This window comes from Lysinibacillus sp. NPDC093190 (genome assembly GCF_050280425.1).
Classification (GTDB): Bacteria; Bacillota; Bacilli; order Bacillales_A; family Planococcaceae; genus Lysinibacillus.
This window is the reverse complement of record NZ_JBNNVG010000017.1, coordinates 57,672-109,916: the sequence shown is the minus strand read 5'-3', so window position 1 is coordinate 109,916 and position 52,245 is coordinate 57,672. Positions and strand designations below refer to the sequence as shown.

Sequence of the window (52,245 nt, the reverse complement as noted above, 5' to 3'; positions counted from 1 at the left end):
AAAGCGAAGCGACAGCAACAAATGTTTTCTGTGCGAAAGCGAAGCGACAGCAACAAATGTTTTCTGTGCGAAAGCGAAGCGACAGCAACAAATGTTTTCTGTGCGAAAGCGAAGCGACAGCAACAATTAGGCCAAGGCGAAATTGATAGAACGAGGAGTTGATCGTATGGATAAAAAAACCGAACAAAAGAAAGTGTTTTTAGATATCGTCCAACAATTACGTCAACTTATTAAAACGGAAAAAATACAGGCTGGTGAAAAGCTCCCTTCCGAACGAGTCCTTTCAGAACGTCTAGGTGTCGGGCGATCCTCCGTGAGAGAGGCATTGCGAAGCTTAGAATTGTTAGGTCTTATTGAAACGAGACATGGGGGAGGTACATTCCTAGCTTCCACACAAAAGCATCAGCTCGTAGAAATATTGTCGATGTTTATATTAGAAGATGAAAAATCAAAAAAGGATGTCGAATTAACGCGACAAATTCATGAAAAGGAAGCCATTCGCGTAATAAGTTGTACAGAGATTCTGCGAACACTACCTGTGTGGGACAGTTTTTTTGTAAAGCTAGAGATAGAAGGTACGATTAATTGTCGGGATGTTTTACGGGAAATAATAATCACGTCAGGAAATCGTCTTTCACTAAAAGTATGGTTTCAGTTAGCAGTTTATGACGGTGACCGTTTAAATCGAAACTCAACAGAAGAAGAAAAATTAATCATTCAAACTATGTTGAAATCGATGCAGCTAGGCTATGAAAAAGAAGCATTAACAGCTTACGAGCAGTGGATGAAGACTGTACGAAGCAATTAGACAACAAAGGGGGAGTCAAACATGGCAATTCGCAGCCTATTTATTAAAAAGAAAGAGGATGGACAAGAAAAAGGATTTCCAGAAGGACTTATGACAAAATGTCCAGAATGCCGTCACATTCAATTAACGAAGGAATTAGAAAAAAATCATAAAATATGTTCAAAATGTGACCATCATTTCAAAATGACAGCGCAGGAGCGCGTAGCAGATTTCTTAGATGAAGGTTCATTTGTTTCAATGGACGATCATTTACAAACAAGTAACCCACTTAATTTCCCTGCTTATGTAGAAAAAATTTCAGCGGATCAACAAAAAACGGGATTAAGCGAAGCTGTACTGACTGGGTTAGGTACCCTGGATGGAGAAGAAATTGTTGTAGCAATAATGGATTCTCATTTCCGTATGGGCTCAATGGGCTCAGTTGTCGGAGAAAAAATCACACTTGCCGTTGAAAAAGCTACTGAATTACGTCTACCATTTATTATCTTTACTGCTAGTGGTGGAGCGCGCATGCAAGAAGGCATTCTATCATTAATGCAAATGGCAAAAACGAGTGTGGCATTAAAACGCCATAGCGATGAAGGACTATTGTTTATTTCTATCTTGACGCATCCTACAACAGGTGGCGTTTCTGCAAGCTTTGCCTCTGTTGGAGATATTAATATTGCTGAACCACAAGCATTGATTGGCTTTGCTGGTCGCCGTGTTATTGAAGAAACAGTAAGAGAAAAACTGCCAAGTGATTTCCAAACGTCAGAATTTTTATTAGCGCATGGTCAGCTGGATGCCATCTTCCATCGAAAAGATTTACGAAACCAAGTAGCAGTGCTTGTAAAAATGCATACGAAAGGCGGCGTGAAACATGTCTAAAAATTTAGCTTTTGAAGAACCAGTAGTACAATTACGTGAAAAAATTGATGAGTTAAAAACGATTGCTGCCGATGCAGATGTAGATATGACAGGCGAAATTGAAACGTTAGAAACACGTCTAACACAGTTAGAACAATCCATTTATGCCAATATGAAGCCGTGGGATCGTGTACAGGTTGCTAGACATCCAGAACGACCAACGACATTACAATATATAGAGGCTATGTGTGAAAACTTTATTGAGTTACATGGTGATCGTACGTTTGGTGATGATGCGGCTATTCTTGGAGGAATTGCTCTTTTTGAAGGTCAGCCAGTAACGATTGTTGGACACCAACGCGGAAAATCAACTAAAGAAAACATTCGTCGAAATTTTGGTATGCCACATCCAGAAGGATATCGTAAAGCATTACGATTAATGAAGCAGGCTGAGAAATTTAAGCGACCAATTATTTGTTTTATTGATACGAAAGGTGCTTATCCCGGTAAGGCAGCTGAGGAACGTGGTCAAAGTGAAGCGATTGCCAGAAATCTAGTCGAAATGGCGGGCTTAACAGTGCCAGTTATTAGTATTGTTATTGGAGAAGGCGGTAGTGGAGGTGCCATTGCATTAGGTGTAGCGAATCGTGTCTTTATGTTAGAAAACTCAACGTATTCGGTTATCTCACCTGAAGGGGCTGCATCGATTTTATGGCGTGATGGTAGCCTAGGAAAGCAAGCGGCAGAAGCAATGCGTATAACTGCACCTGACTTAAAAGAGCTTGGCGTTATTGATGGAATTATCCCTGAAATAACAGGTGGAGCTCATCGCAATGTAGCGAAGCAAGCACTTTATATAAAAGAATGTATAAGCGACACACTAAAAGCATTGAATTCTTTAAATGCTGAACAATTAATTGAAGACCGTTATGAGAAATTCAGAAAGATAGGACAATTTACAGAAGCTTAAATACAGTTTTAGGTTTTTGGCCATGTAAATTTGCTCGAAAATAGTTAAAAATTGTGTTTTACATTAATAAAAAAACCTAGAGTAAATAGTGCGGAAAATAATGAAAATATATTGAATAAATGTTAAATTTCGGTTGTTTTTAAATAGAAAGAGTGTGTGAAAGCGCATTCTTTTTATTTTTTATGTAAAAGTTATGTTTTTGTAGCATCAGAACCCTTACATAGTTTGTTTTTTCATGTTAATGTGAATAATAATAGTATCTGCAGGAGGTTCGACAATGAAAAAAATTGCCGTATTAACAAGTGGTGGAGATGCACCAGGAATGAATGCAGCTATTCGTGCAGTCGTTCGTAAGGCAGCATATCATGGAATTGATGTTGTCGGAATTAAGCATGGCTATGATGGCTTAATAAAAGGCAGTATGGAAAATCTTGATTTAGGTTCAGTAGGTGGCATTATTCAACGTGGCGGTACACATTTAAATTCAGCAAGATGTCCTGAATTTAAAGAAGACGCTGTTCAGCAGCGAGGCATTGACATTATGCGTGAAGCTGGCATTGAAGGACTAGTCGTTATTGGCGGTGATGGTTCCTACCGTGGAGCTATGGATTTAGTGAAAAAAGGCTTTCCTGTTGTTGGTGTACCAGGAACAATTGATAATGACGTACCAGGAACCGAGTATACTATAGGTTTCGATACGGCATTAAATACGGTCGTGGAATCAATAGATAAAATCCGCGATACAGCAACTTCCCATGAAAATTCCTTTATAGTTGAGGTAATGGGGCGTGATGCAGGGGACATTGCTTTATGGGCAGGTCTTGCAGCTGGTGCTGAAACAGTTTTAATTCCAGAAGAAGATTATAATTTGGATGACATTGTGGCACGCTTAGACCGTGGAGCAGCGCGCGGGAAAAAGCATAGCATTATTATCGTCGCTGAAGGTGTCATGTCTGGTAGCGAATTGGCAAAACTATTATATGAAAAAACTGGGAAAGAGACGCGTGTTTCTGTTCTTGGACATATCCAACGCGGTGGTTCACCTACTGCGCGTGATCGTGTTCTAGCGAGTCAATTCGGTGCACATGCAGTTGAATTGCTTATGGAAGGAAAGCCTGGCAGAGCGGTAGGTATCCGCAATCATCAAGTTATTGACTATGATATGCCTGAGGCTTTCGAAAAAAATCATGAGGCAGATGTAAGCTTATATACTTTAATGAAAGAACTATCAATATAATTTGGTATAAAAACGGAGTGGGCAGAAAATGAGAAAAACAAAAATCGTATGTACAATTGGTCCAGCAAGTGAGTCAACAGAAACTTTAGAGAAACTAATTGAAGCAGGTATGAATGTTGCCCGCTTAAACTTTTCGCATGGTTCACATGAGGAACATGAAGTACGTATTAATTTAATTCGTCAAGTAGCACAAAAATTAGGTAAACCAGTTGGGATTTTACTCGACACAAAAGGCCCTGAAATTCGCACACATAATATGAAAAACGGAGAATTGCATTTAGCGGCAGGGCAAGTAATTGATATTTCAATGACTGAGGTTGAAGGAACAGAGGCAAGCTTCTCTGTAACGTACGATCTTTTAATCGAGGATGTTGAGCAAAACTCAATTATTTTATTAGATGATGGACTTATTCAACTACGTGTATTAGCAAAAGACATGGAAAAAGGCCTTATCCATACGATTGTTGAAAATGCAGGTGTCTTAAAAAATAAAAAGGGTGTTAACGTGCCAGGTGTTTCTGTACAGCTTCCAGGAATTACAGAAAAAGATGCACAGGACATTCTATTCGGTATTAAACAAGGTGTTGATTTTATTGCTGCCTCATTCGTTCGTCGAGCAAAGGATGTACTAGAAATCCGAGAATTACTTGAACAAAATGGCGGTAGCCACATTCAAATTATCCCGAAAATCGAGAACCAAGAGGGTGTCGATAATATCGATGAAATCATCTTAGTTTCAGATGGATTAATGGTAGCTCGTGGTGACCTTGGTGTAGAAATCCCGGCAGAAGAAGTACCACTTGTACAAAAGAAATTAATTTTAAAGTGTAATCAAGTTGGTAAACCAGTTATTACAGCTACACAAATGTTAGATTCGATGCAGCGTAATCCACGTCCAACACGAGCAGAGGCTAGTGACGTAGCAAATGCAATTATCGATGGTACAGATGCAATTATGCTTTCTGGTGAAACGGCAGCAGGGCTTTATCCAGTAGAGTCCGTACAAACAATGAATAAAATCGCACAGCGTACAGAAAACTCATTAGACTATAAGGCAATCGTCTCTACACGTAGTCGTGAAAAAGAGGCAAATATGACTGAGGCGATTTCTCAGGCAGTAGCCTACACTTCGATTAACCTAGGTGTGAAAGCAGTATTAGCACCAACAGAAAGTGGTAACACTGCTAGAATGATTGCAAAATATCGTCCTGGTGTACCGATTGTCGCTGTAACAGGTTCTGCCAATACAGCTCACGCATTAACACTAGTTTGGGGTGTGAACCCAGTTGTTTGTCAACGAGTTACAACAACAGATGAAATTTTAGAGCTAGCTGTTGATGAAAGCTTGAAGCATGGTTTTGTAACGCACGGTGATGCAGTTGTCATTACAGCAGGTGTACCAGTAGGTGAAGCGGGTACTACTAACTTAATGAAGGTACACATCATCGGAGATTTATTAGCTCGTGGTCAAGGAATCGGTAAAACTTCAGTAGTAGGTAAAACAGTTGTTGCAAAAAATGCAGCAGAGGCACTAGCATATGATACAGACGGATGCATTTTAGTAACGGTTGGCTCAGATCGTGATATGATGCCAGCGATTGAAAATTGTGTTGGTCTGATTACAGAGGAGGGCGGACTTACAAGTCATGCAGCAGTTGTAGGATTAAGCCTTGGTATCCCTGTTATCGTCGGAGTAAAAGAAGCTACTACATTGATTCGCCACGGTCAAGAAATTACAATGGATGCTGAAACAGGAGTTATTTACAAAGGGCATGCAAGTGTTCTGTAATCTATAATATAAAGCTCTAGTGCAAATAATTGTACTAGAGCTTTTCTTTTCTTATACAAAGAAGTAAATAGCATTTTGCGGCTTTTCACCGAAATCTAGGGATGACATTTTGTTAAAACGTATGTCGTGTGTATAAGTTGATCTTCGTTCCGGCTGGGCGACTCCTTGGGGATTAGCAATAGGGGAACGAAGGCTAAAACCATCACGTCGTGTGATAACGCCTTCGTGATCAACATCGGTGCCGCTGCCGCTTCGCTTTTGCAAAAAAAATTCTGTTGGCCCGAGACCCTGGAGCGAGCAACGCGAGTGAAGCGGGTAGGGGAACGAAGGCTAGAACCATCACGTCCTGTGATAACGCCTTCGTGACTAACATCGTGTTAGCCAGACGCCCCCAGGAAAGCGCTCAGCCGGAACGGAAATCAACCCCACGTTATGGTAACGAACTGATTTTGCCTAGTTTAAACAATATTTAACCAAATTGAAATCGTTCCTTTTCTCTCATGGAATGACATTTACTATAAAAAGAATAGCGTCGTCATCTCTTAAATAGGACCCATTGTTTTTTTAATGAAACTTAATGGGCTATAATAACGTATAAAAGGTATACCTTTTTTAGATAGAAAGGAGAAAAAAATGAGAAAAGTTTTTCTTGGTTTCATTGTCTATGCATTAGCCGAGTTGGCGTTATTAATAGTAATTGGTCAAAACATTGGTGTTCTAAATACATTATTGCTTATAGTCGCTACGAGTATTATAGGTATTTATGTAGTGAAAAATAAAGGTATGAATTCTGTACAAAAGGTTAAAAATACGATAGCACGTGGTGAGGCTCCAGGGCCAGCATTAGTTGACACAGTATTAAATTTTAGTGGTGGTGTACTTCTAGCATTACCAGGTTTTATAACAGATCTTGTTGGTTTATTACTGCTCATGCCTTTTTCTCGCAAAATGTTCCAGCCAATCTTTTATTATTGGATGCGGAAAAAAATGAAAAAAGGCCAATTTATCATCGTTCAAAAATAGCATTATCCTTTAGTTTAACCGCCAAAAATAAAAATATAGGGCTCAGTAAAATGCCGTAAAAACCAAATAATAAAATAGAGGCAGCACTGATGAAAAAGGTGTGGAATGTACGTAATTGTAATGTATTTGACCAAAGCATGGATTCAGCTAGCTGCCTTGTTAATTGAACGAAGAGATACAAAAGTAAAATAGCTACACATAAAAAGGTATTGCCTTTTAAGTAAAAATAAATGCTCATGGGTACAAGAAATACGCCAATCCCAAAGAACGGAAGTACATCAGCAAATGCAACTATAAAAGCTTTAATGATGGCTTGTTCAAATTGGAGAATCATAAATCCTGCACAAAGAATGAGCAGTGTAATCGTGAATAGCTGAAACTCCACGTACAAAAAGTAATGAAATAGCTGCATAATTTTAGAAAAATGCTTCTGCCATTCATTGCGGAATTTTTTTGGCACATATTGAAAAAACCAATATCGGGATTTGCGAGTTTCCAATAGGGCGAAATAGTAAGCAACAAGGAATATAAATACTTCAATTACGTGCTTCATGAATAGTTGGAAAATATTAGCTGTGTATAAAAAGATTGAATCGAAAATAGAGAGCGATTTTTCCTTTAAAACTTGGATGAACATTGATTCATATTCATTGAAAAGTGGGAAATTTTGTAATGTATCTCTGATTTCAGGGAAGACAAGAATAATACTGTTTATAGATATGATAACGAGAAGAAAAATGCAAGCTAGTATAAGTGCTTCCACAATAATTGCTGCAAGCCAATAGGTAATCCTACAATAAGAGTGAAGAAATTTTATGACAGGATACGTAGAAAAAGACAAAAAAATCGCAAGTGATACAGGTAATACGAACCATAGTATTACCAAATAGAATGTAAAAAACAAAACACTTATAGTTCTTTCGTATGAAAAATATTTAATATTCCTCATTTTTACAAATTCACCCCGTTTCAAATGATAAATTAATATTGAAATGCGCAAAAGAATCTCTTTAAAACTCATTTATAATCGCTCGTGCACCTTTTTCTTTATTCGGAGGTTTTTCATTCACAAAGCTGTCAAAAATGATTATAATAGCAATGTAAGCGATTAACTTAATGGTTCATATGAGCAAAAAACGTAAATGTGAGCTAATAACTGCATTTACAACTAAAAAATATATTATGAGGGAGCGATAATTTATGTCAGCAACTAAAGGATTAGAAGGTATCGTAGCAGCGGAATCTAAAATCAGTTCAATTATCGATGACACACTTACATATGTTGGTTACAACATTGATGATTTAGCAGAGAACGCGTCATTTGAAGAGGTAATTTATTTACTATGGCATACTCGTTTACCAAAAGCGGACGAGCTAGCTGAATTAAAACAACAATTGGCAGACAACATGTCTATTCCACAAGCAATCGTAGATCAATTCAAAACATACCCACTTTCAACTGTACATCCAATGGCTGCACTACGTACTGCAGTATCTTTACTTGGTGTATTCGATGAAGAAGCGGATGTTATGGATACAGAAGCTAACTACCGTAAAGCAATCCGTTTACAAGCTAAAATTGCAACAGTAGTTACTGCATTTGCGCGTGTTCGTAAAGGTTTAGAGCCAGTTGCACCAAAACCAGAATTAGGATATGCAGCAAACTTCTTATACATGCTTAAAGGTGAAGAACCAGCAGCAATCGAAGTTGAAGCATTCGACAAAGCATTAGTATTACATGCTGACCACGAATTAAATGCATCTACATTCACAGCACGTGTATGTGTAGCTACATTATCAGATGTTTATTCTGGTGTAACTGCAGCTATCGGTGCATTAAAAGGACCACTTCACGGTGGTGCAAATGAGCAAGTTATGAAAATGTTAACTGAAATCGGCTCACTTGAAAACGTTGAATCTTATATTCAAAATAAATTAGATAACAAAGAAAAAATCATGGGCTTCGGTCACCGCGTATACCGCAAAGGCGACCCACGTGCACCACACTTACGTGTAATGTCACAAAAATTAACTGAGCTAACTGGTAAACCAGAGCTTTATGAAATGTCAGTTAAAATCCATGACATGATCGTAGAACAAAAGAAATTACCTGCAAACGTAGACTTCTTCTCTGCGTCAGTGTATGATTCTTTAGGTATTGATCATGACCTATTCACACCAATTTTCGCAGTATCACGTACTTCTGGTTGGGTAGCTCATATTTTAGAGCAATATGCTAACAACCGCCTAATCCGTCCACGTGCAGAGTATGTTGGACCAGGCATGCAAAAATATGTTCCAGTCAGCGAGCGCTAATTCGGAAAATATGCTAGAATATTTGGGACTGTGTTACTGAAAACACAGTCCTATGATTATGAATTTAGGAGGCAATATCAATGTCAAACAAAATTGTAGTTGAAAATGGCGTACTTAATGTACCAAACAATCCAGTAATTCCTTTCATCGAAGGTGACGGAATTGGTCCAGATATTTGGGCTGCAGCATCACGCGTAATCGACGCAGCAGTAGAAAAAGCTTACAATGGTGAAAAGAAAATTGAATGGTTAGAAGTTCTAGCTGGTGAAAAAGCATTCAACCAAACTGGTGAATGGTTACCACAAGAAACTTTAGACAAAATTAACGAATACCTAATCGCAATCAAAGGTCCTCTTACTACTCCAATCGGTGGTGGTATCCGCTCTCTAAACGTAGCATTACGTCAACAGCTTGACCTATATGTATGCTTACGTCCAGTACGTCACTTTGATGGAGTACCTTCTCCAGTTAAACGCCCAGAAGACGTTGAAATGGTTATCTTCCGCGAAAACACAGAAGACATCTATGCTGGTATTGAATTCGAATCTGGCTCTGAACAAGCACAAAAAATCATCAACTTCCTACAAACTGAATTTGGTGTTAACCAAATCCGCTTCCCAGAAACTTCTGGTATCGGTGTAAAACCTGTATCTAAAGAAGGTACTGAGCGTTTAGTACGTTCTGCTATCGAATACGCTATTAAACATAAACGCCCATCTGTTACTTTAGTACACAAAGGTAACATCATGAAATTCACTGAAGGTGGATTCAAAAAATGGGGTTATGAATTAGCTGAAAAAGAATTTGCTGATCAAACATTCACTTGGAACCAATATGATGCTATTAAAGCTGAACAAGGTGAAGAAGCAGCAAACAAAGCACAAGCTGACGCTTTAGCAGCTGGTAAAATCTTAGTTAAAGATTCTATCGCTGATATCTTCTTACAACAAATCTTAACTCGTCCAACTGAGTTCGACGTAGTTGCTACAATGAACTTAAACGGTGACTATATCTCTGACGCATTAGCTGCTCAAGTTGGTGGTATCGGTATCGCTCCAGGCGCAAACATTAACTATGTAACTGGACACGCGATCTTCGAAGCTACTCACGGTACAGCTCCAAAATATGCTGGTCAAGATAAAGTAAACCCATCTTCAGTATTACTTTCAGGTGTATTAATGCTTGAACACTTAGGATGGCAAGAAGCAGCTGACATGGTTACTAAATCTGTAGAGAAAACAATCTCTTCTAAAGTTGTAACTTACGACTTCGCTCGTTTAATGGACGGCGCTAAAGAAGTAAAATGTTCAGAATTCGCTAATGAATTAATCAAAAACCTATAATTTTCTATTCTAAAATAGAAATTATAGTTAAAGCGGAAGTATATTCTGCCGATATAATTAGGGTGAAATGTAAATTTCTATTGACCTTAGCTTAATAAAATATTTACGATGAACTTGTTTAATCGAGGGAGGAGAATTTATTCTCCTCCCTTTTTTAATTTCTTTCAACGGGTGTTTAAACACCCGCTGAAAGAAGCCTCCGGCGGATGTCACGGAATCGGAAAGGGGAGTTCTTTGTGCTTGCACAAAGCCGATTCCTGACGCAATTATGCCGAGGCATAATTGATTATATAACCTAATTTTAAAGGAGCGTATTCGAATGTCTCTGAAACGAAAAAAAATCTCAGTAATCGGTAGCGGTTTTACTGGCGCTACTGCAGCATTTTTAGCAGCTCAAAAAGAACTTGGTGATGTAGTGTTAGTGGATATTCCTCAAGCTGAAAACCCAACAAAAGGTAAAGCTCTAGATATGTGGGAAGCTGCACCAGTGCAAGGCTATGATTCTTATGTTAAAGGTACTTCTAATTATGCAGATACTGCAGATTCTGATGTAGTAATCATCACTGCTGGTGTTGCTCGTAAACCAGGTATGAGCCGTGACGATCTTGTTCAAATTAATCAAGATGTAATGAAAGCCGTTTCTAAGGAAATTGCTAAGTACTCACCAAATGCAACAATCCTTGTTCTTACAAATCCAGTTGATGCAATGACTTACACAGTATTCAAAGAAACTGGTTTCCCTAAAAATCGTGTAATAGGTCAATCAGGTGTACTTGATACGGCTCGTTTCTGTGCGTTTGTAGCTGAAGAACTGAATATCTCGGTAAAAGACATCACAGGTTTTGTGTTAGGTGGTCATGGTGATACAATGGTGCCACTTACTCGTTACTCTTTTGCTGGTGGTATTCCATTAGAATCATTAATCCCAGCAGATCGTCTTGAAGAGATTGTAGACCGTACACGTAAAGGTGGCGCTGAAATTGTTAACCTCCTTGGTAATGGTTCTGCATATTATGCTCCTTCAGCGGCGCTTATTGAAATGGCGGAAGCTATTATTAAAGACCAAAAACGTATACTTCCATCTATTGCATACTTAGAAGGCGAATATGGCTACAATGATTTATATCTAGGTGTTCCGACATTGTTAGGTGCAAATGGTATAGAAAAAATCTTTGAGCTTGAATTAACAGACAATGAAAAAGCAGCTTTAGATAAATCGGCAGAGGCTGTCCGCGACGTTATGAAAGTTTTAGCTTAATAAGAGTTTATGAAATCGAGTGGGATTCATTCCTACTCGATTTTATGTTGTTGAAAAACTATTATGTTAATGAAATTAAAGTGTCCTTCATATAGCATGTATTTTCTGACATTATCTATTAAGCGATAAAACGAAACCTTAACAATGTTTTGTCTATGTAAAAGTAAAGTGCTAACGAAGCTATAGCAATAGATTTACAATTGCGTCACTGTTATATGTCTGTTCGATTTTGGTGAGTTGCTATGGCGATTATAAATGCGCTTGTAAGTAGGCGCGTATAACCATGTACATTTTTGCTAACCAATGTATATTACAACTTTATTTGGATTGGCTAGCATGATAGCCTTGTTCGGCTATGTAGTAGCTGGTTTTGGCTGACAATTCATGAGAGTAGAGGTTTCAATAATCGAGTTGTAAATATTCATACATATGAATATTTGAGAGAAAGTGTACATACTAAGACAAACAAAAATGTACATCTCAATGCGAACATTTATAGCGTTGAAAATTCTACGCTATCGCTGATTGTAGTGGAAGGCTACTCGACTCCCGTGGGAAAGCGAGAGAGGTGAGACCCTGCACGGAGCGGATGTTTTCTGTACGAAAGCGAAGCGGCAGTAACAACAGCGTAGGAAGCGGCTCGGCGCTCGCCCACAGGAAGCTCTGCGCGAAAGCGAAGCGTCAGCGACAAAGCGAGTAGCCTAGAACGGAAATCACCCCCACGTTATGGTACTAAACTTTAATCAATTTCGCCTTGAAGTAATGGTAGCTGTCGCATAGACGAACCCATTTTGCTAAATGAAGATAAAATGGTTATTCTGCTTTTCGTTGTACTTTTGGAATAAAATTGATACTATGAAGGTATATGATAGAAAAGGGGTTGGCGTATTTTTGCTTCAAAAAAACAGTAAGCTTGGTCTCACTATTGATGAAGTTACAGTTGGCGAGAAGATTCATATTACCGAAAAAATAGAAGATAAGGATTTATTGCTTTATTTAGGACTTACGAATGATAATAATCCGCTTTATATTCAACATGATTATGCTGCGATGACACCTTTTCAAAAGCCAATCGTACCAACAATCATGTTAAATGGTATTATTACGTCAGCTGTGTCAAAGTATATTCCTGGACCAGGTGCACGAATTATTGAGCAACATATAAAATATTTAGAACCACTCTATCATTATGAATTATTTGATACACTTTTAGAGGTAACAGAAGTCAATAAATTACAAAATACAATTACTGTATCGGTACACTCATATAATGAGCAAAAGCAACTTGTGATTGAAGGTACTTTGCTGGTGATACCACCACTTGCTTTATAGACGTCTTGGATTTGAAATGGGGGTTTCAAATCACTAACGGAGGCATTACACATGACAAAAACGATTTTAGTTGTAGAAGATGAATTTTCTATTGCGACATTATTGAAATATAATTTAGAGCAGGCTGGATATGTTGTAGAAACAGCTGCAGATGGTCAAGAGGGTCTTGATAAGGCAATTGACTTACAGCCAGATTTAATTTTATTAGATTTGATGCTTCCAAGGCTTGATGGTATGGAGGTTTGTAAACAAATTCGTCAACAACGTATGAATACACCTATTATTATGCTAACAGCAAAGGATGACGAGTTCGATAAAGTACTTGGTCTAGAGCTGGGGGCAGATGATTATATGACGAAACCCTTTAGTCCGCGCGAAGTGTTAGCACGGGTAAAGGCAGTTTTAAGACGTTTTACTCAAAATATAGTGGTTGAAGATAAGAATGGGCCACAAGAGAAAATGTATGAATTTGGACAATTGCGTGTCTTTCCAGAGCGTTTTGAAGTATTTTTACAGGATGAGGCACTGGAATTTACACCAAAGGAATTTGAGCTACTCATTTATTTACTTGAAAATAAAAACCGTGTTTTAACACGTGATCAGCTATTAAGTGCTGTATGGAAGTATGACTTTGCTGGCGATACTCGAATTGTGGATGTTCACATAAGCCACCTTCGCGATAAAATCGAGGAAAGTAGCCGTAAGCCGATGTTCATCAAAACAATTCGCGGCCTTGGCTATAAATTCGAGGAGCCGAAGACGACATGAAATCAATGAGCACCCGCTTATTCTTGACATTCATGCTATTGCTTGGATCGATATTAGCTGTCCTAATGATTGTTATAGGTCAGCTTTTTCCTGTTTATATAGAACAGTACAATGAGCAGGCTAGTTTACAGATGCAAGAATCCATTAACCAAGTATTAGATGAACGAAAAATTGAACTATCAAAAGAAGATAAAGAGGCACTATATACTGCTCAAAACATTGAGGAAACAGATTCTTTAATATCGAATGTTCATGCGCGACTTTATGGGGTGCTAGCAATTCTATTTATAATAGCACTTATTTTAATAGCTATCGTAAGTCGCTATATGATTCGAAATTTCACTGCTCCTATTGATAACGTGACAGATACAGCACTAGAGCTGGCGAAGGGAAATTACCGTGCTCGTGCTCATGAAAATGAGCGTGAACGTATGATGCCACTAAGTCACTCCATCAATATTTTAGCGCGTAACTTACAGGATATTACGACGATTCGCGAGGTAGAAGAGGAAAGGCTTAAAACGTTAATTGAAAATATGGGAAGCTCCCTCATGATGATTGGACGTGAGGGGAATATATCTATCGTAAACCGTGTATTTTTAGAGCGTTTCGGTATGCAAATTGATGACGTACAAGGAAAAGTTTTTCGTACAATTGGCTTACCTAAATCACTTGAGCAATTTATCGACCATGTGTTTCTAACAGAAATGCCTTATCGTCAACAAATTAAAATGGAGGTCCAACAGGAGTTATATAATAAGGAAGTGTATGGAGCGCCTGTTATAGGAGATCATGGTCGATGGCTTGGTGTCGTTATCGTTATGCATGATATTACGGAGCTTGTTCGTTTAGAGCAGATTCGTAAGGACTTTGTAGCAAATGTATCTCATGAATTGCGTACGCCTATTACATCTATTAAAGGCTTTTCTGAAACTTTACTGGATGGTGCGTATAAAGATGAAAAAATGCTACTATCTTTTTTAGAGATCATTTATAAGGAAAGTAACCGTCTGCAGATGCTTATCCAGGATTTACTGGAGTTATCGAAAATTGAACAGCATGGTTTTACCGTTAATATTATGCCGATGGGCTTGCAAGATGTACTTATACGTGGAGCAGAACTGACAGGACCTCGCCTGGATGAGAAAAATATGAGCTTTCATGTTGATATAGAACGTGATGTTCAAGTTATGGGTGATGCGAATCGTATCATTCAAATTGTTACAAATTTAATTACCAATGCCATAACGTACTCTCCGGAAAATACAACCGTTACGATTCGATTAAAAGAAAATGAAACGTACGGCATTCTTGAAATAGAGGATCAAGGTATAGGAATTGAAAAGCATGAAATTGCCCGTGTTTTTGAACGGTTTTACCGTGTGGATCGTGCGCGAAGCCGGAACTCCGGGGGGACAGGTTTAGGGCTAGCTATTGTGAAGCACTTAGTAGAGGCTCATCATGGTCGCATTCAGGTAGAAAGTGAAGTTGGCGTCGGGACAAAAATGATAGTCATGATCCCGAAAAATTAACGAATTCTTTACAATAGCACAATTTTAGATTCACAATAGGGACTTATACTTGTTAGTAGAAACCCCCCTTATAATTATTAAGACTTTAAAATAGCCAAAAAAAATCTTTATATATGAAGATTTTTTAACTGCTTTCAGCAGAAGTCTCCCACCTTTATAGGTGGTGAGATGAATGCGAATTTAAATTACTTTTCAGAGAGTGTCCAAACACCTGCTGAAATAGAGGAACTCAGTCTAAGAACGCCACGTCCTGTGGCAACGACTGAGTGACCAACATCACGTTGGCCCAAAGCCTCCGGCGGATGTCACGGAATCGGAAAGGAGTTAATAAAGGATGTTAGCCTAAAATAATCGCATCCATGCGATAACGGCTAACTGACCTGCATCACGCAGGCCTAAGCACAAAGCCGATTCCGGACGCAATTATGCCGAGGCATAATTGATTTGTGTTGCTTAGTTATCGCCAATAGGAAGAATCTATTACCAAACTTTTTGGTGATAGATTCTTTTTCTGTTTTACACGTAACGCAAATAGGTGTAAAGTATAGTAGCATAATATTCAACTAATAAGCAATGTACTGATTGTTAGTTTATAGTGTTGATAAAATAGAATGATGTTGAGCTTTAAATGAGGGGAATTTCCGTTTGGCTACTCGCTTTCCTTCCTCTGCTTATGTTGTCGCTACGTTAGCAATACGCTTTCGTATAAAAAACATTTTTTATCGTTTATTAGAGTTATATGGCCGGAAAATATATTCTAAGAGAAGTAGTTGATTGGAGTGGAGACTGGGCGACTCCTTGGGGATCAGCGTCACAGATGAGACCCTGGAGCGAGCAAAGCGAGTGAAGCGGCTCATCGGACGCCCCCAGGAAAGCGCCCAGTCGGAACGGAAATCAACCATTCGTTTTGCCGAAAAACCATAATTTAATATGACATTTTAATTTCTTTAATACAATTCGACAACATGAACTAACAATCAATGTACCTGTTAGTTGAACTAATTAGGTTTATACGGTCAGCTAATAAGCCCACTTTATCTAGAAGTGATTTATATTCCTGACCGCTAAAGCGGGATAAAAAATTGAGAGAAGGATGACCATGAAAATCGTCAAAAGTATCGTGCAAATCGGCTATCTTTATGTAATTTTATTTGTTGGGAATAGTATTGCACGTCTACTTCACTTGCCGATTCCAGGGAGCATAATTGGACTAGTCTTATTGTTTTTACTTTTGCAGTTTCATATTATTAAGCTTGAATGGATTGAGCTAGGTGCAGGTTTATTACTTAGTGAATTATTACTATTTTTCATTCCATCTGCTATCGGAGTAATCGATTATACTGCATTATTCGGTGAGCAAGGTGTGAAAGCTGTGCTTGTTATTGTATTGAGTGCCATAGTTGTAATGTTTGCAACAGGTTTCACAGCACAATTGCTAGGGCAACGAAAGAAAGGTGATACTGCATGAGCTTTTTAATAGCTATAGTAAGTTTACTAGGTACTATTGCAGTTTTTTATACTAGTAAAATGTTTTATAAAAAGTATCAGAAGGAATGGTTAACACCTATACTGATCACACCATTAGTGGTAATTATCATCTTGCTACTAACGGGTACATCCTATAAATCCTATACTGCAGGAGCCAGTATTTTATCAAATTTACTAGGACCAGCAACAGTTGCATTTGCGGTACCAATTTATAAAAATCTTGACCTATTAAAGAAACATGCTTTTGAAATTGTTCTAAGTATTGCAGTTGGCTCAGCTGTTGCTATTACATCATCATTTATCTTTGCTGTATTAGTTGGATTAAATAATGAGCTTGTGCATAGCATAGTTCCACGCTCAGTTACTACACCAATAGCGATGGACATTTCCAATATGATTGGTGGCTCTCCTACTCTTACTGCAGTTTTCGTTATGGTAACTGGTATTTTAGGGAGTCTAATAGCACCATTAGTTATTAAAGTATGTCGTTTCCATCGACCATCCTCTAGAGGTCTACTGTTAGGAATGGGAGCACACGGTACGGGTACCTCTAAAGCATTCGAGATTGGTGAGCTTGAAGGTACGTTCGCAAGTCTTGCTATGATTGTAGCTGCATTAATTAGCATTGTTTTATCAACAACATTTTTCCCGGCATTTGAACATCTAGTTGTCAATTTCCTGTTGCCTTAAATGGTAACAGGATTTTTTTTCGGTTCTATTTTATTTGTGCGGTATGATTTTAGGTGGAGGGCCAGTGCAGGAATGTTTGGTGAGCTTGCTCCTTATGTCAAACTGCCTAAAATAAAAAATGGTTTATTAAAATATTTTGAAACTTTTTATAATGTGTCCCGTATACACTAGTACTAAGCTTAAGGGAGGATTAGACATGAGTGTGAAAAGGTCACTAGTGATGGTGGGACTTGGCATTTTCGGCATTGTTGCACTTATTGCTGTATTTACATCGTGGTACACGGTAGATGAATCAGAACAAGCTGTTGTCATTACGTTCGGTCGTGCCGATGAAACAGTAACAGAACCAGGTTTACATTTTAAATTACCTTGGCCTGTACAATCGGTTGCGGTTTTATCGAAGGAAACATTTAGTTTACAGTTCGGCTATAAGCAAAATAAAAAAGGTGAATTGGAAGCTTATGATGCTGAAACGAAAATGATTACAGGGGATGAGCATATTGTTTTAACAGACCTTGTAGTTCAATGGAAAATTACAGAACCGAAAAAGTATTTATTCAGCTCACAAGATCCAGAAAAAATATTACATAGCGCTACGTCGAGTGCGATTCGATCAATTATTGGAAGTTCCAAAATCGACGCTGCGTTAACAGAGGGAAAAGCGGACATAGAAGCAAAATCACGAGATTTACTCGTTTCGCTTATTGAAAAATACGATATTGGTATTAGTGTTTTAGGGGTAAAACTACAGGATGTTGAGTTACCGAATGCAGATGTTCGAGCAGCCTTTACAGCTGTTACAGACGCACGTGAAATGAAAAATACAAAAATTAATCAAGCAGAAAAATATAAGAATCAGCGTACTAATGAGGCTGAAGGTGAAAAAGATGCTATTATCTCGAAGGCTCAAGGTGAAAAAACAGCCCGTATTGAGCAGGCTCAAGGGGATGTAGCTGTCTTTAATAAAATGTATGAGCAATATAAGGGTAATAAACAAATTACACGTGAGCGTTTAATTTTAGAAACGCTTGAAAATGTTTTACCTAAAGCACAAATTTATATTATGAATGATGATGGCAGTACAATGAAATACTTGCCTCTTCAAGCATTGCAACCTGCGAAACAGGAGACACCTGCGGCACAGGAAACACCAAAAGAGGAGAAAAAAGAAGGGGGCGGTAACTAATGGACCAAAAAAATAAGGATCTTGAAAAATTCCTCAATTTTTTATCAGGTAAATCCAAAAATACTGCTCCAAAAGAAGAGGATACAGTGGATAATGTGGTCAAAATGTCAAAAAAAGGCCCGATGAATCCGAAAAAATATATTTCTTTTGCCGTAACATTAACAGCCGTTTTTGCTATTGCCATTATATTATTTACTAATGTTTATATAGTTAAAGAATCCGAATACGCGGTTGTTAGACAGTTTGGAGAAGTAGTGAAATTTCAGAGTGAGCCTGGTTTGAAAATAAAGGTTCCATTTGTTCAAAGCGTAACGAAGCTACCAAAAAACCAAATGACGTATGAAGTTTCTGAAGAAGAAATTAATACAAAGGATAAAAAACGAATTATTATTGATAATTATGCAGTTTGGCATATAACAGATCCAAAGCAATTAATTTCAAATGCAGGAACAATCGAAAAAGTTGAATCACGTATGGAAGAGTTTATTTATTCAGTTATTCGTTCAGAGCTTGGTCGAATAGAATATAAGGCGATTATAAATGATGAAGATTCTTCACGTGGGAGTATCAACGATCAGGTAACTGCACGTGTCAATGAGTTACTTTCAAATGATAAGTATGGAATAGAAGTAATAGATGTTCGTATTCGTCGTATCGACTTGCCAACTGAAAATGAGCAATCCGTGTTTACAAATATGATTTCGGATCGTGAATCAATGTCGCAAAAATACCTATCTGAAGGTGATGCTCAGAAACGCCGTATTGAAGCTCAAACAGATAAGGAAGTTCAAGAAATGCTGGCAACAGCGAAAAAGGATGCAGCATTGATTCAAGCGGAAGGTGAAGCAGAAGCAGCTAAGATTTACAATAAATCGTTCTCTCAAGATCCTGAATTCTATTCATTGTACCGCACATTAGAATCATATAAGAAAACTGTAGGTGAAGATACGGTCATTATTTTGCCATCCACTTCACCATATGCGAAAATATTATCTGGTTATATAAAATAATACTATTATTCTTGCAGGGATTAGTATATGAAGTCGTCTCAAACTTTTTGAGACGGCTTTTTTACATTTTAGTAAGATGTCTTGTATGGCATAGGAAGGACTTTAATGAATGGCGATATTTATAAAGTTGATTGGAGTGGAGACTGGGCGACTCCTTGGGGATTAGCAATAGAGGAACGAAGGCTAAAACCATCACGTCCTGTGATAACGCCTTCGTGACCAACATCGTGTTGGCCCGAGACCCTGAAGCGAGCATCGCGAGTGAAGCGGCTCATCGGACGCCCCCAGGAAGCTCTGCTCTGCGTGAAAGCGAAGCGTCAGCGGCAAAGCGCCCAGTCGGAACGGAAATCAACTCCACATTATGGTGAGGGGTCTTTGTAGTTTGGGTTTAGGTATTTTTAATCAGGTTATTTTAATTATCTTTCATTTATCAATGGTTTATTATTAAAATGATAGAAATTTATAATTTTGTGTTTCGTAAATTACTATTATCTGATAGAATGATAATGTTCAGATTTAAAAAATGGGGGTAATAGTTGTGAAATTGCAAATTAGCAAGTGGCTCCAAAATCTATTGATAGCCTGTAGTATTGCATCGTTATTTACACTTTTCTTCCGTCTATCAGATTTTGCATGGATCACAAAAAGTGTTTATCATATACCAGTATTTTTTGTTATTTTGTTTTTATTAGGTTTAGTCATTGCTGAGGATGTACGAAAGATATTTAAAAAAATGTTTTGGTACGAAAAACGCAAAGTTAAGCGTCCTATATGGCAAGTTGGGATCGGCTTCATTTTCTTCTTAGCGCAAATCGGCACTGTAATGGTGTTTAATACAGAGCTTACACAACCGCAGCTTGGTGGTATGCCATTATTTTTAATATTTGCCTTTATGAATGCTTTTATTTTGACAGTCATATATGAAGAGATTTTCTATCGCAAAGAAAAGACAACTAAAGCTAGTGAATAATATCGGAAAAGTCAATTACAATGAGTGATTGGCTTTTTTGTGTGTCGTTAATCCTGAGTTAAACTGTTAATGTAGAAAATTTGGCGATTTTCATCGTTATGATTGGTAAAATAACCGTTTTCTCGATAAAGTAAAGGGAAGAGGCATTTTCAAACATACGTTTTCGTTTTACAATTAAGAAGACGACAACGCAGGAGGATAAAATCATGACAAAGGAAAAATTGCTATTATTGGACGGCAATAGTTTAGCATATCGCGCGTTTTTTGCGTTACCTCTATTAACGAATGATAGTGGAATTCATACGAATGCAGTGTACGGCTTTACAACAATGTTACAAAGAATATTAGAGGAAGAGCAGCCAACGAAAATTTTGGTTGCCTTTGATGCGGGTAAGACAACCTTCCGTCATGAGACATTTACGGAATATAAAGGTGGTCGACAAAAGACTCCACCAGAATTATCAGAGCAGTTTCCTTATATACGTAAGCTTATTGATGCTTATGGTATTAAGCGATATGAGCTTGAACTATACGAAGCGGACGATATTATAGGGACACTTGCCAAAGAAGCTTCATCACAGGATATGGACGTCATCGTCGTATCAGGAGATCGTGACTTAACACAGCTCGCGACTGAGCAAGTAACAGTATATATTACTAAAAAAGGCATTACTGAAATTGAAAGAAATACACCAGAATTTATTGCAGAAAAATACGGCTTAACTCCCCAACAAATTATTGATATGAAAGGTTTAATGGGGGATTCTTCAGATAATATCCCTGGTGTACCGGGTGTCGGTGAAAAAACGGCAGTTAAATTGTTAAAAGAGCATGGTTCAGTCGAGTCGCTTTACGCGGCAATGGATACGGTGAAGGCTTCTAAAATGAAAGAAAAATTAGTTGCCAATGAAGAACAGGCACTAATGAGTAAAAAACTAGCTACCATTTTTACAGAGGCCCCGATTGATATAACGCTTTCGGATCTTATCTATAATGGTCCGAATGAAGAAGAATTAATTAGCGTGTGGCGAGAGCTTGGCTTTAAATCATTGCTAGATAAAAGTGATTTTACTGTCCAAGAAGAGGAACAAGCACCTTTTGACTATGAAATTGTGCAGGAAGTGAAACAAGAGCACTTAAAAGATGTAATGGCAGTGCATTTGGAGCTGGAGGACGAGCATTATCATACATGTCAGCAACTAGGCATTGCACTAACAGATGGAGCGAAAACAATGTACGTGCCGTTTGATATTGCGGCTAAATCAGATGTCCTTCGTCTTTGGTTAGAAGATGCTACTAAAATAAAGTATATGTCTGATTCAAAAGCATCTCAGGCTGCGTTAAATCGTGCGGGAATTCGTTTAGCTGGTGTGGAATTTGACTTATTACTTGCTTCTTATATTAATAATCCTGCGCTAAGTGGGGATGATGTGGCAACACTTGCGAAAGAACTAGGCTATCGTAATGTGCAGGCAAATGAGACTGTTTATGGTAAAGGGGCGAAACGAGCTATACCTGCCATTGATGCACTTGCTGAGCATGCCAGCCGCAAAGCCTTTGCTGTGTGGTCTTTACAGCCAAAGCTTGAGGCATTGTTAAAGGAAAACGAACAGTTCGAACTCTATAAAAACTTAGAGCTTCCACTTGCTTCTATTTTAGGGGAAATGGAAAGTGAGGGAATCACGGTCAATCGTGCCACATTAGAGAAAATGGGGCAGGAACTAAGTGACAAACTAGTTGTGATTGAACAGGAGATTTATACGGAGGCAGGAGAAGCCTTCAATATTAATTCGCCAAAGCAATTAGGTGTCATCCTCTTTGATAAACTTGGTCTTCCTGTTATTAAAAAGACAAAGACAGGCTATTCCACTGCAGCAGATGTATTGGAAAAATTAAAACCAGAGCATGCCATTATTGAACATATTCTTTTGTATCGTCAGCTTGGAAAATTACAGTCAACTTATATTGAAGGCCTTCTAAAGGAAATCCATGAAGAAGATCGAAAGGTGCATACTCGATTCCAACAAGCATTAACAGCTACAGGGCGTTTAAGCTCAACTGATCCAAATTTACAAAACATCCCGATTCGTTTAGAAGAAGGGCGAAAAATACGTCAAGCGTTTGTGCCATCGCAAGAAGATTGGATACTATTTTCTGCCGATTATTCGCAAATCGAATTGCGTGTATTGGCCCATATGTCAAAGGATAAAAATTTAGTCGAAGCTTTCCGTGAAGGTATGGACGTTCATACACGTACTGCGATGGATGTATTCCATGTCTCAGCAGATGAGGTCGATAGTAATATGCGTCGCGCTGCAAAAGCAGTAAACTTTGGTATTGTCTATGGTATTAGTGATTATGGCTTATCGCAAAACTTGGATATTACTCGTAAGGAAGCTGCTACATTTATCGAGAAATATTTTGCGAGTTTCCCAGGTGTAAAACAATATATGGATGATATCGTCCAAGATGCGAAGTTTAATGGTTATGTGACAACGATTTTAAATAGACGTCGATATTTACCTGACATTTCGAGCTCGAATTTCAATTTACGAAGCTTTGCAGAGCGTACTGCGATGAATACACCAATTCAGGGAAGTGCAGCTGATATTATTAAAAAAGCAATGATTGATATGGATGCTCGCTTGAAAAAAGAAAATATGCAGGCAAAGCTCCTGTTACAAGTGCATGATGAATTAATTTTTGAAGCACCTAAAGAGGAGATTGCATTGCTTGAAAAAATAGTACCAGAGGTTATGGAGAACGCAATCGAGCTTTCAGTACCATTAAAAGTAGATTTTAACTACGGTGCGACTTGGTACGAAGCAAAATAAGGAGGGATTAAAATGCCTGAATTACCAGAGGTTGAAGGTGTCGTCCAGGCATTAAAACCTAAGATTGAAGGGCGTACAATTCAACAGGTTCAACTATCTGAAATTATTCGTTTTTCCTTTGGGGAAGGAAAGCAATGTATCGTGAAGCAAGCTGAGCCTGATGCATTTGAAATATCCTTGTCTCAAATGACGATTACAAAAATCGAACGACGTGCAAAATATATCTTTTTTCATTTGCTGAAAGAGGAGGATGTCCCTTATGTGCTTGTTAGTCATTTAGGGATGACAGGTGCGTGGTTTGTAGTGAATTCGCCTGAGGAAATCCATGAGGCGAAATTTAAAAAGCATATTCATGCTACATTCCTAATGGCAGATGGTGGCTATTTAATTTATTCGGATATACGCCGCTTTGGTGAATTACGTTTTTTAACAAAAATTGAGGATCATGCACCATTAACAAAAATGGCGCCAGAGCCATTCGATGAAATAGCATGTGATTATTTTATTGCGAAATCAAAGTTACCGAAATATGAGAAAAAGGCCGTTAAGGATGTAATTATGGATGGGCAGGTTATTTCGGGCTGTGGCAATATTTATGCTACAGAAGCATTATTTGCTCAAAAAATTCATCCGGCCCGCACAATGAACCGCATCAGTGAAAAGAGTAAGCTTGCATTATTCGAGGCAATTGTCGCGATTTTACGCCAAAGCATTGAAGCAGGTGGTTCAACAATTTCAGATTATCGTAATATTAATGGTGAGGCTGGAAGTATGCAGAATCGACTGCAAATGTATGGAAAGAAGATGTGTCCAACGTGTAGTACTGCAACGAGCCAAATGACGATAGGTGGGCGTACATCAGTCTTTTGCCCAAATTGTCAACATTAAAGGGGATTTAACTATGATTATCGGACTAACAGGAAGTATTGCGAGCGGAAAAAGTACAGTAGCAAAAATGATGACAGCACTTGGTTTACCGATTGTCGATGCAGATATTGTTGCGCGTGATGTTGTAGAACCAGGAACGGAGACTTTAAAGTTAATAGCTGAAAATTTTGGAGAAGTTATATTGCTAGAAGACGGTAGTTTAAATCGTGCCAAGCTTGGCGATATTATTTTTCACGAGCCTGCAAAGCGTAAAATGTTAAATGATATTATGCATCCTGCTATTCGTAAGGAAATGTTACGCCAGCGTGATGCTTATTTAGAGGCTGGAGAAAAGGATGTTGTGATGGATATTCCACTGTTATTTGAAAGTAAATTGCAGCATTTTGTTGAGCGTATTATCGTGGTATCGGTTAGTGAAGAGGTACAGCTTCGTCGTTTAATGGAGCGTAACAACTTATCGAAGGAGGATGCCCTAGCTCGAATGCGTTCTCAGTTACCTATGTCAGTGAAAGAAAAAGGTGCACATGCGGTTATTTATAATAATGAAAATTTAGAACAAACAGAGCACCAATTAAAGAAAATCCTGACCTATTGGGACGTATTATAATAAAATTAATAATTAAATCAATCGATGCGTAGCAATGACATATTGCTACGCATTTCATATTGTTGAAAAACTATTGTGTCAATGAAATTAAGGTGGCACATTAAAAATAGTATGGCTCTTCGGCAAAACGAGGGGGTGATTTCCGTTCCGGCTGGGCGCTTTGTTGTTGCTGTCGCTACGCTTTCGCACAGATAAAACAATTGCTGTCGCTACGCTTTCGCACAGAGCAGAGCTTCCTGGGGGCGTCCGATGAGCCGCTTCACATAGCGTGTATCTTCTGGTATGGCACTTTAATTTATAGTTATAAAAAGAAACTTCAGCATGTTTTTTATGTGCGAAAGCAAAGTGCTAGCAATAACAGGTGTACAATAGCGTCACAGTTATCAATATTGTCAACATTGTTCATTATTTTTGAAATGAATAAAATTCTACGCTATCGCTGATTGGAGTGGAAGGCTACTCGATTCCCGTGGGAAAGCGAGTAGCCTGGAACGGAAATCACCCCATTTAAAGTGCACAACATTCACTATGAGATGCGTAGCAAGAACACTTTGCTACGCATTTTTTTGTGGAGTTATACCATAATAAGGACTAATTTGGCGATTTTATTTTTCAGAAAATAAGAACTTTAATATTATGAATATATAATGTTCATCTTTTTTGAAATTGTGTTATACTATTCGCATAAAGTATATAATTAATCTGAGTATGACTCACAGGAGGATTTTATAAATGACAGTATCAGTTGCTATTAATGGTTTCGGACGTATCGGACGTATGGTTTTCCGCCAAGCGATCGTGCAAGAAAGTTTAAATGTCGTTGCGATTAACGCTAGCTATCCAGCTGAAACTTTAGCACATTTGATTAAGTATGACACAAATCACGGAACATTCGAGGGTACAGTTGAGCCAGCAGGCGATGCTTTAATTGTAAATGGTAAACGTGTTCAAATTATTAGCGAACGTGACCCATTAAAATTACCATGGGCAACAATGGGTGTGGATATCGTTATTGAAGCAACTGGTAAATTTAATGATCGTGAAAAAGCAGCAATGCACTTAGAAGCAGGCGCAAAGAAAGTTATCTTAACAGCACCTGGTAAAAACGAGGACGTAACAATTGTTTTAGGTGTAAATGATGAGAAACTTGATATCGCAAAACATGATGTTATTTCAAATGCTTCTTGTACAACAAACTGCTTAGCCCCAGTTGCCAAAGTATTAAATGACACATTTGGTATTGAAAGCGGATTAATGACAACAGTTCACGCTTATACAAATGATCAAAAGAATTTAGACAATCCACATAAAGATTTACGTCGTGCACGTGGTTGCGCACAATCAATCATCCCAACATCTACAGGTGCTGCAAAAGCATTAAAATTAGTGTTACCAGAATTAGAAGGCAAAATTCATGGTATGGCACTTCGTGTTCCAACCCCTAACGTATCATTAGTTGACCTAGTAGTTGATTTAAACACAGACGTAACAGTTGATTCTATCAATGCTGCATTTGTGAAGGCTGCTACTGAAGGTCCAATGAAAGGTATCTTAAACTTCTCAGTTGAGCCTCTAGTATCTTCTGATTACAATACAACAACTTACTCTTCTACAGTAGATGGACTTTCTACAATGGTAATGGGTAACCGCAAAGTGAAAGTACTTGCTTGGTACGACAATGAGTGGGGTTATTCTGCACGTGTTGTAGATCTTGTGAAAAAAGTGGCAAAAGCTTTAGAAACAGTTAATGCATAATAATAATAATTAGACCGAGCACGTTGAAATCCCAGTGATTTCAATGTGCTTTTTTTATTTAGATAGCTAGTTTAAATGTAGAATCTATGCTTGTACTTTAGCCTTTCAAGGTTTATCATGAGCACACTAGCGTCAATGCGCTTTTCTTATACATAGGAAATTTGTTATAATAGAAATATTAAATTGTTGTGAAATCAGGAGAGTAATTATATGAGATGTCCATCTTGCCAATTTAACGGAACGCGTGTTGTGGATTCGAGGCCAGTTGATGATAATAAAGAAATTCGTAGACGTCGTGAATGTGAGTCATGTGGCTTCCGCTTTACAACGTTTGAAAAAATTGAAGAGACACCTTTAGTTGTAGTGAAAAAAGAAGGTTCACGAGAAGAATTTAGCCGTGAAAAGGTACTTCGTGGACTTATTCGTGCTTGCGAAAAACGTCCTGTTTCTCTTGAAGTACTTGAGGGACTAGTAATGTCTATTGAAAAAGATCTTCGCCGCATTGGGAATTCCGAAGTCCGATCTGAGGATGTAGGAGAAATGGTAATGGATCGCTTAGCGAAAATCGATGAGGTTGCTTATGTGCGCTTTGCATCGGTTTATCGTCAATTTAAAGATATCAATGTCTTTATTGAAGAAATTAAAGAAATTATCCAACGTCAGACAGAACAGAAATTATAAGGTAAACAGAGAGGGTGAATGACGTTGAACCATTTGTATAAGGAATTGCAGCCAGCTGATTCTTTTGACATTCGTCTACCTCATGCACTTTCTACGCAGGAACGTCAATTAGTAACGCTTTTTTATCAGCCTTTAATTGGAGCGGGACCAATCAGCCTTTATTTAACGCTATGGGCAGAAGCTGAGCAAATGCCAAGTCAGCAAATGACACATTATTATTTAATGAATGTGCTAGGGCTTCCTATTGGCAAAGTATTTGAGGCACGTATTGCGCTTGAAGCAATTGGTCTGTTACACACTTGGAAAAAAGAGGATGCTGGCCAGCGATGCTTTTTATATGAGCTGATACGTCCACTTGATGCAGATAGCTTTATGAAAGACCCACTGCTCTCGATGTTTTTATTTAGTAAAATAGGGGAGCAAGCTTATCGGAAGTTACGTCAGCGTTTTATCCCATCTGCAAGAGATGCAGAATTTAAAGATGTATCGCGTGCCTTCATAGATGTTTTTAAGCCTGTAAGTGCAAACATTCCAAATGATTTACAAGCTGATACTAGTAGCAAGGATAAACAGCAAAAAGTATATCCATTTTATTTTGACCAGTTTGACTTTGAACTACTGCAAGCGGGCTTATCGGAGCAACTAGTGCCGGCAAGCCTACTAACATTTGAGGTACGTGAATCAATAGCAAAATTAGCATTTTTATATCACTTAACTGCGCTTGATATGCAAAAAGTAGTGATTCTCGCATTAGATGATGACCTAGGTATTTCACTGGAACGTTTACGTAAAGCCGCTGCGGATTTTTATAAGCTAACGGTATCAAAAGAGCCACCAAAGCTTGCTAGAGTGAGTAAGCAGCTGTCATCCATAGAGGAATCAGGCCAAAAAACAAAGGATCAGGAACTTCAGCAATATTTAGAGACGACTCCCCCAGTGCAAGTATTGCGAGATATCAATAATGGCAAAGAACCTTTACAGACCTCCGTGCAGCTTGCTGAGAGTTTAATTGTCCAGCATGGAATGCCAGTAGGCGTTGTTAATGCTCTTTTGGAATATGTAATGCTAACAACTGATATGAAGCTACCTAAAAAATATGTGGAAACGATTGCGGATCATTGGGTACGTAAAAATATTCAAACGGCAAAAGAAGCAATGGAACTAGCACGCCAAGAGCATGATAAGTACACTACGTGGAAAAATAAGCCACAGACTTCGGCAAAAAAGAACTCTTACACAAAAAATCGCCGAGAGGAAAAAGTACCAGATTGGTTTTATAAGCGTAATGAAAAATCAGAGGAAGTATTAAAAGATACAACGAATACTGATACTACTGATTTTGAAAAGGAAAGACAAAAAATACTGGATAAATTAGGGAATATTCAAAATAAGGTAGGTGAATGACAATCGAACCAATTAATGGACCATTAAAAAGAGCAATTAATGTACCATCATTTCAAGAACGTTACGAAGCGATGCGTCGAGAAATTTTAGAAAACCCTCGTGTGCAAGAATTTTTAGCAGAGCATGCAGATGAGTTAAGCTATGAATCAATTGAACGTAATTTACCGAAGCTTCATGAGTTTATTAGTCAATCTACAGTATGCTGTGGCTGTGGCAGTACAGAGAGTTGTACAAACTACTTAAAAGGTTTTTTACCTACTTTACGCGTAGTGCGGAGTACCGTTGAAATTGATTATGTGCGATGCGAGCAAAAGATACGTGAAGATGAGCGCCGGGATGTTGCTAATATGATCGCAAGTATGCATATGCCGAAGGATGTTCTACGAGCTACAATTAGTGATTTATTTATTGATGATCATACACGTATCAATATTGCAAACCGTGCGACTGATTTTGTTCAACGTATACTAGATACAGGGGATTTGCCTTCTAAAGGCTTTTATTTATATGGTCAATTTGGAGTAGGGAAATCTTTTGTGCTAGGCGCATTAGCCAATGAACTTGCGAAGGTTAAAGTAAAGTCAGTTGTAGTTTTCGTGCCTGAATTTTTACGAGAAATGAAAAATGCAATTGGCGATAATACATTGAATGAAAAAATAGACTATGTGAAAAAGGCACCAGTGCTAATGCTCGATGATTTAGGAGCCGAGACAATGACCGCTTGGACGCGAGATGAAATTTTAGGGACTATTTTCCATTACCGTATGGCGGAGCAATTGCCAACATTCATTACATCTAATTTTAATTATGATGAATTGGAGCATCATTTAGCACAGTCGCAAAAAGGTGACATTGAAGTCGTGAAGGCTGGACGTATTATGGAACGTGTTAAAGCGTTGACGGAGCCAATTGAAATGGGTGGAAAAAATCGCCGTATGTGAGATTGACTGTTGCATTTTGTGACAATCGAGCGTATACTGTCACATATAATAATTAACTTCTTTCAGCAGGCTGTGCAAACACCCGCTGAAAGAGGTTAATGCCTCCGGCGGATGTCACGGAATCGGCTTTGTGCTTGCACAAAGCCGATTCCAGACGCAATTATGCCGAGGCATAATTGATTAAAAAAATGCATTGATGAGGACATGAATTTTGTGTAACGGCTTTTAGAGAGGGAAGTCATTGGCTGTAAGCTTCCTAGTTCGAGCACACTATTTACTACCTGCTGAGCAGCGAAAGGGATAATCTTTCGCCGGTCCCTAGCCCGTTAGCTAGCCTTGAGCTTCGTCTGACTATAAAAAGTCGGAAGGAAGAAGGGTGGAACCACGAGCATACGCTTCGTCCCTTTCGTAGGGACGGAGCTTTTTTTATTTCTGTTCAATAGAAAATAGTGGTGAGATGAATGCGGATATAGTTTCTTTTTAGTGGGTGTCCAAACACCTACTGAATAAGGATAAATTCCGGGGATTCTTGGACTTCAATCATGCATCACAACAAACCTATAAGGAGTGCAAACAAAATGTCAGATATGATTAAATTAACTTTCCCAGATGGCGCTGTAAAGGAATTTGCAAAAGGTACATCTACTGATGATGTAGCATTATCAATTAGCCCAGGACTTCGTAAAAAAGCATATGCTGGAAAAGTAAATGGTGTCTTAGTCGATTTAAAAACATCAATTGAAGAGGACGCTACAATCTCAATTATTACACAGGATGATGAGGAAGCATTGGAAATCTTACGTCATTCAACTGCACACTTAACAGCACAAGCGATTAAACGTTTATTCCCAGAAGTTAAACTTGGTATTGGTCCAGTTATTGAAGGTGGTTTCTACTACGATATCGATGCACCAACGCCAATCACTGCTGAAGACTTACCAGCAATTGAAAAAGAAATGAAAAAAATTATTGCTGAAAACCTAGAGATCGAGCGCAAAAATGTTAGCCGTGCAGAAGCACAAACAATCTATGAAGAAATTGGCGATGAATACAAATTAGAATTACTTGAAGCGATTCCGGCTGATGAGCAAGTTTCTATTTACTACCAAGGTGAATTTTTCGACCTTTGCCGAGGTATTCACGCACCATCGACTGGCAAGCTTCGTGAGTTCAAACTTCTTTCACTAGCTGGTGCTTACTGGAGAGGTAACTCAGATAACAAAATGCTACAACGTATTTATGGTACAGCATTCTTTAAAAAAGAAGAATTAAAACATCACCTACAAATGCTTGAAGAAGCAAAAGAACGTGATCACCGTAAAATCGGTAAGGAATTAGAATTATTTACAACTTCTCAAAAAGTTGGTCAAGGTTTACCGCTATGGTTACCAAACGGTGCAACAATCCGTCGTGTCATTGAGCGCTATATTGTAGATAAAGAATTATCTCTTGGTTATAAACATGTTTATACACCAGTACTTGGTTCTAAAGAGCTGTACCAGACTTCTGGTCACTGGGATCACTACCAAGATTCTATTTTCCCACCAATGGAAATGGATAATGAAACACTAATTATGCGTCCGATGAACTGTCCTCACCATATGATGGTGTACAAAAACAGCATGCATTCTTATCGTAACCTACCATTACGTATTGCGGAGCTTGGTACAATGCACCGTTACGAAATGTCAGGCGCTGTTTCAGGCTTACAACGTGTACGTGGGATGACTTTAAACGATGCACATATTTTCGTTCGTCCAGACCAAATTAAAGCGGAATTCCAAAAAGTAGTACAGTTAATATTAGAAGTATACAAAGACTTCGATTTAAAAGATTATTCATTCCGTTTATCTTACCGTGATCCAGCAGATACTGAAAAATACTTTGACGACGATGCAATGTGGGAAAAAGCACAAAGTATGTTAAAAGAGGCAATGGATGAGCTTGGCTTAGATTACTTCGAAGCTGAAGGTGAAGCTGCATTCTACGGTCCTAAACTTGACGTACAAGTGAAAACTGCCATTGGTAAAGAAGAAACTTTATCAACAGTTCAGCTTGACTTCTTATTACCAGAACGCTTTGACTTAACTTACGTTGGAGAAGATGGTAAACCACATCGTCCAGTTGTTATTCACCGTGGTGTCGTATCAACAATGGAACGTTTCGTTGCCTTCTTAATCGAAGAGTACAAAGGTGCATTCCCAACATGGTTAGCACCAGTACAAGTTGAAGTCATTCCAGTTTCAAACGAAGCACACTTTGATTATGCAAAACAAATTGAAGAGCAATTAACTGCAGCGGGCTTACGTATTGAAATGGATGACCGTGAAGAAAAACTAGGCTACAAAATCCGTGAAGCACAAATGAAAAAAATCCCGTATATGCTTGTTATCGGCGACAAAGAAGTAGAGGCTGGTGGCGTAAATGTACGTCGCTATGGCTCAAAAGATTCAGAAACAATTAGCTTCCAAGACTTCTTAGCCAACATTAAAGCAGAGATTACAAAATAATTTAATGATTTTGCCGGCGAATACGATTTAGAATTCGCCGGCAATTTTTGAAGGGTAATCTTAATTTTATTAAAACAATATTATTGATTTCGTCATCAAATGTTGGGGTGACACTTGTTAAAACAAATGCCATTTATATAAGTTGATTGGAGTGGAGGCTGGGCGGCTGCTCGGGGATCAGCGTCACAGATGAGACCCTGGAGCGAGTATATAGAGGAACGAAAGCTAAGAGCATTTACATCCTGTGATAACGCCTTCGTGACCAACATCGTGTTGGCTCAAGCGGCTCAGCGGACGCCCCTAGGAAAGCGCCCAGCCGGGAAATCAACCTCACGTTATGAAGATGAATCATTATAATGGTTTAGATTTAAAATTTTTAGGTTACTTTAATAATAATAAGCTGAAAAACATTTGACAGCTTATAAAATACATGCTAATATAATTAAGGTTAATGAATACAAAGTTTGTGGTTGAAGTAGAGGCTGCCCGCTTCTCACCTGATACAACGCTCTTAGGCTGTGAACAGGTATTACACGTTGAATTGTTTTGCGCAGACTTGCGCATGCACATATAGCGGGCGGACATCTTAGTGTCCGTCCTTTTTTTATGGACATGACAAGAGGATGTACCGTTCAACCGGGCAAGGCTTTGCCCAAACCATGTATTCGCGACAACTACTTGGAGGTGGATTACTATTAGCAAAGACATGTATGTAAACGAAGGCATTCGCGCACGTGAACTTCGATTAATCGATCACAATGGTGACCAGCTTGGTGTAAAGACACGTAATGAAGCGCTAGAAATCGCCGCTCGTGTAAACTTGGATCTTGTCCTTGTGGCCCCTCAAGCCAAGCCGCCAGTCGCTCGTATCATGGACTATGGTAAATTTAAGTTTGAACAGCAAAAGAAAGACCGTGAAATTCGTAAAAATCAAAAGGTCATCGTAATGAAAGAGGTTCGTCTGAGCCCAACAATCGATGAGCATGATTTCCAAACGAAGCTACGTAATGCGATTAAATTCCTTGAAAAAGGCGATAAAGTAAAATGTAGCCTACGTTTCAAAGGTCGTGCGATTACACACAAAGACATTGGTCAACGTGTATTAGATCGTTTTGCTGAAGCTTGTGCTGAAGTATCGACGGTTGAACAAAAACCGAAGATGGAAGGCCGAAGCATGTTCTTAGTTCTTCAACCGAAGAACGAGAAATAATATTAGACGAACAGTTTAGGAGGAATTCGACATGCCAAAAATGAAAACTCACCGTGGAGCTGCGAAACGTTTCAAAAAAACGGGTTCAGGTAAATTAAAATATGACCGTGCTTATGGAAGCCACTTATTCGCAAACAAATCTACGAAACAAAAACGTCACCTACGTAAAGCAAATATCGTTTCATCTGGTGACTTCAAACGCATCAAATCTTTACTTGTTTACATGAAATAATTGACTAAAAAATACTAATATTCATTTTTAAATGAAAAGCAGGAGGTAATTCATATGCCACGCGTAAAAGGCGGAACAGTGACGCGCAAACGTCGTAAAAAAGTATTGAAATTAGCTAAAGGTTACTATGGTTCAAAACATACATTATACAAAGTTGCTAACCAAGCAGTGATGAAGTCAGGTCAATATGCATACCGTGACCGTCGTCAGAAAAAACGTGATTTCCGTAAATTATGGATCACTCGTATCAACGCAGCTGCTCGCATGAACGGCCTTTCATACAGCCGCTTAATGCACGGTTTAAAAGTTGCTGGTATCGAAGTTAACCGTAAAATGTTAGCTGACCTAGCTGTAACTGATGCAGCAGCATTCACTCAATTAGCTGAATCTGCTAAAAAAGCAGTTGCTAAATAATTAGTGATATAATGCTTTCGCAAGACTGATGGATTTATCCGTCAGTCTTTTTTGTGTTAGAGTAGTAGTAAATAGATAATAAAAGGAGTACTCAATGGGAGAAGCATTATTAGCGTATATGGCGATTGTTTCTATAGTCCTGCTCGTTATGATGGGCATGGATAAATCAAAAGCAAAAAAACATGAATGGCGTATTGCAGAACGCACATTATTTACATTGGCAATCGCTGGGGGAGCAGTAGGTGGCGTGCTAGGAATGTATTTATTCCGTCATAAAACACGCCATAACAGCTTTGCATTTGGCTTCCCACTGCTAGCAGCTATTCAATTTTTTATCCTAGTACAATTATGGTGATAAATCGCAAGAACAATCCGATAAAACCCGAAAATGTTCCGATAAATAAAAACACATCCTCATGATGAGGATGTGTTGTGCATAAGCTTTTCAATGGGTTGTTTCCAATTTATTTTTGCGCTCGGATAGTTCAATAGGATTTCTTGCTGTAGGTATTCAAAGTCTCTTTTCGTAAAACCTTGCAGTGTAGCGGCGTCTCGGGCGCCAACAAAAATCGTAACAACCTCGAAGGCATCTTCAGTAGTGCCGAGGTATTTTTCACCTTCGAAAAGAGCACCCTTATAAGAAATAAAGAAATTTTTTCGGACATTTTTGACGTCATCATAAAAATAGTATTGGCCTTTTTCATAGGCTTCATCAAGTTTTCGCTTAGGATCGGTTATATAACGAATCGCTTTATAAAATACATAGATAATAAGCGCAATAACAGCAAGACGAATAAGTAACGGCAACATTTTTAATTTCCCCCTTGAAGAAAGGTTATTCCTTCCTATACGATTGTAGAGGGCAATTAGTTTCACTTTTTATAAATATTTTTAAGAAATTTAGGAGAAAAAATGAATTTACAACAATTGTTTAAAATGCAAAAAGAGCTTGATGATTTCATCGAGAAAACACAAAATATTGAACGTGATGTATTTAAAGAAAAAGGTTTAGCCTTAATGGTGGAGCTAGCTGAACTAGCAAATGAGACACGTTGCTTTAAGTTTTGGAGCACAAAGGGAGCCTCAGAGCGAGATGTGATTTTAGAGGAATATGTAGATTCTATTCATTTTATATTATCACTTGGCCTATTAAAAGGTTATACAGCAATAGAAAAATGGCCCGTGATTGAAGAGAAGAGAGATTTAACAGAGACATTTTTAATGACACAAGACTATATTTTAAGCTTTATTAGTCAACCTACAGAGGATAGATATTTAGCGATCTGGCAATGCTATGGATTACTTGCGTTCAATCTAGGCTTTTCGTTTGAGGACGTTGTTACGGCATATATAGAGAAAAATGAAGAAAATTATAATCGTCAGCGTTCGGGATATTAAAGTGTAAGAAATACACCAATTTTCTGACGATTAAGCTAGGAATATTTCGGTAAACGAAGTATAATAGAGAAGATACAAGAGTCAGGAGGCAAAAGAGGATGACACAACTAGATCCAACATTACAAATGTTTAAAGATTTAACAGATGCGAATGGTATTGCAGGTAATGAACGTGCACCACGCGAGGTCATGAAAAAATACATTGGACCATATGCAGACTTAGTTGAAACAGATAATTTAGGTAGCGTCATTGCTAAAAAAGTTGGCGATGAAAATGGTCCTAAAATTATGGTTGCAGGTCATTTAGATGAAGTAGGCTTCATGGTTACTCAAATCGATGACAAAGGGTTCATCAAATTCCAAACTGTAGGCGGCTGGTGGAGCCAAGTTATGCTTGCACAGCGTGTAACAATTACAACACGTAAAGGCGATGAAATTATTGGAGTTATAGGTTCAAAGCCTCCTCATATTTTACCAGCAGATGTGCGTAACAAAGTAGTAGACATTAAAGATATGTTTATCGATGTTGGTGCGGCTTCAAAAGATGAAGTGCTTGAATGGGGCGTACGTCCTGGCGATATGGTAACACCATATTTCGAATTTAATGTGATGAAAAACGAAAAATACTTATTAGCAAAAGCATGGGATAACCGCATTGGTTGTGCGATTGCAATTGATGTTATGAAAGCATTGCAAAATGAAAAGCATCCTAACATCCTTTATTCTGTAGGGAATGTACAAGAGGAAGTAGGGCTTCGTGGTGCGAAAACTGCTACGCATAAGATCCAACCAGATATTGGCTTTGCTGTCGATGTAGGTGTAGCAGGAGACACACCAGGGGTAACTGCAAAAGAATCAACTAGTAAAATGGGTGCTGGTCCACAAATTGTTGTCTACGATGCATCAATGGTATCACACCGCGGTTTACGTGAATTCGTATTAGATGTGGCTGATGAGCACAATATTCCATATCAATTCGAGGCAATGGCTGGTGGCGGTACAGACGCTGGCTCTATCCACGTAACTGCAAATGGTATACCTGCTCTATCTATCGGTATTGCTACACGCTACATCCATTCACATGCAGGCATTTTACATCGTGATGATTACGATAATGCTGTAAAACTAATGGTGGAAGTTATTAAAAAATTAGACCGTGATGCTGTCAATAAAATTATTTTTGACTAATACTTTTGAAAGAACATCGGAAAGAACTAAATAGATATACCGTAGTTTTGCCTTCTAACAAAAATGTTAGGAGGCTTTTTGCGTTGGTTAGACCAAAGAAGAACATAAATGTTGACCTTGATACAAAGATTTTGGCAATTCAAGCTCGAAAGGAAGAAGAGCCAATATCAGAAGAACAAAGCATTGTAGATAAGCTCTATATGCCCATAGTGAATGATAAGAGTATTAAGAACCTTACTATCAATCATGTATTGCTCGTACTCAATCAGCAAATGAAGCTGAATGGATTACGTAAACGCTTTGCAGAAATGGTAAAGGTAGAGTATTTACATGAAATCAATGTAGATTCGTAGGGAGTACAAACAGAAGAATAGCTACATATTTTTAACTACTCATGCTACACCGATTAACGACACTGTATCACCTGCGAATTTGATTGCCAAAAACCTTTGGAAGTACAGTAGGCTCTATGGTTTGAAGAATATTAATGCTCATAGCATAAGAAGACTATATGCTCAAAATCTCATTAAAAGAGGAGCAAATATTAACCTAGTTTCACATGCTCTAGGACATGATAGCCTTCATACAACAAGCAGATATTTATATTTAGATGAGGAAACAGTAGCAGAGAGCTTACGTGACTATTTATAAACAAAAAGAGGGTTAGCACTCGCAATGCTACCCTCCAACGCATTTAGCAGTACCCAATACAACTAAATATGAGCGTTTAACATGCCTTCATTTTACTTCAAAAAAAGTGGAAATGCAAAGGTCTAGTTTCCTATTGTCTTTTTTGGGTAGCATGAGGTCGTGTTGGCTCGTTGGTGGAAACCTAGTAACACCAATTGTAACTAAACTTGACAGGTTATGACGTTCCCATCGCACACAAACGTCTAGCACCCTCTATAAGCGTTCCTTGTTTCGCTTTGGGTGTGAATGGTGTTAGCGACCATTAACGGCTAGGAGTGGAAGGTCTGAGTGGCTACGGCTACGCAGGATACATCACACATTGTAATTGTTGCCGAGTTTTTCATAACAGTAGAATAGGCATTTACGCTACGTGTAAGGTACGTATAAGGATTACACCAACTATCGGGGGCAGAAGTAGATTAGTAGATGTATTGTTCGAGAGAGCGCATTTAAACAAGGGCATACATAAACGGATACCTCAAATGACGGATTCATGAGATTATGCTGAATGTCTTGTCTTGTTCCCTTAAGTCATTTTTTGATTTATTGAGAACAAGGCAAGGCATTTTTGCATTGAGCCGTTTCAACTCGACCGCCTTCATGATAGGGGGACGTAGACAGTTGTCAACTCAAGATAGATGCTTGGTGTAAATATTTATTAGAGAATATCAATGCTCATGCCATTAGGAGAGCATACGCAAAGAATTTGCTAAATAAAGGTGCAAGTATAGCTCTTATTAGTAAAGCTCTTGGGCATAGTGATTTAGCTGTTACTACTTATCATAATTTATAGCGTTAAAAGACAAATTAGAGTTTGTAGAAAAATAAAAAGAACAAGTCTAAAAAGAGCTTGTTCAAATAGTTCATATGTTAAATATAATTTCCGAATATTGGATTTAATTTCCTCTGTTTCAACAATATAAACCATCACCGCTATATTAGTTTTCATCCATCACTGTGCTACGATACCCTACCCTACCCAACCGCTTCACAGGAGACGGAGAATAATTCTCCGGCCTCCCATCCCGGCATATAATCATTAGAAGTTACTCCCTTCACGTCATACATAGTCATTGGCAATTTTCCCATTTCTGTTTATTTCCGTAGAAGTTATCAAGATCATCAAACGAAGCTCTGAAGATATTTAAATTAGAGTCATTCACCTCCAGCGTACCTTGAATGAAACCTAGCATGTCTTCTGAGACGTTAGAAGCGTCCTCAGCCCATTCGTTTACCACTTTGTATACTTCTTTGTCGTAAGCAGTTGAGCGGGTCATAAGGACCGATGTACCTAAGTTCTTAGTGATGCCGTTATAAGCGTTGATTGCATTATCGAAATTTAGTGATCCACCTTCATTAAGTGCCACACGTTTAAACTCTTGGTAATTCGCATACATTTCGTCTAAAGTGATTGCGTTTTCAGGTGACAGACAAGATTTATCAGTAGCGGGCTCGTGGATCACCTCAACCGCTTCTACCTCTTCGGATTCTACCACCTTAGCAATTTCATCTTTCGAGCTCAAACTTTCTTGCTTGATCTTTGTAGGAAAACTATCGGTAGATACGAGATACCATATAGCTATGATACCCATCACTATAATAGATGTTAAAAATGCAATTATTACTTTGTAAACGTTATTCTTTTTCATTGTTCAATAACCTCCAAATTATGCCCTGGAATATAACTAGGTTTTGTTTCTCCTCTACCACATTCTTAATTAACCATAAATCTCTCGCCGTTTTCGAATCCATTTAAGTGCTCTGAAATGTTACTTTTCAACTCCACCGGGCTACCGACAACCCAACCAGTCATGTATATAAGTTGAGCGTCTCTACTACGTTCACACTCTAAATTAAGATGAATGTTATTTAGTCTTGGAAACTTGTTAGGATACCATCTGTAAAGTAAAGATATTGACCTTGTCCATATACCCATTGTTCATGAATACTATATTCAGTAACTGTTCTGTTGATTGTTTCAGGTTGTCCCCATAACGAAGCCTCAACTTCTTCTTTTGTCATACCTATATGTGGATTCTTTCCTTTTGCTTCTTCAACTAACTTTTTCTTTAATGCTTTTTCGACTTCAACTTTTACCGATAGTTCACTATAGTCTTTTGCTTTAACGTAGGCATCTTTTGCATCATTATACTTCCAATCTATGTAATCGAAACCTTCCCTGTCTTTAAATATGCCTGTTATTAGAGAACCCTCTTCGTGTGGCAAGTAAATAGCGTTACTGATCTCCGTTGATAAAATACCACTATAACCAAAATCTACACTATCCATTAATTTTGCTGTTTTTAAAGACATTAGTTCATCGGATTTTAAAAAGGTGATGTAACTTTTTACTGCTTCTATATCTATATTGGGTTCTAAGGTACTTTCATTTAGCATTTTTTCGACTTTGTCTGTTTCTCCTGCTTTTATTAATTCTTCAATTTCCTTTCCTGTCACAACTGTTTGAATAATTTCTGCAGTTGCTTCTTCTGGTTTGTCCTTAGCTACACTAGCTGAACTACATGCACCTAAAACCAATAAAGAAACAAATACCAAAAATAATGTCAGTCTTTTCATTGAATTACCTCCACTAATAATATTAAACCAAGTGATATTTTACCATGATAGGAAGTGTCGTGTAGGTAAAATAAAATATGTTTCCTGCTTTTTGAGGTAGTCAACATGACGCATAAGATTCCAAGTGGTACTAATGAAAGAATAGTTAAATTTTAAATGGATTGTTATCATGTACGGCACGAGCGGGTCTTAATGAATCAGAAATGTTTGGTATGTTAGCCGTATTTGAACGTGATATTATTCAACAACGAACTAAGGCTGGATTAGAGGACTAACTAGCGTGATAAAGATGTGATGTATGAATTTCTCATATTCTGAAAGCGTGCGTTGTTGTTAAATCAACGATCGTGGGTGGAGAAGGGACAAGCATAGCACAAGCATTTTTAGAGAAAGGTATACATGTTATACAGGAGCATCCTGTTCATGAAGATGACTATGTAAAGCTAATTAAAAGTGCGAAAGTAGGTAATTGTAAGTATCACTTAAATAGTTTTTATCCAAATGTAGATGCCGTACATGCCTTTTTACAAACGGCGAAAACATTAAGAGAAGTTAGTGATATTATTTATTTAGAGGCGGCTTGTAGTATCCAAGTATTATTTCCAATGTTAGATATTATAGGGCAAGCCCTTGGTAGTTTACAAACCTGTATACTTGCACCAGTTAATATTCCTACAGAGCATGATCCTTTTTATATGCTATCTGGACAAATACGGGATACCCCTGTGACATTACGTGTTTTCAATCAAATGGACTTAGCTAATCCAGAAAGTAACATTTATTTATTGCACAGAGTGACTTTAGGAACGAATAGAGGAACATTGTATTTACCAGACCCTCATGGTTCAGTGCATTGGATGCCGTGTATGAGTTCGTCATTAAACGAATCGGCTATTTTAAATAAGAGAATAGACAATAAATTTCTAAGCTATCCAGTAGAGGAGACTGTCTTTACTGCACAAAACAATAGCTTCGAAGATTTATATAAAAAGGTATGGCCTAAAAGCGTTGAACGCTCTCTTCTAACATTTTATGAAGATATTTGGAGTTGTTCTTACTTTAAACAAACAACACAATATTATTTAACAGCTTGTAAATTATGGAATGATATTGGTAAAAAAATAGGGCCCTCTCACAAAGTTTGCATACGGGAACGAGAACCATTAAGAACGAAAGATATCAAGGAAGGATGAAGAATGGGTGTGATAGAAGTTAAAAAATGGTTCCCTTTTGCGGACGAGTTGTATTACGAACATAGTAATAAGCTTTTCTGTTTCCATCATGCTGGAGGCAGTGCCGCCGCTTTTAGAAATTGGAAAATATGGAAGCAGATCATAGCTGTATTTCCGATAGAGCTACCTGGTAAATCAACTAGAATAAAAGAACAGTATATTACAGATTATCTTTATGTGATGCCACAAATTGCAGAAGCAATTCACAAAGTAACACATCAAACGCAAATATATTTTTATGGCCATAGCATGGGAGCTATTCTTGCTTTTAAAACAGCCTGTTTGCTAGAAGAAAAATATAAGAAAAAAGTGAATTTATTAATAGTAGCCGGTCGCCATGCACCTCAAGATCATTTCCCTGATGACTATCAAACATATATGGATGATAGTGAACTAGTTAAAGAATTAATACGAGTAGGGGGTACCCCCAAAGAGCTGTTGGAAAATAAAGGGGTTTTACAATATATTCTACCTATTGTAAAAAATGATTATCGTTTAAATGAGTCTTTTGATTATCGTAATGAATTATTTCATGGTCCGATTGTTGCTCATTGCGGAACTAATGATCCAGACGCATCAGCAAGCGTTATGAAAAATTGGGGAAATGTGACGACAAATTCCTTTCATTTGAAAGAGTTTTTAGGAAATCACTTTTTCCCATATGAAAATAAACAGGATTATTATAAGGCTTTAGAGCAGGCCTGTACGCAGAGTTCTACTAAGATTTTTCTTTAGTAAAAAATACTTTAAAAATGAGGGTATCTTAAAATTAAAGATACCCCGTTTTGTATTCATATAAAGTATCTATTTAACCTGTAAAAGCTGTAATATATTTTTACCAATTTGCCCAGGGTTTGTTGCCAATATAGGAGAGCGATAGTTTGATAGAACAACGACACCTGTTTGTTGCGTTTTATCAAACCCTAAATAACTAGAAAAAGCTTTCGTCGAACCGTTATGCCAAATGATATTGTCCTCAAGAAGCCATCCTAGACCAATACCCATATGTTCCGAAAAAGTTTCAGTAGCTTGATGTGATAATGTATAACCTAAATTTTCTTCACTTAAATGTACTTTCATAAATTTTAAAAGATCATTGACAGTTGAACGGACTGCCCCTGCTGCCATAAAGTCATTCATTTGGAGCGGAGGCTTTTTATGTCCAAGAATCGTGTATCCTTGCAATACTGCCTCTACTTGATCAGAAGGGATAGAAATAAATGTATTTGGCATATCTAAAGGATCTGTTAATCTTTGTTTGATAGCTGCTTCATAATCAGTGTGAAGTGTATTGGCTAAAATATATCCTAAAAGTCCCATTCCTACGTTAGAATATCTAAATTTAACTTTTGGGTCGTCTGTGTGCGTTTTAAAATAATGTATAGTCTCGTTCAGTGAATATTGACAAAAAGGATCACGAGGTGTTTGTGCGTCAAAAAGATTGGAAATGTTCTTTAGCACACCTATTCCCGGTAGTCCAGAAGTATGATTTGCTAAACGTTTGAGTGTGACAGGGTGATTATCAGGAATTTCAGAAAAGTATTTGCCAATAGAATCTTCTACATGGACTTTTCCCTCCTGAATCATTTCCCCTAATATGGATGTAGTAAAAACTTTAGAAATTGATCCAACTTCATATATATATAGCTTTTCTTCCAGCATAAAATTCGAGCCACCGAAAGTAAAAGTAGCTTCTTGGTCTTGAGAAATGATACCAATGGATAAAGCAACATTTGGACGGGTTTTTATATAGGGATAAGCAATTTTAAATATGTCCTTTTTTAAATCGTGTAAATCCACAATAATACCTCCATTAAGAACGCTTATTTTTTTCCTGCTCCTCTGAAATAGTAGAATGTAATTTCGAAAGTATGTTCTTTAATTGTAACAAGTCCTCTCTTTTGAGCTTTGTATAATATTTATAAATAATAGCAAGCTCAATTTCTTCCTGTTTTTGAAAATAAAGATGTCCTCGTTCATCTAGTTCTATAATAACCTCTCTACGATCCAATTTACTCATTTCTCTTTTTATAAAACCTTCTTGCTCCAGCCGATTTACTAATTGGCTAACAGCACTCGCAGATGTACCCATTAACTTTGCTAATTCATAAGTTTGAAGGGGACCTTTCGTCTGAAGAAGACTTAAAAATACTGCTTGTTTTGTAGTTAATGTTTCATCTAACAATGAGGAAAATTCTTCAGTTAACATTAAATTGGTTTCATATTCAACTCGATTAATCTCTTTAACAAGATGCACCAAATCCTTATCCATGTATTTTACCACCTAAATAATTAATATATATTAATTATAAATATGTATTAACAATAATGCAATTCTCTTGACTATGCGACGGAATTGAAATATGCATAAACATTCAAATATTCGCATTTTAGACACATCCGAAGATAAGATTCTAATTTTTAAAAATAAACATAAAAATTCAGTTGATTTTATATTTATGCATTGTTATACTAAACCCAACAGCAACGAAACAAGGAGCGAAGGCTATGAAATTACTCGAGGAAGTACAGTTAAAGTTAGTGTCTAGCTTAAAAGGCAAGGACCTATTAACCTTGCTAGACTATACAAGTGAAGAGGTTCAACAGTTAGTTGAATTAGCGACACAGCTAAAAATGATTACTAAAGAAGGGAAATGTCCGAAGCTACTAGAAGGTAAGACACTCGGCATGATTTTCGAAAAACATTCAACTCGTACTCGTATTTCATTTGAAGTAGGTATGAATCAATTAGGCGGAAAAGGTATGTTTATGCATGCACGTGATTTGCAGATTGGTCGCGGTGAATCGATTTATGATACAGCACATGTGTTATCAGGCTATTTAGATGGTATTATGATTCGAGCGAACTCTCATGCAATGGTGAAGGAGCTTGCAGAGCATGCATCTATACCGGTTATCAATGGATTAACGGATATTTATCACCCATGCCAAGCTTTAGCGGATTTAGAAACGATCGCTGAAAATAAAGGTCAATTAAAAGGACTAAAAATTGCATATGTTGGAGATGGCAACAACGTGGCGCACTCATTAGTAGTCGCTTCTGCTCATGTAGGAATGAATGTGGCGGTAGCAACACCAGTTGGCTATGAATGTGATGCAGATGTTATCGCAAAAGCACATGCTATCGCAGCAGCAAATAGTAGTACAATTACAATTACAAACGATCCTATAGATGCGGTTATAAACGCGGATGTAGTATACGCTGATGTATGGACGTCGATGGGGCAAGAAGAGGAAACTGCAAAACGTCTAGAAGATTTTGCAGGTTATCAAATTAATGATGAGCTTGTCGCATACGCAAAACCGAATTATATGTTCCTGCACTGTTTACCGGCTCATCGTGAAGAAGAAGTAGCGTCATCTGTTATTGATGGCCCAAATTCCTACATCTTTGAGCAAGCAGAAAATAGACTCCATGCACAAAAAGCAGTGCTAGCCTCAATTCTAGCTTAATGCAATAAATGAACATTTCGAGCAAGAACAGACGCCAAGTATTATACTTCTCAGTTTGAGAAATACTATATAGATAGAGTTCATATTGACAACAGGGGGTGTCAATGTGAATAGCATAACAGTGGTTACAGACAGAGGGATGTAAGCCGCGCGTGATGTATGTTATCAAGATGGATGACCACATCGCTACATAATAAAGTAACCTGGGAGACGCTAGGTTACTTTTTTTCTTGTTGAACTGCCTATTTACTTTTTTTCAGATACATTTTTAAATTATAATCCCTAGTTTTCCAATCTTATATAGAGAATTAAAACTATTATCTATATAATAGGATAAATAAGTAATTTGTGGAGGGCTTCAGATGAACATTGACCATATCGAAGCGTTTTTATATGTAGTGCATTATAAAAGTATTCATAAGGCAGCAAATGCATTGTTTTTATCTCAACCGACTGTGACGGCACGTATTAAAACATTGGAGCGAGAGTTGAATGTAGAGTTATTTCATCGTGATGGGCGAAGTGTAATATTATCGGATAAAGGCAAGGATTTTGTACCGTTTGCGACACAGATTGTGCAAACCTTCGAACAAGGAAAGAAACAATTAGAGGCAACGAAGGAGTCTGACGAGGTATGCATTGGTACAAATGGTGTCACAGCACAATATTTTTTGGCTTATGCATTGCCAAAATGGAAGAAAGACTTTCCACATTTGCGTTTTCAGATTATCACAGGTTCAACAGCGGTGATTTTAGAGAAATTGCAAAGTCATCAAATCCATCTTGGTCTTATTCAATACGTGCATAGGGAAGGCATTTGCAATGAGCTATTGCTAAGTAATGCAGTCAAACTTGTAATGCATCGCGAGCATCCCTTTATACAACAAAATCCAATGAAAGCAAAGGAACTGGCACAACAAAAAATGGTGTTTTTTGAATGTGGGGCTTTTGATTGGAATTATGTGCATAAAATGTTTGAGGTAGAGGGCGTATCAGCAAATATTGAAGTGCGAACAGATCATTTAGAAGTAGCGAAAGAATTTATTCGTACGAAAGAGTATATGAGCTTCTTACCGCATCTTTGTGTAAAAAGGGAACTTGAAAGTGGGGAATTTGTTGAGATTGATGTTAAGCATTTACTGGATATGAATCAACACATTTTTTTAACGTATAAAAATAAAGAGACACTGGCGCCAGCCTTTTGGAAAACAATATTTGATACAGCTGTGGAATTCGAAAGCATTCAAGAAAATTCGCATTGATAAAATATTTTATAAGACAGTAAATTTTTTTCTATTATGTAACCTATTGCAAATTGTATAAATGAACTGTATTATCTTCCTCAATCCTATTTTATCTATGCGCAACCATAAATAAAATATTTTTTTAACTATAAAACATACTTAACCACTATGTTTAGTAAAAAATAAAATTTGAGGAGGAACAAATATGGTGAGACAGGACAAAATTCGATTCGGGGCTATTATTCATGGTGTAGGTGGTAATATTTCAGGCTGGCGTCACCCTAAGGTGGCTAGCAATCAAAGTGTAAGCTTGCCTTTTTATATTCAGCAGGCACAAAAGGCAGAGCAGGGGAAATTTGATGTTGCTTTTATTGCAGATGGTTTGTTCATCAATGAAAAATCCATTCCTCATTTTTTAAATCGTTTTGAGCCAATAACAATTCTTTCGGCGCTAGCGGTAGCAACTAAAAACATCGGGTTAGTAGGTACTGTATCAACCTCCTATAGCGAACCATTTACAGTTGCACGCCAATTTGCCTCTTTGGATCATATTAGCGGGGGGCGTGCAGGATGGAATGTCGTAACGACCCCTTTAGAAAGCACTGCCTTAAACTACAATAAAACAATTGAGCAGCACCCTAGCCACGCAGAGCGCTATCAAATTGCTGAAGAATATTTAGAAGTAGCAAAGGGCTTGTGGGATTCCTGGGAAGATGATGCTTTCGTCGCAGATGTAGAAAATGATGTATTTTTCAATCCTGATAAGTTGCACACATTAAATCATAAGGGTAAATATTTTTCTGTACAAGGTCCGCTAAATATTGCACGCTCTAAGCAGGGGCAGCCCGTTATTTTCCAAGCGGGTTCTTCAGATGCAGGTATTCGATTAGCAGCAAAGGATGCAGACGCGATTTTTACGCACGGTGCGTCGTTAGAAGAGTCACAGAAATTTTATAAAAGGGTAAAGACTGAGGTCGCGGCGTTTGGACGCAATCCAGATGAAGTTAAAATTTTTCCAGGAATCTCTCCGATAATTGGCAATACGCCTGAAGAAGCAGAAGCAAAGTATCAGGAAATCATTGAGCTTGTTTCGATAGAACGTGCACTTGCTTATCTTGGAAGATATTTCGATCATCATGATTTTACACAATATGATGTAGATGCTCCGTTCCCAGAGCTTGGTGATATTGGAGCAAACAGCTTTAGAAGTACGACTGATTATATTAAAAAGTATGCCAAGCAAGAAGGGCTAACATTGCGACAAGTTGCGTTACGTGAAGCAACCCCGAAAACAGCATTCTTTGGTACAGCAGAGCATGTCGCTGACCTCGTGCAGGAATGGTTTGAGCTAGAGGCGGCTGATGGCTTTATTATAGGCGTTACTGTACCTGGAGCACTGGAGGATTTTGTAGATAAGGTTGTGCCAATTTTACAAGCAAGAGGGCTATACCGTGAAGAATATGAGGCAGACACATTACGAGGTAACTTAGGTTTACCATTTAAAGAAAGCCATTATGTCAAACAGTCTGTCTAAAAACCTAGTAAATGTATAAGGATAAATGTAATTGAGGAGGCAATGTATGAGCTATTCATTAGGCATATTAGATCAAAGCCCTATTATTGAGGATGCAACAAACGAGCAGACTTTACAAAAAACAGTGGCTCTAGCACAAAAAGCAGAGCAATTGGGCTACTCACGTTTTTGGGTGTCAGAGCACCACAATACAGATACATTAGCGGGGGCTTCTCCAGAAGTATTAGTATCTTATCTACTTGCTAAAACAAAGTCTATCAATATTGGCTCGGGTGGAGTGATGCTACAGCACTACAGCCCTTACAAGGTAGTAGAAAATTTTCACGTTCTCGCATCGTTAGAGCCGGGGCGAGTTGATTTAGGCATAGGGAAGGCACCAGGCGGTTTACCTCTCTCTACGAAGGCGTTGCAATATGGCACGCTCAATAAAGGAGAAGATTTTGAGGAAAGATTAACATTCTTACAGCAATTAATTGAGCAAATAGTACCAGCGGAGCACGAATTATATGGCGTACAGGCAACACCGATTCCAAAGGTAAAGCCAGCATTATTTTTACTTGGGGCAAGTCCACAAAGTGCCGCTCTTGCAGGCACACTAGGCATTGCGTTCGTCTTTGCGCGATTTATTAATAGTGATAATGATGTATTAGCACAAGCAGCTATAGCTTATCGCAAGCATCATCCAAACGGTCATTTTGCCGTTTCCATCGCAGCCCTTGCAGCCCCTACAAAAGAGGAGGCGAAAGAGCTTATTGGTGATCAAAAAATTACGAAGGTTCATTTAGCAGGTGGCAAAAGCCTAACATTACAATCGGTAGAGCTAGCAGAGAAATTTGGTCAGGAATCTGGAGAGTCATTTACGGTGAAGCAATATGATGCAGATATTTTATATGGTACTCCGGAAGATATTAAAACGATATTAGATGACTATCATGTGCGCTATCAAATTGATGAGTTTATTTTGCATACACCTGTGTTGAAGGAATTTGAACGGGAACGATCATTTGAGCTATTAAGTCCATTTAATTTACATTTACAGCAAAAAGAAGCGGTAAGCTAAGGAGGAAATAAACATGGCAAAAAATAAAGATGTAATTGTTTGGTCAAAGCAAGGCTGTAGTTATTGTGATGAAGTGAAAACATATTTACAACAACAAGGCATTTCTTACAAAATAGTGGATGTGACACATAATGACGCATTCCGTGACATCCTTGAAACAAAATATGGTGTCCGCTATGTTCCGGTTGTCGAAATTGGATCAAATGGCGTCTTTATAGCAGTAACAGAGATTGGACTGGAGCATTTAAAAGCAGGGCTTGCAGTTGATATACCGTCGCACGCATAAGAAGAGAGGGATTCTATGAAAAAATTATCATGTTATTTACTATTGCTACTAGCTTTACTTTTAACAGCTTGTTCAAGTTCTGAAAAGTCCGAAGGGGATACTAGTGAAAATAAAGCTGCACAAGGTGGAAAGGATGTTCAAAAAATCATTGTTGGTACAGGAACCCAATTTCCAAATATCTGCTTCATTGATGACAAGGGGAATTTAACAGGTTATGATGTGGAGCTTGTTCGCGCCATTGACGAGAAACTACCAGAATATGAGTTTGAATTTAAAACAATGGAATTTTCAAATTTATTACTAAGTTTAGAGACAAAGAAGATTGACTTTATTGCCCATCAAATGGAAGTCAATAGTGAACGAGAGGAGAAATTTCTATTTAATAAGGAGCCTTATAATGTATTCCCATTAAAAGTAACAGTTAATGCAAAAAACAATTCTATTCAATCCATTGATGATTTGAAGGGGAAAAACGTTAGTGTTTCACCAACTAGTAACTCTGCTGTCTATATAGAGAAATACAATAAGAAACATAATTTAGGTGCTAATATTGTCTATTCGTCCGGCTCAGTCGATGTTCACAATCAACTTGCGACAGGTCGAATCGATGCAATCATTACAACACCATTTGCTGTAAAGTACTATAACGAAAGTAATGAAGCACAGGAGAAGGTTGTAGGAGATGCTTTATTAAATTCAAAAGTTTACTTCTTATTAAATAAAGACGAGGTTGTTTTACAGGAGCGACTTGATGATGCTATTCGAGAGTTAAAGGCAGAGGGTGTCATTAGTAAACTAAGTAAAAAATGGCTAGGTGACGATTATTCGGTGGACTTCTAAACGAAACAGGAGAGGAAGAGGGAAGTATGGCTAATGACTTTGACTTCATGCTAATCGCAAAAGTACTTCCAATATTGCTTCAGTATTTGCCAGTAACACTCGAAATTTTGGTGTTCGCCATTCTTTTTGGCATGCTACTTGGTATAGTGATCGCTATACCAAAGTTGCTACACATACCAGTTTTGAAGCAAATCATAACGATTTATATTTCGTTTATTAGAGGTACGCCGATTTTAGTGCAATTGTTTTTAGTGTTTTATGGTATACCGGCATTATTAAAGCTTGTGAATATTGATGTAACAAGAATGGATGCTATGTATTTTGTGATTATTACTTATACGTTGAGCAATGCTGCATCGTTTGCTGAGATTTTTAGAGCGGCTATTTTAACAGTTGATCGTGGACAAATGGAGGCAGCTTATTCAGTTGGATTCAGTGGAATACAGGCCTTTCTACGTATTGTTCTCCCTCAGGCGATTCGTGTTGCCTTCCCAAATATGGCAAATACGATGATAAGTTCATTAAAGGATACCTCTTTAGCATTTTCAATCGGTGTCATGGATATGGTGGGACGTGGAGAAACACTTATTGCTTCAACGACAAGGGCGCTGGAGATATATTTAGCACTGTCCATCGTTTATTATGTCATTGTTATGCTGGTAGAAAAGGTATTAAAACGAAATGAACGATATCTTAATCGATATATGCCAAAGGAAGCTGCATCTAGCTAGGGGGGAAATGCTATGACTATAGATTATGCTTTTATTTTTGACGCATTAATAGAAATTAGTAAAGTATTGCCGTTAACTTTGTTCATGACAGTTACGCCTGTCTTATTGGGCATTTTAATCGGCATAATAGTTGCATTTGTGCGAATACAACAAACGAAAATTTTCGCACCATTGTTGAATTTTTATGTATCTTTTTTTAGAGGCACACCAATCATTATGCACATTATGCTTGTTTATTTTGGAATACCCATTGTAGTTGATGTCATTGCAAAAGCTTTCAAGTTAGAGTTTCAATCAAGCTCTATTCCTATTTTATTTTTTGTTATTTTGGCTTTGACGTTAAGTGCAGGAGCGTATGCCTCCGAAATAATTCGGTCCGGTATTTTAAGTGTACCTAAGGGACAGCTAGAGGCAGCATATGCAGTCGGTTTAACATTTTCACAGGCGATGCGACGCTATATATTACCTCAAGCATTTAGTAAATCCATACCTAACTTCACAAATGTTTTTATTGGGTTCTTACATGCCACGTCATTAGCTTTTTTCCTTTCAGTTAAAGAGTTAACAGGAGTTGCGAATATCGTAGCTTCTATTAATTTAAAGTTTTTGGAGGCATTTATCGCTGTCGGGCTAATTTATTGGAGTGTTTCAGCTATTGTTGAATGGTTGGCACATCGTATTGAAAAAAGAGTAACTGCCTATAGTAAGGGCGGCATTTAAATAGAGTCTAGAAAGGGGATTGAACGATGACAGTAGCTGAAATAGTGATTGAACATTTGAAAGAGGAAGACTATGCACGGTATTTAGAGGTTCTAGTAGAAAGTTATGCACAATATGAAAAAGAATATGATAACCCAGAGGACTGGGGTTCATACTTAAGTGATATTCGGGCATCTGTTGGTAATCCTAATGCAGACACAATTTTAGTGGCAAAGCGTGGCGATGAGATTTTAGGGGGACTGCAATTATTTACAGATTCTGAAAAAGCGTATGGTTTGCCAGAGCTTAACATACAGTCTACCATTGTGCGCTTACTTGGCGTGCATCCTAACGGAAGAGGGCTAGGTGTTGCTAAAAAATTATTGCATGAAAGTTTTACCTTTGCTCGCAATCGTCAGGATCAAGCATTATATTTGCACTCAGGTGATATAATGCAGGCCGCTATTAATCTTTACTTATCGCTAGGCTTCGTAAGAGATGAATCTAAAGAATTTAATAAGGGAGATAAGCTAGTAAAAAGCTTCCGCTATGATTTATAAATAAAGCATAGTATGTTGTCTATTAAGTATAATTTCTCGTTTAAATGCCATAGGAAAAGGGTTAATTCGCCCCTTTTTCTATGGATTTGCTTTTGAATCAGTGTTTTGTGAAATTTTTCCAAAGGCTAAGTGTGGGAAAAAGCCTTCAAGGAATCGCTCAGTTGCTGGCATAAAGTAAGAGCCGAAATGGAAATCAGGATCTAATGTCGTAATGATCCATGTTCCGCCGGTAGAGGCAGTATAAATATATAAAACTGCACCACCATCTTCTGTTGTTACTAAAATATCTGCATTATCAGGAGGCCAGAAAACGCCATGTTGATGCCATGTGCAGTCTGCAAGTGTTAAATAACCGTTAAACAGAGGATGTTCTGGTTTTTGTAATACTAGACCACTTGAAGCATCTTTTTCAAGCCACCACCAAAAATTTGTTGGTCGTTCTTCCCACTGTTGTGCAGGTAGCCAATTCCATGGCTGTGGTCCAAATGCAACTACAATTCCACCTTTTTCAGCAAACGAGTGTATTTTTGACACGCTAGCGAGTAAAAGTTTGTTGTTTAATTGAGAGGGAACAATCAGTACATCTAAGTCGTCGATGTCCGTTTCTAGGAAATCAGGGTGATAAATTAATTTTTTTATATATTGATTGAATTTTGGTTCATGAAATGTACGATAATGTGACTCATTA

The 52,245-nt window shown here is 37.9% G+C and carries 51 protein-coding genes and 1 pseudogene (1 of these 52 cut by a window edge); 45 read left to right on the top strand and 7 right to left on the bottom strand.

All coding sequences use genetic code 11. From position 1 onward, the window contains the following. Positions 1–166 precede the first annotated feature (166 nt). The 6 genes from ACQKOF_RS14730 (at position 167) to ACQKOF_RS14705 (ending at position 6,676) form a co-directional block, all read left to right on the top strand. The gene (locus ACQKOF_RS14730) at positions 167–808 is read left to right on the top strand and encodes a FadR/GntR family transcriptional regulator (RefSeq protein WP_427558344.1); all 642 of its coding nucleotides are present in this window, start codon (positions 167–169) and stop codon (positions 806–808) included. A 21-nt stretch (positions 809–829) separates the two neighbouring features. Then, the gene (gene accD, locus ACQKOF_RS14725) at positions 830–1,678 is read left to right on the top strand and encodes an acetyl-CoA carboxylase, carboxyltransferase subunit beta (protein WP_427558341.1); all 849 of its coding nucleotides are present in this window, start codon (positions 830–832) and stop codon (positions 1,676–1,678) included. Continuing rightward, positions 1,671–2,627 carry an acetyl-CoA carboxylase carboxyltransferase subunit alpha gene (locus ACQKOF_RS14720; protein WP_427558338.1) on the top strand — a complete coding sequence of 319 codons (957 nt, stop codon included), beginning with the start codon at positions 1,671–1,673 and terminating at the stop codon, positions 2,625–2,627. The genes accD and ACQKOF_RS14720 overlap by 8 nt, the downstream gene beginning before the upstream one ends. 277 nt (positions 2,628–2,904) lie before the next feature. Next, positions 2,905–3,864: a 6-phosphofructokinase gene (pfkA, locus tag ACQKOF_RS14715; RefSeq protein ID WP_427558335.1), complete on the top strand. Its 960-nt coding sequence runs from the start codon at positions 2,905–2,907 to the stop codon at positions 3,862–3,864. A 28-nt stretch (positions 3,865–3,892) separates the two neighbouring features. Next, positions 3,893–5,653, top strand: a complete 1,761-nt coding sequence (gene pyk, locus ACQKOF_RS14710; protein WP_427558332.1) for a pyruvate kinase — start codon at positions 3,893–3,895, stop codon at positions 5,651–5,653. Between the two features lie 633 nt (positions 5,654–6,286). After that, positions 6,287–6,676 (top strand): FxsA family protein, encoded by a 390-nt coding sequence (locus ACQKOF_RS14705; protein ID WP_427558329.1) that lies wholly within the window; start codon positions 6,287–6,289, stop codon positions 6,674–6,676. On the opposite strand, the gene ACQKOF_RS14700 is transcribed toward ACQKOF_RS14705, so the two are convergent. After that, positions 6,660–7,625 (bottom strand): AI-2E family transporter, encoded by a 966-nt coding sequence (locus ACQKOF_RS14700; protein ID WP_427558326.1) that lies wholly within the window; start codon positions 7,623–7,625, stop codon positions 6,660–6,662. The two genes, ACQKOF_RS14705 and ACQKOF_RS14700, sit on opposite strands and share 17 nt — an antisense overlap. Positions 7,626–7,876: 251 nt before the next feature. Between ACQKOF_RS14700 and citZ the strand changes: the two genes are divergently transcribed. From citZ to ACQKOF_RS14585, 23 genes are all read left to right on the top strand, one after another. Continuing rightward, positions 7,877–8,992 carry a citrate synthase gene (gene citZ / locus ACQKOF_RS14695; protein WP_370075677.1) on the top strand — a complete coding sequence of 372 codons (1,116 nt, stop codon included), beginning with the start codon at positions 7,877–7,879 and terminating at the stop codon, positions 8,990–8,992. An 80-nt stretch (positions 8,993–9,072) separates the two neighbouring features. Further along, entirely contained in the window at positions 9,073–10,335 is a 1,263-nt protein-coding gene (gene icd, locus ACQKOF_RS14690; RefSeq protein ID WP_427558321.1) for an NADP-dependent isocitrate dehydrogenase, read from the top strand. A 319-nt stretch (positions 10,336–10,654) separates the two neighbouring features. Next, a complete protein-coding gene (gene mdh, locus ACQKOF_RS14685) occupies positions 10,655–11,593 on the top strand; it encodes a malate dehydrogenase (protein ID WP_370041448.1) in 939 nt (312 codons plus the stop codon). Positions 11,594–12,484: 891 nt separating this feature from the next. Continuing rightward, positions 12,485–12,925: a MaoC/PaaZ C-terminal domain-containing protein gene (locus tag ACQKOF_RS14680; RefSeq protein ID WP_427558314.1), complete on the top strand. Its 441-nt coding sequence runs from the start codon at positions 12,485–12,487 to the stop codon at positions 12,923–12,925. Between the two features lie 51 nt (positions 12,926–12,976). Beyond that, complete coding sequence (locus ACQKOF_RS14675; protein ID WP_370041452.1) at positions 12,977–13,693, top strand: response regulator transcription factor; 717 nt, start codon at positions 12,977–12,979, stop codon at positions 13,691–13,693. Then, complete coding sequence (pnpS, locus tag ACQKOF_RS14670) at positions 13,690–15,225, top strand: two-component system histidine kinase PnpS (protein WP_427558312.1); 1,536 nt, start codon at positions 13,690–13,692, stop codon at positions 15,223–15,225. Before ACQKOF_RS14675 ends, pnpS begins: the two co-directional genes overlap by 4 nt. A gap of 1,099 nt (positions 15,226–16,324) precedes the next feature. Continuing rightward, the gene (locus tag ACQKOF_RS14665; protein WP_100544892.1) at positions 16,325–16,693 is read left to right on the top strand and encodes a CidA/LrgA family holin-like protein; all 369 of its coding nucleotides are present in this window, start codon (positions 16,325–16,327) and stop codon (positions 16,691–16,693) included. After that, positions 16,690–17,403, top strand: a complete 714-nt coding sequence (locus ACQKOF_RS14660) for an LrgB family protein (protein WP_427558309.1) — start codon at positions 16,690–16,692, stop codon at positions 17,401–17,403. The genes ACQKOF_RS14665 and ACQKOF_RS14660 overlap by 4 nt, the downstream gene beginning before the upstream one ends. 196 nt (positions 17,404–17,599) lie before the next feature. Beyond that, positions 17,600–18,589: an FtsH protease activity modulator HflK gene (gene hflK, locus ACQKOF_RS14655; protein ID WP_427558306.1), complete on the top strand. Its 990-nt coding sequence runs from the start codon at positions 17,600–17,602 to the stop codon at positions 18,587–18,589. Continuing rightward, positions 18,589–19,599 carry a protease modulator HflC gene (gene hflC / locus ACQKOF_RS14650; protein ID WP_427558303.1) on the top strand — a complete coding sequence of 337 codons (1,011 nt, stop codon included), beginning with the start codon at positions 18,589–18,591 and terminating at the stop codon, positions 19,597–19,599. The genes hflK and hflC overlap by 1 nt, the downstream gene beginning before the upstream one ends. Positions 19,600–20,137: 538 nt before the next feature. After that, entirely contained in the window at positions 20,138–20,569 is a 432-nt protein-coding gene (locus tag ACQKOF_RS14645; protein WP_427558300.1) for a DNA polymerase I, read from the top strand. Positions 20,570–20,775: 206 nt separating this feature from the next. Then, entirely contained in the window at positions 20,776–23,403 is a 2,628-nt protein-coding gene (gene polA / locus ACQKOF_RS14640) for a DNA polymerase I (protein ID WP_427558297.1), read from the top strand. Between the two features lie 12 nt (positions 23,404–23,415). Further along, complete coding sequence (gene mutM / locus ACQKOF_RS14635) at positions 23,416–24,291, top strand: bifunctional DNA-formamidopyrimidine glycosylase/DNA-(apurinic or apyrimidinic site) lyase (protein ID WP_427558295.1); 876 nt, start codon at positions 23,416–23,418, stop codon at positions 24,289–24,291. 13 nt (positions 24,292–24,304) lie between these two features. Continuing rightward, positions 24,305–24,898, top strand: a complete 594-nt coding sequence (coaE, locus tag ACQKOF_RS14630) for a dephospho-CoA kinase (RefSeq protein WP_427558292.1) — start codon at positions 24,305–24,307, stop codon at positions 24,896–24,898. 732 nt (positions 24,899–25,630) lie between these two features. After that, positions 25,631–26,653 (top strand): glyceraldehyde-3-phosphate dehydrogenase, encoded by a 1,023-nt coding sequence (locus ACQKOF_RS14625; RefSeq protein ID WP_427558289.1) that lies wholly within the window; start codon positions 25,631–25,633, stop codon positions 26,651–26,653. Positions 26,654–26,863: 210 nt separating this feature from the next. Then, entirely contained in the window at positions 26,864–27,334 is a 471-nt protein-coding gene (gene nrdR, locus ACQKOF_RS14620; RefSeq protein ID WP_049667519.1) for a transcriptional regulator NrdR, read from the top strand. Positions 27,335–27,352: 18 nt separating this feature from the next. After that, positions 27,353–28,738: a replication initiation and membrane attachment family protein gene (locus tag ACQKOF_RS14615; protein WP_427558286.1), complete on the top strand. Its 1,386-nt coding sequence runs from the start codon at positions 27,353–27,355 to the stop codon at positions 28,736–28,738. 2 nt (positions 28,739–28,740) lie between these two features. Next, on the top strand, positions 28,741–29,679 hold the full coding sequence (dnaI, locus tag ACQKOF_RS14610; protein WP_427558356.1) for a primosomal protein DnaI: 939 nt from the start codon (positions 28,741–28,743) through the stop codon (positions 29,677–29,679). Positions 29,680–30,257: 578 nt separating this feature from the next. Further along, positions 30,258–32,189 (top strand): threonine--tRNA ligase, encoded by a 1,932-nt coding sequence (gene thrS / locus ACQKOF_RS14605; protein ID WP_427558283.1) that lies wholly within the window; start codon positions 30,258–30,260, stop codon positions 32,187–32,189. Positions 32,190–32,895: 706 nt separating this feature from the next. Continuing rightward, positions 32,896–33,399 (top strand): translation initiation factor IF-3, encoded by a 504-nt coding sequence (gene infC, locus ACQKOF_RS14600; RefSeq protein WP_012295602.1) that lies wholly within the window; start codon positions 32,896–32,898, stop codon positions 33,397–33,399. Between the two features lie 31 nt (positions 33,400–33,430). Further along, positions 33,431–33,631, top strand: a complete 201-nt coding sequence (gene rpmI, locus ACQKOF_RS14595) for a 50S ribosomal protein L35 (RefSeq protein ID WP_004226312.1) — start codon at positions 33,431–33,433, stop codon at positions 33,629–33,631. A gap of 54 nt (positions 33,632–33,685) precedes the next feature. Next, a complete protein-coding gene (rplT, locus tag ACQKOF_RS14590; protein WP_049667524.1) occupies positions 33,686–34,045 on the top strand; it encodes a 50S ribosomal protein L20 in 360 nt (119 codons plus the stop codon). 94 nt (positions 34,046–34,139) lie between these two features. After that, positions 34,140–34,400, top strand: coding sequence for a DUF1294 domain-containing protein (locus ACQKOF_RS14585; protein ID WP_427558280.1), 261 nt, complete (start codon positions 34,140–34,142; stop codon positions 34,398–34,400). 59 nt (positions 34,401–34,459) lie between these two features. Here the strand turns inward: ACQKOF_RS14585 and ACQKOF_RS14580 are convergent, their stop codons facing one another. Continuing rightward, positions 34,460–34,855 (bottom strand): hypothetical protein, encoded by a 396-nt coding sequence (locus ACQKOF_RS14580; protein ID WP_053484957.1) that lies wholly within the window; start codon positions 34,853–34,855, stop codon positions 34,460–34,462. Between the two features lie 102 nt (positions 34,856–34,957). Here ACQKOF_RS14580 and ACQKOF_RS14575 point away from each other — a divergent pair, with 102 nt between their 5' ends. From ACQKOF_RS14575 to ACQKOF_RS14555, 5 genes and pseudogenes are all read left to right on the top strand, one after another. Next, positions 34,958–35,443 carry a dUTP diphosphatase gene (locus ACQKOF_RS14575; protein ID WP_053484956.1) on the top strand — a complete coding sequence of 162 codons (486 nt, stop codon included), beginning with the start codon at positions 34,958–34,960 and terminating at the stop codon, positions 35,441–35,443. Between the two features lie 98 nt (positions 35,444–35,541). Further along, positions 35,542–36,630: a M42 family metallopeptidase gene (locus ACQKOF_RS14570; RefSeq protein ID WP_427558276.1), complete on the top strand. Its 1,089-nt coding sequence runs from the start codon at positions 35,542–35,544 to the stop codon at positions 36,628–36,630. Positions 36,631–36,713: 83 nt separating this feature from the next. Beyond that, positions 36,714–36,983: a hypothetical protein gene (locus ACQKOF_RS14565; RefSeq protein ID WP_427558273.1), complete on the top strand. Its 270-nt coding sequence runs from the start codon at positions 36,714–36,716 to the stop codon at positions 36,981–36,983. Further along, positions 36,976–37,281, top strand: a complete 306-nt coding sequence (locus tag ACQKOF_RS14560; protein WP_427558353.1) for a tyrosine-type recombinase/integrase — start codon at positions 36,976–36,978, stop codon at positions 37,279–37,281. The genes ACQKOF_RS14565 and ACQKOF_RS14560 overlap by 8 nt, the downstream gene beginning before the upstream one ends. 688 nt (positions 37,282–37,969) lie before the next feature. Beyond that, a pseudogene (locus tag ACQKOF_RS14555) lies at positions 37,970–38,113 on the top strand (tyrosine-type recombinase/integrase); the annotation flags it as partial. 277 nt (positions 38,114–38,390) lie between these two features. Here the strand turns inward: ACQKOF_RS14555 and ACQKOF_RS14550 are convergent. Both ACQKOF_RS14550 and ACQKOF_RS14545 read right to left on the bottom strand, forming a co-directional pair. Beyond that, positions 38,391–38,969: a hypothetical protein gene (locus ACQKOF_RS14550; RefSeq protein WP_427558270.1), complete on the bottom strand. Its 579-nt coding sequence runs from the start codon at positions 38,967–38,969 to the stop codon at positions 38,391–38,393. 220 nt (positions 38,970–39,189) lie between these two features. Continuing rightward, the gene (locus ACQKOF_RS14545) at positions 39,190–39,897 is read right to left on the bottom strand and encodes a hypothetical protein (RefSeq protein WP_427558267.1); all 708 of its coding nucleotides are present in this window, start codon (positions 39,895–39,897) and stop codon (positions 39,190–39,192) included. Positions 39,898–40,199: 302 nt separating this feature from the next. On the opposite strand from ACQKOF_RS14545, the gene ACQKOF_RS14540 reads away from it, so the two are divergent. Together ACQKOF_RS14540 and ACQKOF_RS14535 are read left to right on the top strand one after the other, a co-directional pair. Next, the gene (locus ACQKOF_RS14540; RefSeq protein WP_427558350.1) at positions 40,200–41,090 is read left to right on the top strand and encodes a hypothetical protein; all 891 of its coding nucleotides are present in this window, start codon (positions 40,200–40,202) and stop codon (positions 41,088–41,090) included. A gap of 3 nt (positions 41,091–41,093) precedes the next feature. Beyond that, on the top strand, positions 41,094–41,864 hold the full coding sequence (locus ACQKOF_RS14535; protein WP_427558264.1) for a thioesterase II family protein: 771 nt from the start codon (positions 41,094–41,096) through the stop codon (positions 41,862–41,864). A gap of 69 nt (positions 41,865–41,933) precedes the next feature. Here ACQKOF_RS14535 and ACQKOF_RS14530 read toward each other — a convergent pair whose 3' ends face one another. Both ACQKOF_RS14530 and ACQKOF_RS14525 read right to left on the bottom strand, forming a co-directional pair. After that, complete coding sequence (locus ACQKOF_RS14530; RefSeq protein ID WP_427558261.1) at positions 41,934–42,929, bottom strand: serine hydrolase domain-containing protein; 996 nt, start codon at positions 42,927–42,929, stop codon at positions 41,934–41,936. Positions 42,930–42,942: 13 nt separating this feature from the next. After that, complete coding sequence (locus ACQKOF_RS14525; RefSeq protein ID WP_427558259.1) at positions 42,943–43,401, bottom strand: MarR family winged helix-turn-helix transcriptional regulator; 459 nt, start codon at positions 43,399–43,401, stop codon at positions 42,943–42,945. A 236-nt stretch (positions 43,402–43,637) separates the two neighbouring features. Here ACQKOF_RS14525 and argF point away from each other — a divergent pair, with 236 nt between their 5' ends. The 9 genes from argF (at position 43,638) to ACQKOF_RS14480 (ending at position 51,557) form a co-directional block, all read left to right on the top strand. Continuing rightward, a complete protein-coding gene (gene argF, locus ACQKOF_RS14520; RefSeq protein ID WP_427558257.1) occupies positions 43,638–44,603 on the top strand; it encodes an ornithine carbamoyltransferase in 966 nt (321 codons plus the stop codon). 362 nt (positions 44,604–44,965) lie between these two features. Further along, on the top strand, positions 44,966–45,865 hold the full coding sequence (locus tag ACQKOF_RS14515; RefSeq protein ID WP_427558255.1) for a LysR family transcriptional regulator: 900 nt from the start codon (positions 44,966–44,968) through the stop codon (positions 45,863–45,865). A 187-nt stretch (positions 45,866–46,052) separates the two neighbouring features. Next, a complete protein-coding gene (locus ACQKOF_RS14510; RefSeq protein ID WP_427558253.1) occupies positions 46,053–47,381 on the top strand; it encodes an LLM class flavin-dependent oxidoreductase in 1,329 nt (442 codons plus the stop codon). Between the two features lie 46 nt (positions 47,382–47,427). Beyond that, a complete protein-coding gene (locus ACQKOF_RS14505; RefSeq protein WP_427558250.1) occupies positions 47,428–48,441 on the top strand; it encodes an LLM class flavin-dependent oxidoreductase in 1,014 nt (337 codons plus the stop codon). Between the two features lie 13 nt (positions 48,442–48,454). Then, on the top strand, positions 48,455–48,727 hold the full coding sequence (locus ACQKOF_RS14500; RefSeq protein ID WP_427558247.1) for a glutaredoxin family protein: 273 nt from the start codon (positions 48,455–48,457) through the stop codon (positions 48,725–48,727). 15 nt (positions 48,728–48,742) lie between these two features. Next, entirely contained in the window at positions 48,743–49,567 is an 825-nt protein-coding gene (locus ACQKOF_RS14495; RefSeq protein WP_427558244.1) for a transporter substrate-binding domain-containing protein, read from the top strand. Between the two features lie 26 nt (positions 49,568–49,593). Further along, the gene (locus ACQKOF_RS14490; RefSeq protein WP_427558241.1) at positions 49,594–50,298 is read left to right on the top strand and encodes an amino acid ABC transporter permease; all 705 of its coding nucleotides are present in this window, start codon (positions 49,594–49,596) and stop codon (positions 50,296–50,298) included. 12 nt (positions 50,299–50,310) lie between these two features. Beyond that, the gene (locus tag ACQKOF_RS14485; RefSeq protein WP_427558238.1) at positions 50,311–51,018 is read left to right on the top strand and encodes an amino acid ABC transporter permease; all 708 of its coding nucleotides are present in this window, start codon (positions 50,311–50,313) and stop codon (positions 51,016–51,018) included. A 26-nt stretch (positions 51,019–51,044) separates the two neighbouring features. Further along, the gene (locus tag ACQKOF_RS14480; RefSeq protein ID WP_427558235.1) at positions 51,045–51,557 is read left to right on the top strand and encodes an N-acetyltransferase family protein; all 513 of its coding nucleotides are present in this window, start codon (positions 51,045–51,047) and stop codon (positions 51,555–51,557) included. A 78-nt stretch (positions 51,558–51,635) separates the two neighbouring features. Here the strand turns inward: ACQKOF_RS14480 and ACQKOF_RS14475 are convergent, their stop codons facing one another. Then, positions 51,636–52,245, bottom strand: the 3' portion of a protein-coding gene (locus tag ACQKOF_RS14475) for a hypothetical protein (protein ID WP_427558233.1). It continues 29 nt past the right edge of the window; only the last 610 of its 639 coding nucleotides appear in the window; its start codon lies beyond the right edge, outside the window; the stop codon is at positions 51,636–51,638.

What these genes read in the sequence shown, in the direction of transcription:
- ACQKOF_RS14730 (WP_427558344.1), top strand. Translation starts at nt 167, where the DNA reads ATGGATAAAAAAACCGAACAAAAGAAAGTGTTTTTAGATATCGTCCAA.
- accD (WP_427558341.1), top strand. Translation starts at nt 830, where the DNA reads ATGGCAATTCGCAGCCTATTTATTAAAAAGAAAGAGGATGGACAAGAA.
- ACQKOF_RS14720 (WP_427558338.1), top strand. Translation starts at nt 1,671, where the DNA reads ATGTCTAAAAATTTAGCTTTTGAAGAACCAGTAGTACAATTACGTGAA.
- pfkA (WP_427558335.1), top strand. Translation starts at nt 2,905, where the DNA reads ATGAAAAAAATTGCCGTATTAACAAGTGGTGGAGATGCACCAGGAATG.
- pyk (WP_427558332.1), top strand. Translation starts at nt 3,893, where the DNA reads ATGAGAAAAACAAAAATCGTATGTACAATTGGTCCAGCAAGTGAGTCA.
- ACQKOF_RS14705 (WP_427558329.1), top strand. Translation starts at nt 6,287, where the DNA reads ATGAGAAAAGTTTTTCTTGGTTTCATTGTCTATGCATTAGCCGAGTTG.
- ACQKOF_RS14700 (WP_427558326.1), bottom strand. Translation starts at nt 7,625, where the DNA reads ATGAGGAATATTAAATATTTTTCATACGAAAGAACTATAAGTGTTTTG.
- citZ (WP_370075677.1), top strand. Translation starts at nt 7,877, where the DNA reads ATGTCAGCAACTAAAGGATTAGAAGGTATCGTAGCAGCGGAATCTAAA.
- icd (WP_427558321.1), top strand. Translation starts at nt 9,073, where the DNA reads ATGTCAAACAAAATTGTAGTTGAAAATGGCGTACTTAATGTACCAAAC.
- mdh (WP_370041448.1), top strand. Translation starts at nt 10,655, where the DNA reads ATGTCTCTGAAACGAAAAAAAATCTCAGTAATCGGTAGCGGTTTTACT.
- ACQKOF_RS14675 (WP_370041452.1), top strand. Translation starts at nt 12,977, where the DNA reads ATGACAAAAACGATTTTAGTTGTAGAAGATGAATTTTCTATTGCGACA.
- pnpS (WP_427558312.1), top strand. Translation starts at nt 13,690, where the DNA reads ATGAAATCAATGAGCACCCGCTTATTCTTGACATTCATGCTATTGCTT.
- ACQKOF_RS14665 (WP_100544892.1), top strand. Translation starts at nt 16,325, where the DNA reads ATGAAAATCGTCAAAAGTATCGTGCAAATCGGCTATCTTTATGTAATT.
- ACQKOF_RS14660 (WP_427558309.1), top strand. Translation starts at nt 16,690, where the DNA reads ATGAGCTTTTTAATAGCTATAGTAAGTTTACTAGGTACTATTGCAGTT.
- hflK (WP_427558306.1), top strand. Translation starts at nt 17,600, where the DNA reads ATGAGTGTGAAAAGGTCACTAGTGATGGTGGGACTTGGCATTTTCGGC.
- hflC (WP_427558303.1), top strand. Translation starts at nt 18,589, where the DNA reads ATGGACCAAAAAAATAAGGATCTTGAAAAATTCCTCAATTTTTTATCA.
- polA (WP_427558297.1), top strand. Translation starts at nt 20,776, where the DNA reads ATGACAAAGGAAAAATTGCTATTATTGGACGGCAATAGTTTAGCATAT.
- mutM (WP_427558295.1), top strand. Translation starts at nt 23,416, where the DNA reads ATGCCTGAATTACCAGAGGTTGAAGGTGTCGTCCAGGCATTAAAACCT.
- coaE (WP_427558292.1), top strand. Translation starts at nt 24,305, where the DNA reads ATGATTATCGGACTAACAGGAAGTATTGCGAGCGGAAAAAGTACAGTA.
- ACQKOF_RS14625 (WP_427558289.1), top strand. Translation starts at nt 25,631, where the DNA reads ATGACAGTATCAGTTGCTATTAATGGTTTCGGACGTATCGGACGTATG.
- nrdR (WP_049667519.1), top strand. Translation starts at nt 26,864, where the DNA reads ATGAGATGTCCATCTTGCCAATTTAACGGAACGCGTGTTGTGGATTCG.
- ACQKOF_RS14615 (WP_427558286.1), top strand. Translation starts at nt 27,353, where the DNA reads ATGACGTTGAACCATTTGTATAAGGAATTGCAGCCAGCTGATTCTTTT.
- thrS (WP_427558283.1), top strand. Translation starts at nt 30,258, where the DNA reads ATGTCAGATATGATTAAATTAACTTTCCCAGATGGCGCTGTAAAGGAA.
- infC (WP_012295602.1), top strand. Translation starts at nt 32,896, where the DNA reads ATGTATGTAAACGAAGGCATTCGCGCACGTGAACTTCGATTAATCGAT.
- rpmI (WP_004226312.1), top strand. Translation starts at nt 33,431, where the DNA reads ATGCCAAAAATGAAAACTCACCGTGGAGCTGCGAAACGTTTCAAAAAA.
- rplT (WP_049667524.1), top strand. Translation starts at nt 33,686, where the DNA reads ATGCCACGCGTAAAAGGCGGAACAGTGACGCGCAAACGTCGTAAAAAA.
- ACQKOF_RS14585 (WP_427558280.1), top strand. Translation starts at nt 34,140, where the DNA reads ATGGGAGAAGCATTATTAGCGTATATGGCGATTGTTTCTATAGTCCTG.
- ACQKOF_RS14580 (WP_053484957.1), bottom strand. Translation starts at nt 34,855, where the DNA reads ATGTTGCCGTTACTTATTCGTCTTGCTGTTATTGCGCTTATTATCTAT.
- ACQKOF_RS14575 (WP_053484956.1), top strand. Translation starts at nt 34,958, where the DNA reads ATGAATTTACAACAATTGTTTAAAATGCAAAAAGAGCTTGATGATTTC.
- ACQKOF_RS14570 (WP_427558276.1), top strand. Translation starts at nt 35,542, where the DNA reads ATGACACAACTAGATCCAACATTACAAATGTTTAAAGATTTAACAGAT.
- ACQKOF_RS14550 (WP_427558270.1), bottom strand. Translation starts at nt 38,969, where the DNA reads ATGAAAAAGAATAACGTTTACAAAGTAATAATTGCATTTTTAACATCT.
- ACQKOF_RS14545 (WP_427558267.1), bottom strand. Translation starts at nt 39,897, where the DNA reads ATGAAAAGACTGACATTATTTTTGGTATTTGTTTCTTTATTGGTTTTA.
- ACQKOF_RS14535 (WP_427558264.1), top strand. Translation starts at nt 41,094, where the DNA reads ATGGGTGTGATAGAAGTTAAAAAATGGTTCCCTTTTGCGGACGAGTTG.
- ACQKOF_RS14525 (WP_427558259.1), bottom strand. Translation starts at nt 43,401, where the DNA reads ATGGATAAGGATTTGGTGCATCTTGTTAAAGAGATTAATCGAGTTGAA.
- argF (WP_427558257.1), top strand. Translation starts at nt 43,638, where the DNA reads ATGAAATTACTCGAGGAAGTACAGTTAAAGTTAGTGTCTAGCTTAAAA.
- ACQKOF_RS14515 (WP_427558255.1), top strand. Translation starts at nt 44,966, where the DNA reads ATGAACATTGACCATATCGAAGCGTTTTTATATGTAGTGCATTATAAA.
- ACQKOF_RS14510 (WP_427558253.1), top strand. Translation starts at nt 46,053, where the DNA reads ATGGTGAGACAGGACAAAATTCGATTCGGGGCTATTATTCATGGTGTA.
- ACQKOF_RS14505 (WP_427558250.1), top strand. Translation starts at nt 47,428, where the DNA reads ATGAGCTATTCATTAGGCATATTAGATCAAAGCCCTATTATTGAGGAT.
- ACQKOF_RS14500 (WP_427558247.1), top strand. Translation starts at nt 48,455, where the DNA reads ATGGCAAAAAATAAAGATGTAATTGTTTGGTCAAAGCAAGGCTGTAGT.
- ACQKOF_RS14495 (WP_427558244.1), top strand. Translation starts at nt 48,743, where the DNA reads ATGAAAAAATTATCATGTTATTTACTATTGCTACTAGCTTTACTTTTA.
- ACQKOF_RS14490 (WP_427558241.1), top strand. Translation starts at nt 49,594, where the DNA reads ATGGCTAATGACTTTGACTTCATGCTAATCGCAAAAGTACTTCCAATA.
- ACQKOF_RS14485 (WP_427558238.1), top strand. Translation starts at nt 50,311, where the DNA reads ATGACTATAGATTATGCTTTTATTTTTGACGCATTAATAGAAATTAGT.
- ACQKOF_RS14480 (WP_427558235.1), top strand. Translation starts at nt 51,045, where the DNA reads ATGACAGTAGCTGAAATAGTGATTGAACATTTGAAAGAGGAAGACTAT.